Origin of the sequence: Micromonospora sp. NPDC049240 (genome assembly GCF_040647835.1) — a bacterium.
In the GTDB taxonomy this organism is placed as follows: Bacteria; Actinomycetota; Actinomycetes; order Mycobacteriales; family Micromonosporaceae; genus Micromonospora.
The window spans coordinates 172,451-228,322 of the sequence record NZ_JBEZCX010000011.1 but is presented as its reverse complement, the minus strand read 5'-3'; the positions used below and the strand labels follow the sequence as shown (position 1 = coordinate 228,322).

The window sequence follows — 55,872 nt, the reverse complement described above, 5'->3', positions numbered from 1 at the left end:
GGCCGCCGGGAAGGCTCCGGCATGGCCGAGACATTCGCGAGCGAAGACCTGAAGACGCTGCGGTCCATGGCGCGCGGGGCCGGGATCCCGGAGGCCGAGCGCCTGTCGCACGACGACCTAGTCGAGGTGTTGCGCCGGGCCGGCCTGGCCGACGGCACCTCGGACGACTGGCCGGACCAGCCGATCGAGGACCCGGCACACCTGGCCGGGCTGCCGCGAAGCTCGCTGCGGCAGGGCGACGAGAGCACCGGCGGCCGGGCCGCCGAGGAGGCGATCGGCGCCCGACCCGGTGAGTCCGGCACCGAGGTCGACGACCGCACGCAACGCTGACCACGTACGGCTGGGGGCGCCGCCGGTCCGGCGGCGGCCCCACGTCTCGTCGCGGTGGGAGGTCCCGCCGCGACGATGCCGCCGGCCTATGCTCGCCGGATGCTGTCTGAGGTGACCGGACTGTCCCGACACTTCACCGAGGAGTCACTGCGGGCCCACCTGCTGGCGCGCTCGACCCGCACGCCCGGCGGCTGCCTGATCGTCCGCGGCTACGGCACCCGACGTGGGGTTCACCAGAAGGTGGCCGGCCGGGCGTGGGCGCACGTCGCCGCGTACGCGGTCTTCGTCGGCGGCTACCGGCCGGGTCTGGAGGTGCGGCACGACTGCGGCGTGCTCGACTGCATCGAGCCGACGCACCTGCGTCAGCTCAGCCGTGGCGACAACCGCCGCGCGCGGCGGCAGCAGCCGACCTGCCGCAACGGGCACGAGCGGGAGGTCGACCCCGGCACCGGTCGGTTCCGGAAGGTGTGCCGGCACTGCAACAGCGACGCCCAGCGGCGGTGGCGCGAGCGCCGCGCCGCCGAGGTGGCCGCCGCCCGAGCCGGTTACCGACCCTGAGCCGCGATCGGGTCGTCAGCGAAGCTGGTCGGCGCGGTGCAGGTGATCGAAGTCGCTCTGGTCGACCGGGGAGACGCGGTGCCGGTCGGCGTAGGTCAGCCAGGTGATCTCCTCGATCTCGTGGGCCGGCCGTAGGGCGCCCCGGTAGTCGCCGGTGTAGCAGCGCATCCGTACGACGGTGCCGCGTCCTTGCCGCGTGAGGTCCGGACCGGACGGTGCGCGGGCGATGACACCAGCTCGAAGCCTTACGCACAAGAACTGTCATTATGGTGCATGAACGTTTTGCGGCATTTGCCCAGCGGATTTACTGGTTTGTTGTAACCGGCAATCCGTTAATTAGCGGGATAACCGGTTGAGCCGCTCCTCCGTGTCTCCTAAGTTGCCTGGCACACCGAGGAGAGAGGACACGAGCCGCATGACCCAGCCCGCTCTGCGGATCTGACACGTTCCACCGCGCACCGGAACCCGACGCGTCCCGTCGGTTCCGCCGGGCTGCCCTCGCGCGCCCGGCCACGCGGCGTTCGAGGTCGCGCCTCATCGGCCTCGTGTCAGGTCCAGAGAGATCGGGTCTCGAAACTCATGTCCTCACCACCTCATATCGTGCTGCCCTGGGTCGTCCGCCGGACCAGGCTGCCGCTGCTGTCGCGGCGGTGCGTGGACTGCCCGTCGGAGTCCGCCACCACCGGCTACGGCCGGTTCCGGGTCAACGCCAACGGCAAGCTGTTGGACGTGTGGCTGCTGGTCCGGTGCGTGCGCTGCGACCGGACCAGCAAGCTCACCGTCCACGAACGGACGACGGTCGGCTCCCTCGATCCGGCCGAGTTGCACGGCTACCACACCAACGACGCGCGGCTGGTGGCGTCCACCCTGCTGGATCCGGCGTTCGCCCGGCGTAACCACGTCGTCCTCGACTGGAGGGACGCGTGGCGGTTGGACGCCGTGCCGGTACCGCTCGGCGAGGCGTGGCCGATCCGGGTGGAGGTGGTGTTCCACGATCCGGTGCCGGTACGCCCGGACCGGCTCGTCGCCCGCGGGCTGGGCCTCAGCCGGGCCGAGGTCCGGCGCCGAGTCAAGTGCGACGTGCCCGAACGGCGGTCGAGGAACACCGTCTTCACGTTCACGCTGATGTCCGTGAACTGACGGGGACCGGTCGCGGCGGGCACCCGGCCCGCCGCGACCGGTACTACGGTGGCGGGGACAACGCCGATCCACTCCGGAGGCAGCGATGACGACATCGGCGCGTCAGGTCGTCGAGCGGGTGCTGCGGGCCGGCCGCGAGCAGGACGTCGAGGCGTTCCTGGCGCTGATGGACCCGGCCGGGCACATCGAGTGGCCGTTCCGCCCCGCCGGCGTGCCCGGCCGGGTGCGGGGGCACGCCGAGATCCGCCGACACCTGACCGAGGCGGCCAACGCCCTGATCACCATCGACGAGCACCGCGACGTGGTGCTGCACGAGAGCACCGACCCCGAGGTGGTCATCGTGGAGTACGCGGCCCACGGCGCCGTCGTCGCCACCGGCGCGCCGTTCGAGCAGACCGTGATCGCGGTGTTCCGCGTCCGCGACGGCCTGGTCGTGTCCTACCGCGACTACATCGACCCGCTGCGCCTGCTCGCCGCGCTCGACGAGAGGAAACCCTGAATGCGGCAGCCCGACCACGCCCGGCACTCCTCGTCGTTCGGAGCCGCGGCCACCGCGTACGCCCAGCACCGCCCGGACTACGCGCAGGACGCGGTCCGGTGGGCGCTGGAGGCCGCTCCCGGCTCCCGGGTGCTCGACCTCGGGGCCGGCACCGGCAAGCTGACCGCCACGCTCCGGGCGGTCGGCGCCGACGTCACGGCCGTCGAGCCGGACCCGGCGATGCTGGCCGAGCTGCGCGGCGCGCTGCCGGATGTCCGCGCGCTGTCCGGCAGCGCCGAGGCGATCCCGCTGCCCGACGCGTCCGTCGACGCCGTGCTGGCCGGCAACGCCATGCACTGGTTCGACATGGCGGTGGCGGGCCCGGAGATCGCCCGGGTCCTCGCCCCCGGCGGCGTCCTGGCCGGCCTGTGGAACGTGCTTGACGACGAGGTCGACTGGGTCGCCGGCCTGGCCGAGGTCAGCGGCAGCGCCGTCGTCGGCCCTCGTGACACGCCCGCGAGCTGGCGGGTCGAGACGGCGCGGACGCACCTGCCGAAGAACGGCGCGCCGGCCCGCTTCGACGCGCCCGAGCAGGCCACGTTCCGGCACGGGCAGCAGCGCACCGCCGACTCGCTGACCGCGACGCTCGCCACCCGGGCGGGCCTGCTGGTGATGCCGGCGCCGCAGCGGCAGGCCACGCTCGACCGCATCCGGGCGTTCCTGGCCAGCCGGCCGGAGACCGCGCACGGCGAGTTCACGCTCCCGATGCGCACCTGCGTGCTGCGCGTCCGCCGACGGTGATGCCCCCCGAGGGACCCTCCCACAAGTCCGGGATGACCGGCGCGGACGTCCGCGCCGCCGCCGCCGCGATGACCGCCGTGCTGCTGCCGGCCGCCGGCCGGGACTGGACGGTACGCGCGGGCGACCTGGACTGGTCCTGCTGGACCACGACCGCGCACGTCGCGCACGACCTGGCCGGGTACGCCGGTCAGGTGGCCGGCCGCCCCACCGACGGCTACCTGCCGTTCGACCTGCGGGTCCACCCCGACGCGCCACCGGAGCGGGTGCTGACCGTGGCGACCGCCACCGCCGGGATGCTCGCCGCGCTGGTGGACACCGCCGACCCGGACGACCGGGGCTGGCACTGGGGGCCCTGCGACCCGGGCGGCTTCGCCGCGATGGGGGTGGCCGAGATCCTGCTGCACACCCATGACGTGACCCGTGGTCTCGACGTGCCCTGGTCACCGCCGGCCGGGCTGTGCGCCGGGGTGGTGCGTCGGCTGTTCCCCGACGCGCCCGCCGGTGCGCCGGCGCCGGTGCTGCTCTGGCTGACCGGCCGGGCCCCGCTGGGCGACCGGCCGCGCCGGACGTCGTGGACGTGGCGGGCCGCGCTCGGCTGAGGAGCAAGCTGGCTCAGGTCGCCGGATCGGCCGCTGCGGTGAACGCGGTGACGTGGTCGGCGGCCCACTGACGGAACGTGCGCGCCGGCGTGCCGAGCAGGCGCGACACCGTGGTGGTGACGTGTGCCGGATGCCCCAGGGTGGCGCGCCACGCGGCCAGCAGCATGTCCACGGCGGGACGCGCGGCCTCCGGGGCCTGGCGACGGAACTCGTCGGGCGGCAGGTCCTCGAACGCGGTCGGCCGGCCCAGGGCGGCGCCGATGAGGCTGACCTGTTCGGCCTGGCTGAGCGACTCGGGGCCGGTCAGGACGTAGTCGCCGCCGGCGTGCCCGTTCTCGGACAGGACCCGCGCGACGACCGCGGCGACGTCCCGGTCGTCGACGGGGGCGGTCTGGGCCGCGCCGTACGGCCACCGGACCACCGCGTCGCGACGGATCGCCGGGGCCCACCAGTGCAGCGCGTTGGAGGCGAACATCCCCGGCCGGACGATCGTCGCGTCGAGACCGGTCGCCGCGATGAGCTGCTCGATGCGAGCGTGCAGCGTCGCCATCGGGTTCGGCTGCTGGAAGAACGGGTGCGGGGTGCGGTGGGGCGCGGACAGGTAGACGACCCGTCGCGGGTGGGCGGCCAGCCGGTCGACGACCGACGGCGCGGTGTGCGGCGGGGCGGTCCAGACCAGGAAGACGGCGCGGACGGCGGTCAGGGCCGCGTCGAGCGACGCGGGCACGGTGAGGTCACCGGTGACGACCTCGACGGCGGTGGGCAGGGTGGCCGCCGACTCGGGGCGGCGGACGAGGGCGCGGACCGGCACGCCCGCGTCGACCAGTTGATCGATCACGGCGCGCCCGATCCGGCCGGTCGCCCCGGTGACGAGCACCGCGTCTGTACGTTTCATGCCCACCATCGAACCGTTACCCGGTTAAAAACGCAACCAGGTAACACTTGTTACCCTGACGCGGTGAGTGAGCCGGGCGGGCTGCGGGCCCGCAAGAAGGCGCAGACCCGGGGCGCGATCGCCGACGCCGCGATCACGCTGTTCCTGGCGCGCGGGTTCGAGCAGGTGTCGGTGTCCGACATCGCGGCGACGGCCGAGGTGTCGAAACCGACCCTGTTCCGCTACTTCGCGACCAAGGAGGACCTGATCCTGCATCGGTTCGCCGACCACAACGGTGAGGCCGCACGCGTGGTACGCGACCGCCGGCCCGACGTCGCGCCGATGACGGCGCTGCGCCGGCACTTTCGGGCCGGCCTCGACCGCTTCGAGCCGGTGACCGGCCTCAACGATCATCCCCAGGTGGTGGCGTTCCACCGACTGGTGTTCAGCACGCCGAGCCTGGCCGGACGGCTCATGCAGTACCTGCACGACGACGAGGAGGCGCTGGCGGCGGCCCTCGGCCCGGGCCTCGGGCCCCGACTGCTGGCCGCCCAGGTGATCGCCGTGCACCGCGTGCTGGCGCGCAACAACTGGCAGAAGATCGCCGACGGGCGGACCGCGCACGAGGTCCACCCGGAGGCGGTCGTCGACGCGGACCGCGCCTTCGCCGGACTGGGCCGGGCGGCCGGCGACTCCTGACGCGTTCTGCGGCGACCTGCGGTCGGGCTCAGCGACGCCACCAGCGTCATCCCGGTGTGGTCGCGGCGGCTGAGGCGCCAAGGCCGGCCTCTGCCGATCGCTGGCAGTGCAGCTATCCTCGGGGCCAGTCGGTGAAGGCCGCGCGAACCTCGTTGATCTGCGCGGGTGCAAGGCGGTAGAGCACGAAGACGGTATCGGGTAGGCCGTCGAGCCGACGTATAGCGTCGTGAATTTCGTCGTCAGTGATGTCAGGGTCTGCTTTGCGGGCGAGCGCGATCAAATTCTGGCGGTCATAGCGGTCGAGAACTGCCGCGACGTCGATGTAATCGCGTGGCTGCGCTCGTGTGATCATGGCAGCCACCTTGGTGCCGACGACATCGTCGAGGTGGAGGACGGGTCCGATGTCGAGCACCACCGGGGTGCTGAACCGGGCGAAGCGGACGAGTTGCACGCGGACGGCTTGAGCGTCGCGGTGTACCTCGAACTCGACCATGTCCTGATCGAATCCGTAGAAGACCTCGTCGAGTTCGCTGGGATCACTCATGATCTCGACCTGGAGGCCCGCGTCGCACAAGGCGTCACGAACCAGTTCCGAGGCGGCGGTGACGCCGCCCTCGGTATCAGTGAAGAGATCGATGTCTTCGGTGGGCCGGGTTCCCAAGCCGTGGGCGATCAGCGCTTGACCCCCGGCGAGCGCGAAGCCGTGGCGAGCGGCCGTGGCGAGCGCAATGCGGGTGACCTCGTGCTGAAAGGGATCGGGAACATGCGGCATCAGGCGGCGATGCCCCGGACGCGAAGCACATGATGGCGTTCCTCCCAGGCGCGGCGGACGCCGCGAGGCAGGTGCAGCGTGGGCCAGATCCGCGTAAGGGTCGGCCCGTGCAACCAGCTCCGCAGTTCCTCGGGACGGACGGCCTCCGCCAGCACCGTCTCGTACATCCAGGCCAACAAGCCGGGCTTGTCGAGGTCGACGTGCCGGTCGGGCTGCCAGAACAGGCGGTGCGGCAGCTCAACGATCCCGGTGGTCGGTCCGTTCAGTTCACTCAGATCAGCCGCCACGATCGCCCGGCGTCCCGGGCGGGCCTCATAGGGTCTTCGCGATTTGCGAACGGAGCCGATCGGGTCCATGCCGTACAGAATAGTCGCTTTGACGTGCGGTCGGGCTCAGCGACGCCACCAACGCCACCGGCGGCGGGCGCGGGCCGCGGGCGGGGCGGGCGGCGCCGGCTCGACCGGCGTCGCGGTCACGACACGCTGCTGCCGGTCGGCCCGCCACCGCCGTACCGCCTCGTCGACGTTGACCGGCCGGACCACCACCCGAGGGCCGGTCGGGGCACGCAGCCAGGCCACCACCTCGGCGTTGAGCGCCGCCACGTACGACCGGACCGCGTCCTCGGTGGGCAGGTCGCGCAGCTCGGCGGGAAGCTGTTCGACGCGACGGCGCAGTTGCAGCGGGGTGGGCAGCATCAGGTCGGACGGGATCTGCTCCCGCTCCATGAAGCTGCGGATCCACCAGCCCTCGTCGTAGGGCTGGTCGCGGCCCGGGATCGGTTTGCCGGCGCCCGGCAGGTTGTCGAACTCGCCGCGTTCCTGCGCCGAGCGGATCTGCGCCTCGACCGCGGCCTCCCAGCCTGTCGTCACCGCCGTCACCTCCCGCTCCCACCGTATCCGCCGGTTGCCGACCATGGTCAGCGTCGCGGCGCGCGGAAGTGTTCCCGGCGCGTAGTGTTCCGCCGACGGGAGGAGCGGCGACGTGCGTGACTGGCTGATCGGCCTCGGCGTGGCGACCGGATGCCTGGTCGCGAGCTGGGCGGTGCTGGTGCTGGCGGCCCGGCGGCTGCCACCCGGCCTGTTGCGTGACCTGGCCGCGTTCGTGCCCGACTGTCTGACCACGGTGCGGCGGCTGCGCCGGGACCCGCGCGTGCCGCGCCGGGCCCGGATCGCGATCGTCGTCGCCGGGGTGTGGCTGGCCAGCCCGATCGACCTGATCCCGGAGTTCCTGCCGGTGATCGGCCCGCTGGACGACATCGTCGTGGTGGCGCTCGCGTTGCGCTACGCCGGGCGGCAGGTGCCCCGGCAGGTGCTGCTCGACGCGTGGCCGGGCGAGCCGCGCCTGTTGCTGCGCCTGCTCGGCCCCGCCGCGCGGTGACGGCTCAGGGCAGCCGGCGTACGTGCCGGTGGCCGTCGCGGGGAAACGGCGGGCGGGCCGGCAGCACCTCGACGAAGGCGTACCCGCTCTTCTCCGCGACCCGGCAGGAGGCCGGGTTGTCGACCTGGTGCAGCAGTTCCAGGCGGGTCAGGCCGCCGGCGGCGAAGCGGGCGAACGCCCAGCCGGTGACCGCGTCGACGGCCCGCGGCGCGACGCCCCGGCCACGGGCCGGGGCCGCGGTCCAGTAGCCGACCTCGGCGGCCGGCCGCCCGGGCTGGACCTCCTTGAGGACCACGCAGGCCACCAGCCGCTCCCCCGACGGGGTGTCCTCCAGCACCGCGAAGCTGAAACGGCGCCCGGCGGCCCAGCCCTGCCGGGCCCGGCGCAGGAACGCGCGCGCCTCGGCGCGGGTGGTCACCGGGAAGCGGGTCCAGGCGCGCAGCACCGGGTCCCGGTAGGCCTCCAGCAGCGCGTCGGCGTCGCCGTCGCGCCACGGTCGCAGCAGCAGGCCGGGCGCGGTCGGGGTGGCGGCGGCGGACAGCACGACGGACATCGTCCGAGTGTCGCGCGTCACCGGGGGTGAACGCGAGGCCGGCACGCGGTCAGCGCGGCGGTTCGCGCAGCACCGCCACGCCGCCGGGCCCGACGGTCACGTGGTCGTCGACCGGCTCGCCGGTGAGCAGCTCGTGCCCGGCCGCGGGCACCCGCTGCGGGCGGTCGGTGTGGTTGAGCAGGAACAGCCAGCTCTGGTCGCCGTCGCGGCGGCGGACCGCCTCGACGCCGGGCGGCGCGGGGCAGGTCGGGGTGACGCCGGCGAGCCGGGCCGCCTCGACGAGCAGCCGGCGGTACGTGTCGTCGTCGGGCCGGGTGGAGACGTACCAGGTGCGGGCGGCGCCGACCCGGTGCCGGGTGACCGCCGGGCGGCCGTCCAGCACCCCACCGATGTACGCGGTGACCTGCTCCGCCCCGGCCAGGTGCACGGTCTCCGACCAGATCCGGCCGTACCCGCCGCTGGTCAGCGGCACCCGCTCGTCGTCGGCGAGCGGGTGGAACTCCTCCACCCGCACGCCGAGCAGGTCGCGGTAGGCGCCCGGGTAGCCGCCGAGGCGGACGCGGGCGTGTTCGTCGGCGACGCCGCTGAGCCAGGTGACCAGCAGGTGCCCGCCGGCGTGAACGTGTCGGCGTACCCAGTCGACGGTGGCGTCGGCGGCCAGGTAGAGCGCGGGCAGCACGAGCAGCCGGTGGCCGTCGAGCGGGTCGCCGGGCGTCACCAGGTCGGCGGTGAGGCCGGCGTGCCACAGCACCCGGTGCGCGGCGGCCACCTCGCCCGGGTGGTCGAGGCCGTCGCGGGGCATCCCCGGGTGGCGCAGCGCCCAGCCGCTGGCGGCGTCGTGGGCGATCGCCACGCGCGCCTCCACCTGCCCCGTCGCGGTGCCGGCGAGCCGGCCGAGCGCGGCGCCGAGGTCGGTGGCCTCCCGGAACACCCGGGTGTCCGCGCCGGCGTGCGACACCACCGCGGAGTGGAACCGTTCAGCGCCGCCGGCCGGGGCACGCCACTGGAAGAACATCGCCCCGGCCGAGCCGCGGGCGACGTGCGCGAGGCTGTGCCGGGTCATCCGGCCCGGTTCCTTGGTGTGCATCCGCCCGGTGACGTGGATCTGGTTGGGTGCGCTCTCCATCAGCAGCCACGGCGCGGGGCGGCCGGCGCCGCGGCGGGCCCAGCCGCGGGCCAGGTCGGCGGCGAGCGCGGTCTGCTCCTCCGCGCCGCCGTCGATGCGGTCCGGGTAGTGGTCGACGGCCACCAGGTCCACCTCGCGCGCCCAGCGGGCGTGGTCGACCGGCACCCAGTCGCCGAGCACGTGGTTGGTGGTGACCGGCACCGCCGGGTTCGCCGCCCGCAGCAGGTCCCGCTGCTCGGTGTACGCGGACAGCAGCGTGTCCGACCAGAAGCGACGGAAGTCGAGCAGTTGGCCGGGGTTGGCCAGGTACTGGGTGGCGCGGGGCACGCCGACCTGCGCCCAGTCGGAGTAGTGCTGCCCCCAGAAGCTGGTCACCCACGCGTCGTTGAGCGCGTCGAGGTCGGCGTACCGGCCGGTGAGCCAGCGGCGGAACGCCGTCTCGGCGTGGTCGCAGTGGCAGGTGGTGCCGTACTCGTTGTGCACGTGCCACAGGGCCAGCGCCGGGTGGTGGGCGTACCGGGTGGCCAGCACGTCGGCGATGCTCCGGGCCGCGGCACGGTAGGCGGGCGCGGCGGCGCAGTAGGTGTCCCGGCTGCCGTGGTGCAGGCGGACGCCGTCGGCGGTGACCGGCATCGCGTCCGGGTGACGCCGCGTGAACCAGGGTGGTGGGGAGGCGGTGGGGGTGGCCAGGGCGGCCCGGATGCCGGCGGCGTGCAGCAGGTCCAACACCTCGTCGAGCCAGTCGAGGGTGTAGTGGCCGGGGGCGGGTTCCAGGCGGGACCAGGCGAACACGCCCACGGTGACCAGGTTGACCCCGGCCGCGCGCATCAGGGCGACGTCCTCCGACCACACCGCCGGTGGCCACTGCTCCGGGTTCCAGTCTCCGCCGTAGCTCAGCCGACCGTCGCTCCACAACGCTTTAGTTGTCATCCCCGTCAAAGTAGAAAGAGGTGAGGATGAAAGTCAATGCGACAGATCATTGACAGTTAGTTGTGGTTCCCAAGAAACTTGCGGGGCCGCCCGTGTCGCCGCGAGGAGACGCCCATGCCGTACCGCCCGCCCCTGGTCCCGTACGAGACGTTCGTGGCCGACCCACCCGACCTGCCGGTGCGTGCCCCCGGCGAGGAGGGCGCCGACGACGTGCTGCGGGCCGAGGTGGCGGCGGTCGACCCGCACGGGGTCACGCTCACCGCCACCTGCTCCTCCGGCCGCACGCTCGTCGCGCGCGTCGAGGCCGCCGGGGACGGGATCATCCGGGTACGGCTCACCGACGACCTCTCGGTGCGCAGCCGCTCCGCCCGGGCGCTGACGCTGACCCGGCCCGTACCGCACCCGGCCGAGGTCACCGTCGACGACGCGTACGCCCGGGTGGACGCCGGCGGTGTGCGCGCCGAGATCCGCCTCGACCCGTGGGGGCTGCGCTTCCTCGACGCCGACGGTCGGCTGCTGGTGGCCGCCGACGGCGGCACCCGGGACATCAGCGGCCGGCGGCGCACGCTGCCGCTCGGACGCTCCACCTCCGACGGCGACCCGGTCGCCTGGCACGAGAGCTTCGTCGCGCCCGGCGACGAACGGTTCGTCGGCTTCGGTGAGAAGTTCACAGCGCTGGACAAGCGCGGCCAGCGACCGTTGATGTGGAACTTCGACGCGTTCGGGTGCGAGTCCGACCGGTCGCACAAGAACGTGCCGTTCTACCTGTCAGACCGCGGCTACGGCGTGCTCGTCGACAGCGGCCTGCCGGTGCAGTTCGACGTCTGCGCCAGCACCCACAGCAGCGTGCAGATCCTCGTCCCGGACGACCTGCTCGACTACTACGTGCTGGCCGGCCCGACACCGGCGCGGATCCTGGACCGGTTCGACGCGCTGACCGGCCGGCCGTACCTGCCGCCCCGCTGGGCGTTCGGGGCCTGGATCTCCTCCGGGTTCTTCCCCGACAGTGAGCAGCGGGTGCGCGAGCGGGCCCGCCTCATCCGCGAGCGGGACGTCCCGTGCGACGTGCTGCACCTGGACTGCTACTGGCAGGTCGCCGGCCGCTGGTCCGACCTGCGCTGGGACGAGCAGGCGTTCCCCGACCCGGCCGGCCTGCTCAAGGACCTGGCCGAGGCGGGCTTCCGGGTGTGCCTGTGGATGAACCCCTACCTGATGACCGACAGCCCGCTGTACGCCGAGGCCGAGGCCGCCGGCTACTTCCTGCGCCGCCCCGACGGCGACACGTACGTCGCGGACACCTGGCACGGCAGCTATCCGGTCTGCGCCATCGTGGACCTGACCAACCCGGCGGCGGTGCGCTGGTTCCAGGGCCTGCTGCGACCGCTGCTGGCCCAGGGCGTCGCGGTGTTCAAGACCGACTTCGCCGAGGGGGTGCCCGCCGACGCGGTGGCGCACAACGGCATGACCGGCGTCGAGCTGCACAACGTGTACGCGCTGCTGTTCAACGACGTGGTCGCCGACGTCACCGAGGAGGTCGCCGGGCATCGCACGGTGTGGGCGCGCTCGTCGTACCTGGGCGGACAGCGGCACAGCGCGCAGTGGAGCGGCGACGTCAACGCCACCTGGCCGGGCATGGCCAGCACGCTGCGCGGTGGGCTGTCCCACGGGCTGTCCGGGGTGCCGTTCTGGAGCCACGACACCGGCGGCTTCCACGGCACGCCGGAGCCCGACCTGTACGTGCGCTGGACGCAGTTCGGCGCGCTGTCGCCGCTGGTCCGGCTGCACGGCACCACCAGCCGGCTGCCGTGGGACTTCCCGCCGGAGGCGGAACGGCACGCGGTGGCGGCGCTGCGGCTGCGCTACCGGCTGTTGCCGTACCTGTGGTCGGCGGCGGTGGACGCGGCCCGCACCGGCAGCCCGATGCTGCGGGCGTTGCTCGTCGACACCCCGGACGACCCGACCGCCTGGGCCATCGACCTGCAGTACCGCCTCGGCGTCGACCTGCTGGTGGCGCCGGTGCTCGACCCGGGCGGGGAACGCGCCGTCTACCTGCCCGCCGGCGACGACTGGCTGGACGCGGCGACCGGGCAGCGTCACCCCGGCGGCCGGCACCTGCGGGTGCGGGCGCCGCTCGACCGGCTGCCGCTGTACGTGCGGCGCGGCGCGCTGATCCCGACGGTGGCGCCCGCGCCCACCGTGCCCGAAGGCCCGTTCCGCGACGTCACGCTTGTTTCGTGGGGCGGGACCGACGGCGTGACGGTGGTCCGCGACGACGACGGCGACAGCACGGTCACCGCCGTCCGCGACGGCGACACGCTGCGGGTACGCGTGGACGGGCCGTTGGACGTGCGCCGCGTCAGCGTGGTCGGCGCGGACGCGCCGCGCCGGGTCGTGCTCGACGGCGAGCCGGTCCCGGTGACCCCGTTCGCGCCGTGGTTCGGCGGCTGAGCCGCCCGGCGGGCACCAAGCCGATTTAGTTTAAGCTTTGGCCGAACCCGACGGACGGCGGCGCAGGAGGCGGACAGCACGTGATCAGCATCGACCGGCCGGTCCAGACGGCCGACCTCGGCGACGTGCGGGTCGCCAACCGGGCCGTGGTGCTGCGGCACGTGCGGCGGCACGCGCCCTGCTCCCGCGCCGACGTCGCCGCCCGCACCGGCCTCAACAAGGCCACCGTCTCCAGCCTGGTCAGCGAGCTGATCGAGCACGGGCTGCTGCGCGAGACCGGGCTGACCGAGAACCGGGTGGGCCGCCCGGCCACCATGCTCGTGCTCGACGGCGCCCGCTACGTCGGGCTCGGCCTGCAGATCGGCGCCGACGAGCTGGTCGTGGTCGCCGCCGACCTGAGCGGCGAGCGGCTGCTCACCTGGCGACGCGCCTTCGCCGCCGCGCTCACCGGCCCCGAGGAGACGGTACGCGCGCTCGCCGCGCTCACCCGCCGCGCGGTCACCCGGGTCACCGGCGCCGGGCGCACGGTGCTCGGCCTCACCGTGGGCGTGCCCGGCCTGGTGGACGCCGACGGCGCTGTCCCGCTGGCCCTCGCGCTGGGCTGGCGTGGCGTGCCGCTCGCCGCCGAGCTGCGCCGCGCGCTACGCGACCCGGGTTTCCCGGTCGGCGTGGACACCGACGCCAACCTCGCCGTCTCGGCGGAGCTGCGGCACGGCCCGTACGCCGGCACCGCCGACCTGATCCACCTCACCGGCGGGCTGGCGGTCGGCGCCGGCCTGGTCAGCGGCGGCCGGCTGCTGCGCGGTGGCCGGGGCTTCGCCGGCGAGATCGGCCACCTGCCGGTCCTGGCCGGCGCTTCCCCGTCCGCGACCGCGGGGCTCGGGGACGCGGCGTGCCGGTGCGGGCGCCGGGGCTGCCTCGCGTCGCTGGCCGGCGTGGACGCCGTGGTGCGCCGCCTGCTGCCCGACGCCGCGCCGGACGCGCCGGTCACCGACTACCTGCCGGAGATCGACCGGATCCAGGCACTCGCCCGCGCCGGCGACGAGCCGGTGCGCACCGGGCTCACCGAGATCGGCCGGCACCTCGGCAGTGCGGTGTCCGTCCTGGTCGACCTGCTCGACCCGGAGGTGGTCGTGGTGGGCGGCCACCTGGCGACGCTCGCGCCGTGGCTGCTGCCGGCCGCCCGCACCGAACTCGCCGCCCGCACGCTCGCGCCGCCGGCCGGGGTCCGGCTGGAGGCCAGCACGCTCGGCTCCGCCGCCAGCGCGTTGGGCGGCGCCACCGCCGCACTGGCCACCGTGGAGGCCGGGCAACTACCCGCCGCCTGACCCTTGACCGCACCGGCCCCGGATGCCAACCTCGGTAGCGCCGCTTCCGGACCGGGCAATCCGTGGGCGGCCTGTTTTCCGGCGGTTGTCGAAGCGCTTCACCGCAGCTCCGGGCCGACCCGCCGGCCGACCACCCCACCCCCTTTTCGCGTGCGTGCCGCCGTCCTCACCACCCGGCCATCGAAGCGCTTCGATGGCCGGGAGTGTGACCCGCACGCCCACCGGAGGCGCCCGCCATGACCGACCCCACCCCCCACCGCGTCGACGACCTGCTCGCCCGCCTCACCGTCGCAGAGAAGCTCGGCCTGCTGCACCAGTGGCAGGCGCCCGTCCCCCGGCTCGGCCTGCCAGGGTTCCGCACCGGCACGGAGGCGCTGCACGGCGTCGCCTGGCTCGGCGAGGCCACCGTCTTCCCGCAGGCGCTCGGCCTGGCCGCGAGCTGGAACCCGGACCTGATCACCGCCGTCGGCGCCGCCGTCGGCGACGAGGTCCGGGCCAAGCACCGCGCCGACCCCGACCGGGTCGGCCTCAACGTGTGGGCGCCGGTGGTCAACCCGCTGCGCGACCCACGGTGGGGACGCAACGAGGAAGGCTGGTCCGAGGACCCCTGGCTCACCGGCCGGCTCGCCACCGCCTACGCGTCAGGGCTGCGCGGCGCGCACCCCACCCGGCTGCGGACCGCGCCGACGCTCAAGCACTTCCTCGGCTACAACAACGAGACCGACCGGGCGCTCACCTCCAACGACCTGCCGCCACGCGTGCTGCACGAGTACGAGCTGCCGGCCTTCCGCGCGCCGCTGGCCGCCGGCGCGGCGGTCGCCGTGATGGCGTCGTACAACCTGGTCGACGGCGTGCCGGCGCACCTGAGCCCGCTCATCGACGGCGAGTTGCGCGGCTGGGCCGACGACGAGGTGATGGTGGTCGGTGACGCCGGCGCGGTCGGCAACATCGCCGGCATGCAGAAGTACCTGCCCGACCACGTGGCCGGCTTCGCCGCCGCGCTGCGCGCCGGCGTGGACAGCTTCACCGAGGACGACGACGACCCGCGCCCCACCGTGGACCGGCTCACCGAGGCGCTGGCGCGCGGGCTGGTCGCCGAGTCCGACGTGGACCGCGCGGTCCGGCGGATCCTGTCGGTCCGGCTGCGCCTGGGCGACCTGGACCCGCCCGGCCACGACCCGTACGGCGACGTGCCGGCCGACGTGGTGAACTGCCCGGCCCACCGGGAACTGGCCCGCGAGTCGGCCCGCCAGTCGGTCGTGCTGCTGTCCAACGACGGGCTGCTCCCGCTCGCGTCCGACCGGCGGGTCGCGGTGCTCGGCCCGCTCGCCGACACGGTGCTCACCGACTGGTACAGCGGCACCCTGCCGTACGCGGTCAGCGCGTTCGAGGGGTTGCTCGGGCGGCTGCCCGAGGTCACCACCCACCCGGGCGTCGACCGGATCACGTTGCGGGTCGGCGACCGGGCCGTCCGGTGCGTCGACGGCGGGCCGCTGACGCTCGCCGACGCGGCGCCCACCGAGTTCGACGTGGTCGACTGGGGGCAGGGCGTGGTGGCGCTGCGCGCGGCCCACCACGGCCGGTACGTGGGCGCGGACGACACCGGGGCGCTCGTCGACGACCGTCCCGGCCCCGGCGGCTGGGTGGTCCGGGAGACGTTCCGCCTACGGCACCGCCCCGACGGCACGGTGCTGCTGCACCACCTCGCCACCGGCCGGGACGTCGGCGTCGACCCGGCCGGCCGGCTGAGCGTCGCGGTCGAGGAACCAGCCGCGTTCATAGTGGAGCTGCGCGTCGACGGCGCGGCCGAGGCCGCCGCGCTGGCCGCCGCCGCCGACGTGGCGGTGGTGGTGCTCGGCAACCACCCGATGGTCAACGGCCGGGAGACCGAGGACCGGGTCGACCTGGACCTGCCGACCGGCCAGCTCGAACTGCTGCGCGCCGTGCACACCGCGAACCCGCGCACCGTGCTGGTGCTGACCAGCAGCTACCCGTACGCGGTGGGCTGGGCCCGGGAGCACCTGCCGGCGGTGCTGTGGAGCGCCCACGGCGGACAGGAGCACGGCCACGGGCTGGCCGACGTGCTGCTCGGCGACGCCGACCCGGGTGGACGGCTGACCCAGACCTGGTACGCCGACACCGCCGAGCTGCCCGACCTGCTCGACTACGACGTGATCGGCGCCGACGCCACCTACCTCTACCACCGGGGCGAACCGCTGTACCCGTTCGGCCACGGGCTCAGCTACGCCGAGTTCGACTACGCTGACCTCCGGTTGAGCACCGCCACGGCGCACACCGACGAGGAGGTGGAGGTGAGCGTCGAGGTCACCAACACGGGCCGCCGCCCGGGCACCGAGGTGGTGCAGCTCTACACCCGGCAGCGACGCTCCCGGGCCAAGCAGCCGCTGCGGCAGCTCCGCGACTTCGCCCGGGTCACCCTGGAGCCAGGGTGCACGGCCCGGGTGACGCTGCGGCTGCATACCGCCGAGCTGGCCTGGTGGGACGAGAACCGCGGGGCCATGGTGGTGGAGGACGCCACCCACTCGCTGTTGGTGGGCCGCTCCGCCCGGGACATCCGGCTGGTGGGCGCGCTCGCCGTGCACGGCGGAGACGGGGCGGCCACGCCGGCGGCGGAGCGCTCCGGGACGGCCCGGTGAGCGGCCGCGCCGCCGGCGAGCAGGTCACCATCGCCGACGTGGCCCGCCACGCCGGGGTGGCGGCGAGCACCGTGTCGTACGTGCTCAGCGGCAAGCGGACCATCTCGGCGGCCACCCGGGGGCGGGTGCTGGCCAGCGTCCGCGCGCTGGGCTACCACCCGAACGCCGGGGCGCGGGCCCTGGCCAGCCGCAAGGCCAACGTGATCGCGTTGGTGCTGCCGCTGCGTACCGGCATGCAGGTGCCGGTGGTGATGCGTTTCGCCACCGCCGTGGTCACCACCGCCCGCCGCCACGACCACGACGTGTTGCTGGTCACCGCCGACGAGGGGCCGGCCGGGCTGCACCGCATCGCCGGCAGCGCGCTCGTCGACGGCGTGCTGCTGATGGACGTGGAGCTGGAGGACTCCCGGGTGCCGCTGCTGCGGGAGCTGGCGTTGCCCGGCGTGCTGATCGGGCACCCGGCGGACAGCACCGGCCTGGCCTGCGTGGACCTGGACTTCCGGCGGGCCGGGGAGCTGTGCGTGGAGCACCTGGCCGCCGCCGGGCACCGGCGCGTCGCGCTGCTCGGCGCCCCGGCCGCCGTCTACGACCGGGGCACCGGCTTCGCCCACCGGACCCGGGCCGGCGTGACGGCCGCGGCCGAGCGGCTCGGCGTCGACGCGGTGACCCGGCCCTGTGAGGAGGGCCCGGCGGCGGTGCGCCGGGACCTGGCGGCGTTGCTCGCCGACCACCCCGACGTCACCGGCCTGGTGGTGCAGAACGAGTCGGCGGTCGGGCCGGTGCTGGCCGCGTTGCCGACGCTGGGCCGGCGGGTGCCGCAGGACGTCGCGGTGGTCGCGATCTGCCCCGACGAGCTGGCCGAACCGTCCGGGTTGACCTGCGTGCCGGTGCCGGCCGAGGAGGTGGGCCGGCAGGCGGTGACGCTGCTGATGCGGCGGCTGGGTGACGAGCCGGTGCCGGAGGTGACGCTGCTGGAACCGACGCTGACCGTACGCGACACCAGCCGGTGAGCCCGCCCTCGTCAGCCGTCCTCCAGCAGGAGCAGGAACCCTGGACGGGGGTTCGCGATGACGCTCACGTTGGCCGCCACGACCACCAGCGCGGCCACGGCCAGCACGGCCAGCAGCAGGCTGAGCCACCGGCGTGGGCGCCACGACCGCACCGCGAGGCCGGTCAGGGCGGCGGCCAGGAGGCCGACCAGCGTGCCCTTCACCACGTGCCAGCGCACGTACTCGTCGAGCATCACGCCCAGCGCGGGCGACACCGGGCCGTGGTCGAGCTGGTCGCGGACCTGGGCCAGCACGACCAGTCGGGCGTCGGCGGGGCCGGCCGTCAGATGCGGCAGGAGCGTGCCGAACGGCGACACGGCCCCCTGGACGTTGGCGATCAGCAGCACCGCCGCGGCGAGCGCGAGCGCCCCGAGCGGCAGCCGGAACCGTCGGGCCCGGTAGGTCAGCGTCACCAGCACCGCGAGCAGCGGCACCGCGATCAGCACCCGGATCAGGTGGTACCGGAACTGGTGGTCGACGGCGTGTTGGAGGTCGGGCGGGAAGTCCGTGCCGCCCGCGGACCAGTAGGCGAGGAAGGCGCGCGGGAAGTCGTCGAGCCGGTCGGGGCCCAGCGCGAGCGGGGCGAGGAAGAACGCGGCGGCCAGGAGGACGGCCATGGCGCGGAGCCCGACGTCGCGACGCCGGGCGGTGGGGGTGGGCAAGGGAACTCCTAGTCGGATTGGCTGCGCAGGTAGGCGAGCACGGCGAGGACCCGCCGGTTGGTGTCGTCGCTGAGCGGCAGGTTCAGCTTGGTGAGGAGGTTGCCGATGTGCTTGGCGACACCGGCCTCGGTCAGGGACAGGATCCGGGCGGTGGCCGCGTTCGAGTGACCCTGCGCGATCAGGCTGAGGACCTCGCGTTCGCGGGCCGTGAGCTGTCTGAGCGGGTCGCGGCGGCGTTGCATCAGTTGCCGGACGACCTCGGGGTCGATCACGGTGGCGCCGTCGGCCACCCGGCGCAGGTGCCCGGCGAACTCGGCCACGTCGCCGATGCGGTCCTTGAGCAGGTAGCCGATGGACCGGCCGGAACCCGAGGCGAGCAGTTCCCCGGCGTAGCTGTGCTGCACGTACTGGCTGAGGGCGACCACCGGGAGCCGGGGGTCCTCGGCGCGCAGCGAGACGGCGGCCCGTAACCCCTCGTCGGTGTGGTTCGGCGGCATCCGGACGTCGGTGACGACGAGGTCCGGGCGGTGCTCGTGGACGGCGGCCAGCAGCGCGGGGGCGTCCCCGACCGCGGCGGCGACCTCGATGCCGAACCGGGGCAGCATCGCGGTCAGCCCCTCCCGCAGCAGCACCGAGTCCTCCGCGATCACGACGCGCACGGCAGCTCCACCCGCAGGATCGTCGGGCCGCCGGGCGGGCTCGACATCAGCAGCCGGCCGCCGGCGGCGGCGGCCCGGTCGGCGAGCCCGGTCAGCCCGGATCCGCGTCCGGGGTCGGCGCCGCCGCCGCCCTCGTCGCGGACCTCGACCACCAGCCGCCCGGCCACGCGCCGGACGGTGACGGTGACCTCGCTGGCGGCGGCGTGCTTCACCGCGTTGGCCAGGGCCTCGGAGATCGCCGCGTACGCGACCGCCTCGACCTCCGCCGGCAGGCGTGCCGGGGCGACGTCGACGCGTACCTCCAGGCAGCTCGCCGCGGCCAGTTCCTCCACCGCGGCGCGCAGGCCCAACTCCCGCAGGGTACGTGGGCTGATGCCGCGGATCAGGTTGCGCAGCTCGGCCATCAGCGTCTTGGCCTGCTCGTGCGCGGCGGCCATCGCGGCAGCGGCCGGCGAGGACGGCGGCAGATCGAGCTGGGCCATCCCGATCTGCATGGTCAGCGCGACCAGGCGCTGCTGGGCGATGTCGTGCAGGTCCCGCTCGATGCGCAGCCGTTCGGCGTCGAACGCGTGCACCAGCCGGGTCCGGGACCGGGCCACCTCGACCAGTTCCTCGGACCGCTCCGGATACAGCAGCATCCGGGCCAGCGCGGCGTGCGCGCCGCCGAACAGCGCGGTCAGGTAGAGCAGGGCCGGGATCAGCAGCAGGCCGCCGCCGACGCGCGCGACGATGCCGGGCAGCGAGTCGGCGACCGAGATCCGGTGTTCCACCGACACCGGCGTCGACACGACGAGCAGCCCGACGATCCCGAGCACGCCGAGCCAGAGCGGCCCGACGACGCCGAGCAGGACCATGTAGGCCACCGCCCGCCAGGTGGCCGGGTCGGTGTAGAGCGCGCCGCGGCGCCCGGGCGGCGGTGGGGTGTCACCGGCGAGCCGCAGCCGCCACCGCTCGGCCCGGGCCAGGGAGAGCGCCAACTGCGGCCCCAGCAGCGCGAGCAGGCCCACCCCGATCAGCCCGAGGCAGGCCGCCACGATCAGGTAGCCGCTGGTCCGCCCGGCGTGCAGGAGCACGGCGGCCGAGACCAGCGGTGTCAGCGGCACCGCCAGCACGAGCCACAGCAGGCCGGCGGCGAGCGCCGTCGTGGCCGAGTAGGCGAACCCACGCCACGGCCAGGCCGAGACCAGGAACCGTCGCCCGGTCACCGCCCTGAGCAGCGTGTCTGTCATGTGACCAGGCTAGGGGGCGGTCGTCCGCCGCCGACAGCGCGCTGGGGCGACCCTCCGGGTAGACCTGGCACTACCGGCGGCGGTCCCGGGCCCGGGGCCGTGCCGGTCAGAGGCTGTCCGGGCGGCACAGCGCCGGGTGCCGGGCGCCGGGCGTTGCGTACCAGGGCGCGGCGTCGTCGGTCAGCGCGGTGCCGATCCGCAGCCGGGCCCAGTCGTCCAGGTCGGGCAGCGCGTCGGGGGCGAACCAGGCCACCGCGAGGGACTCGTCGCCGTCGGCGGTGGGTGTCCCGCCGACCGCCCGGCAGCGGAACCAGACGTTGAGGTACTCGCAGACGTCGCCGTTGGGGTAGCGCACGGGGTGGGTGGCCACGCCGGCCAGCCGCACGATCGTCACCTCGACGCCGGTCTCCTCGCGGACCTCGCGCACCAGCGCGTCGGCGGGCTGCTCGCCCGGGTCGACGGTGCCGGCGGGCACCGACCAGCGGCCGTTGTCGCCGCGTCGGGCCAGCAGCACGCGTCCCGCGTCGTCGGTCACCACGGCGCTGGTCCCGTAGAGCATGAGCAGGTCGTGGCCGACATGCTGGCGCAGCCGGGCGACGTACGGCGACACGGGCATGCTGGGCAGGCTACCGGCCGCCCTGCCGGTGCCGGCGGACCATCCCGGCGGCCAGCGCCGCGTCGTCCAGGTCACCGGCGGCGACGCGCCCGGTGACGGTACGCCGCACCAGCCGGTCGGCCAGGCCCGGCGCGTGCCGGGCCACCGCCAGTTCCAGCCGGCCGCGTCGGGTGGTGGCCACGTCACGGGGCGCGCGGCGGGCGGCGGCGGCGCGCAGGATCGCCGCGACCACGCCCTCGACCGGCTCCGGCCGGGACACGCCTCGCAGCGACAGGCCGGCCGCGACGGTGCTGTCGTGGATCGGGGAGTCGACCATGCTGGGGTAGACGACGGTGACCCCGACGTGGGTGCCGACCTCGTGGCGCAACGCGTCGGCGTACGCGACGAGCGCGCGTTTGCTCACCCCGTACGCGGCGGCGAGGGGCAGCGGCAGCACGGCCATCCGGCTGGCCACGAAGATCACCCGACCGTGGGCGGCCTCCAGGGCGGGCAGCGCCGCGGCGGTGGTCCGCCACGCGGCGAGCAGGTTCACCTCGATCTGCCGGCGTACCACCTCGTCGGGGGGCAGTTCGGCGGGGGCGGGCCCGCCGACGCCGGCGTTGTTGATCAGCAGGTCGAGTCCGCCGAGCCGGGTGACGGCGGCGGCCACCGCGCCGGGGGTGGCCGCCGGGTCGGTCAGGTCGACGCCGAGCACCGGTGGCGTGGCGTCGACGTCGGCGTGCAGGTCCAGCCCGACCACGTGCGCGCCGGCGGCGGTCAGCGCGGCGCCGAGGTGGCGACCGAACGTGCCGCGGGCGCCGGTGACCAGCACCCGCCGGCCGGTCAGCGCGTTCACCGGGCCGCTCCGGCCCGGCGCCGTCCGGCGGCCAGTTCCCGGCGCAGCTCGGCCAGGTAGGCGTCGAAGTCGACGCGCATGTGCGGCCGGCGGTGCCCCCACCGGGCGGTCGCGGCGTGCAATTCGGCGCGGCAGGCCGCCGCCTGCCGCGCCCGCTCCGGTGGCGTCCAGGTGCCGGCCAGGCGGGCGGCGACCAGCCGGGCCTGCGCCTCCAGCAGCGGAAACGCCGCGCCGGTGGACTGCATGAGCCCGACGAACGCCAGCCCGGGGGCGTCGAGGTGGAACACGTGCCGGTACAGCGGCAGCCGGTCGGCGCCGGCGCCGAGCAGGTCGGCGTCGAGGAACGGCACCGTCACCCGGTAGCCGGTGCACCACACCACCAGGTCGACGGCGTCGACGCGGCCGTCGGTGAACTCGACGCGGTCGCCGGCGAAGCGGGCGATGCCGGGCCGGGCGTGGATGTCGCCGTGGGTGAGGCGGGACAGCAGCGCGTCGGAGAGCGTCGGATGGTCCTGGAGGAAGCCGTGCGTCGGGGCGGGCAGTCCGTAGCGGGTGGGCGGGCCGACGACGGTGGTGAGCATGCGCTGGCTGATCCGTTGCCGCAGCCGCCAGGGCAGCCGGCGGGCCAGCGCCCCGTTGAGCGTGTCGGCGGGGCGGCCGAGCAGGTACTTGGGCACCACCCAGACGCCGCGGCGCAGCGACAGCAGCGTGCGGGTGGCGGCGTACGAGGCGTCGACGGCGATGTCCATGGCCGAGTTGCCGCCGCCGACCACGAGGACCCGCCGGCCGGTGAGCTGTTCCGGCCCGCGGTAGTCGTGGCTGTGCAGTTGTTCGGCGGCGCACTCGCCGGGGTAGGGGTCGGGCCGGTGTGGCGCCCGGTTGTGCCCGTTGGCCACCACCACGGCCTCGACGTGGACCTCCACCGGGCCGTCCGGGCCGGTGGCGTGCACCCGCCAGCCGTCGCCGGCGCGGGTGACCCGGTCGACGGTGTGTCGCAGCCGCACCGCCGCGCGCAGGCCGAACCGGTCGGCGTAGTCGCCGAGGTAGCCGGCGACGCGGGTGTGGTCGGGGTAGTCGGGCCAGTCCGCCGGCATCGGGTGGTCGGCGAACTCGGTGCGGGCCTTGCTGGTGTTGAGGTGCAGCGTCCGGTAGGCCGGGGAGCCGGGCGCGCCGTAGACCCAGAGGCCACCGACGGTGTCGGCGGCCTCGAACGCGACCGCCGGCACGCCGACGTCGGTCAGTGCCTTGAGCGTGGCCAGTCCCGCCGCGCCGGCGCCGACGACCGCCACCCTGGGTGCTGCCATGCCCACCTCCATTAATCCAACGACTGCTGGATAATCCCCGTCGGCGGTGCCCCGGTCAAGGGGTCGCCGGCGGATAGAGCCCGTCGAGGAGGCGGTGCACGAACGCGCGGAACTCCCGACGCTCCCGCGCCTCGGAGCCGGCGCCCGCGGCCAGCGCCACCACGTGCCCGTGCACCGCCCAGACCAGGCTGCGCACCGTCACGTGCGGGGCCGGCTCGACCAGCGCCCCGGCCGCCGACGCGGCGGCGAGCAACTGCTCGACCTGCGCGTACAGCGGGGCGGCGTAGCGCCGGTCCAGCTCGGTGTGCCGCCGCGGCTCCAGCCAGCGACGCAACCACAGCGCGGTGGTCTCCGGCCGGTCCTCCAGGAAGTCCACGAACACGTCGACCAGGTCGTGCAGCGCGCGTACCGCGTCGGCGGGCCCCGCGGCCAGCGCGGCGCGGGCGCGGTCCCCGGCCGCCTCCACCGCCTCCCGTTCGGCGCTGAACACCCGCGCGAAGCAGGCGTCGTAGAGCTGCGCCTTGGTGCCGGTGTGGTGCGCGACGGTGGCCACGTCGACGCCGGCCGCGGCGGCCACGTCGCGCACGCTGACCGCGTCGAAGCCCCGCTCGGCGAACAGCGCGGTGGCGGCGGCGAGCACCAGGTCGCGGGTGGGTCGCTGGTCGTCGCGGCGGGGCCGGCCCGGCCGGCGACGGGGCATGGTCATCCGGCCATTGTTCCCCCTACAATCCAGCATCCGTTGGATTGGGGTGGGCGTGCCCCGGGACAGGAGGCGGCGATGACCGGGGTGGACCCGCGGCGCGACACCGGCGCGCTGCCACGCGGCCCGCTGGTCGGGTTCGCCGCCGGCTCGCTGGGCATGGGCGTGTGGATCACCGTGCCGGGGCTGCTGCTGCTGTACTTCCTCACCGACGTCCTCGCGGTCGCGCCGTGGCTGGCCGGGCTGACGCTGCTGCTGCCGAAGGTCGCCGACGTGCTGCTGCACCCGTGGATCGGGCACCGCTGCGACGTCGAGCAGGCCCGCCGCGGCCACCGCCGGCGGCTGCTGCTGGCCGGCTGCGCGTTACCGGCGGCGTTCGCCGCCCTGTTCGCGGTGCCCGGCGGCCTCACCGGCGCGCCCGCCGCGGCCTGGGTGGCGGTGTGCTTCGTGGCCGGCAACCTGCTGTTCGCCGCCTACCAGGTGCCCTACCTGGCCACCCCGGCGGACCTGCGGATCGGCTACCACGAGCGGACCCGGCTGATGGCGTTCCGGATGGTGGTGCTCACGCTCGGCATCCTGGTCTCCGGGCTGCTGGCGCCGCTGCTGGCCGGCGGCGACGACGCCACCCGCGCCGGCTACCTGCGGATGGCCGGGGTGCTGGCGGCCGGAATGCTCGCCGCGATGCTCATCGGGGTGTCGGGCATCGGCCGGCTGCGCCGCGCGGCGGGCGCCCCGGCGCTGCGGCACGCCACCGGCGGGTGGCGGTCGCTGACGGCGAGCCTGCGTGACCGGCAGTTCCGTCGGCTGGCCGGCGCGTACCTGGCCATGTCGACCACCACCCACCTCGTGCTGGCCGGGGTGCCCTACTACGCGCAGTACGAGCTGGGCCGCGCCCGGCTGACCACGGTGCTGGTGGCGGCGTTCGTCGCCCCGGCGCTGCTGGTCACGCCGGCCTGGTCGGCGCTGGCCCGGCGGGTCGGCAAGCAGCGTGCCCTGCTGGCCGCGCAGGCCGCGTTCGCGGCCGGGTCGCTGGTGCTGGCGGTCGGCCGGGCCGCCGGCCTGCCGGTGCTGGTCGCCGCCGTGGCGGTGCTCGGGGTGGCGTTCGCCGGCATGCAGCTGCTGCCGTTCTCGATGCTGCCCGACGTGATCCGGGCCGCCGGCGCGCCACGCGCCGGCACCTACACCGGCGTGTGGACCGCCACCGAGGCCACCGGCGCGGCGCTCGGCCCGTACGCGTACGCGTTGTGCCTGACCGCCGGCGGGTTCGTCGCGTCGAGCGCCGGGGAGACCGTCACCCAGTCGGCGAGCGCCCTCACGGCGCTGCGGTACGGCTTCGGGCTGCTGCCCGCCGCCGTGATGGTGGTGGCGGTGCTGCTGCAACGCCGGTACACGCTCGACGGCGCGGCCCGCGCCGACGCCGGCCACTAGACTTCGCCCCCGATGGACGCCACCTCGCCCCCGACGGACACCGAACCCGCCACCGAGACCCGCCCCTGCGCCCACTGCGCCCGGGAGGTGCCGCAGCGTGTCGGCGCGGGCCGCCCGTTCCGCTACTGCCGGGACAACGACGGCGCCTGCCAGCGGGCCGCCCGCAACTCCCGGATGCGGCACCGCAACGCCCCCGGCCTGCCCGGGCAGGTGGCCCGCACCTGGGAGGCGGTGGACCGGCTCGACCAGATCGTGGAGACGCTCACCGAGGCGCTGCACGCCGAGCTGTCCCCCGCCGGCGTGGAACGCCAGCTCGCCGAGCTGCGCGCCGAAACGTCGGCGCAGGTCGCGGCCGCGCACGCGGAACGCGACGACGCCCGCCGCGACGCCGAGGACGCCGCCGCGTCGGCCACCCGCGACCGGCAGGACGCGCGGGCCGCGCGCACCGACCGCGACGCGGCCCGGCAGCGCGCCGACGCCGCCGAGGCGGCGACCCGCGCGGCCGTCGAGCGGGCCGACGCCGCCGAGACCGCCCGCGACGCCGCCCGCGCCGAGGCCGGCGCCGCGCAGGCGCTGCGGGTGCAGGCCGAACGGGACCGCGACGCCGCGCGCGCCGAGCTGCGGACCGTGCGCGCCGAACGCGACGCCGAACGGCAGCGGGCCGCCGAGCTGACCGCCGACCGGGACACCGCCCGCGCCGACGCCGAACGCGCCACCCACGCCGCGGCCGAGGCGCTGGACCGGGCGCAGCGGGCCCGCGCCGACGCGGACGCGGCCCGCGCCGACGCCCAGGCCGCCCGGGCGCAGGCCACCGAGGACCGCCGGGCGGCGCGGGCCGCCGCCGAACGCGCCGACGCGCGGGCCACCGACGCGCAGCGGGCCCGCGCCGACGCCGAACGGGCCGACACCGCGCGCGCCGAGGCGACGGCGGTGGCCGACGCGGCGCGCGCCGAGGCGACGGCGCTGCGGGCCGAACGGGAGGCGCTGGCCGCCGAGCTGGCCGAGGCCCGGCGGGCGGTGGACGTCGCGCAGTCGCGGGCCGCCGAGACGGCGGCGCGGCTGGCCGCGGCGGACACCGACCGCGACGCCGCCGAACGGCGCGCCGGGCAGCTCGCCGACCAGGTCAGCGACCTGGCCGGGGCGCTCGCGCGGCTCGGCCGTCCCGCCTGACCGGATTGCGGCCGGGCCGCTGGCGCGACTCGGCCGTCCCGCGCCGGTTGACCGGCCACGCAGCGGGACGGGGCAGCGCGGCACCGGCCGGCCGGGCGAGGATCACGGCATGGGAAAGACGCATGAACGCATCGACGGCCGGTTGCGGGAGTTCATCGAGGCGCAGCCGATGTTCTTCGTCGCGACCGCCCCGTTGTCCGGCGACGGCACCGTCAACCTGTCCCCCAAGGGGCTGCGCGGCTGCCTGGCGGTGCTCGACGCGCACACGGTGGCCTACCTGGACTTCGCCGGCAGCAACGCCGAGACCATCGCGCACCTGCGGGAGAACGGCCGGGTCACGCTGATGTGGTGCGCGTTCGCCGGCCCGCCGAACATCGTGCGGGTGCACGGGCGCGGCGAGCCGGTGTTCCGCGACGACCCGCGCTGGCCCGACCTGCTGCGGCACTTTCCCGACATCGACCCGGGCCCGCACGGCCTGCGGGCGGTGATCGTGGTGCGCGCCGAGCTGATCCGCGACACCTGCGGCTACGCGGTGCCGCTGATGAGCTACGACACCGACCGGGACCTGCACGGGCGGCGGTTCGCCCGGGAGGACGACGCGTCGCTGTCGGCGTACTTCGCCGGCAAGGAACACGTCGCGACCAGCATCGACGGGCTGCCCGGCCTGCCGCTGCCGTTGCCGCCCGCACCGGCGGCGTGAGCCGTCCGGCGTCGGGCCGGCTCGCGGTCGCCGGTCAGTGGATGCCGGCCATCAGGCCGCGGATCTGCCGGGTGAACATCACCGCGGCCACCCCCAGCAGCACCGACGCCAGCCCGAACGTCAGGAAGTACGCCGACTGCGACCAGTTCTGCGCCAGCCGGGCGACCTGACCGCCGATCGCGTCGCCGACGGCGGTGGCGAGGAACCACAGGCCCAGCATCTGGCTGGCGTACTTCACCGGAGCCAGTTTCGTGGTGGCCGACAGGCCCACCGGGCTCAGCGACAACTCACCGGCGACCTGGATCGCGTACACCGCGACCAGCCACCACGGGGAGACCAGGCCGCCGCCGACGGCGGCCTGCGCGGCGGCGGCCATCAGCACGAACGACAGGCCGTTGAGGACCAGGCCGACGGCGAACTTCGTCGGTGTCGACACCCGGTGACCCAGGCGCAGCCACAGCCAGGCGGCCAGCGGCGCGCCGATGATGATCAGGATCGGGTTGACCGACTGGAGCCAGGACGCCGGGAACGTGAACCCGGCCACGTTCCGGTCGGTGCGCTCGGCGGCGAAGATGTTCAGCACCGAGCCGGCCTGGTCGTAGATCAGCCAGAACGCGGCGGCGAACACGAACAGCCACACGTACGCCTTCATCCGGCGGCGTTCGGTGCCGCTGATCTCCCGGTCGGTGAGGATCCGCGCGAAGTAGCCGACGGTCACCAGCACGGTCACCGCGGTGAGCAGGTTGACCACCGTGTTCACGGTGAACCAGCCGGTCAGCAGCAACCCCAGCAGGACCACCAGCAGCACGACGGTGACCGCGCCGGCGCGGGTCAGCGCCCGCCGCCGGTCGGCGCCGAGCAGCGGGTCGGCGGGGCGGGCGCCGGCGTCGCCCAGGTTGCGGCGGCCCAGCACGTACTGCGCCACGCCGAAGGTCATGCCGACCGCGGCCGCCCCGAACCCCAGATGCCAGTTGATCTTCTCGCCGAGGAAGCCGGTGATCAGCGGCGCGATGAACGCGCCCAGGTTGATGCCCATGTAGAAGATCGAGAAGCCGGCGTCGCGGCGCGGCGAGTCCCGCTCGTACAGGTCACCGACCATGGTGGAGATGTTGGGTTTGAGCAGGCCGGTGCCGAGCACGATCAACGCCATGCCGGCGAACACGCTCCACCCGGTGGGCACCGCCATCACGTAGTGGCCGGCGGCGATCACCACGCCGCCCCACAGCACGCTGCGCCGCGCCCCGAGCAGCCGGTCGGCGACCCAGCCGCCGGGCAACGCCATCAGGTAGACCATCGCGTTGTAGGTGCCGTACACGGCGTTGGCGGTGGACTCGCCGATGCCGAGACCGCCGTCGGCGACCGTCGCGGTCAGGTACAGCACCAGGATGGCCCGCATGCCGTAGAAGCTGAACCGCTCCCACATCTCGGTGAGGAAGAGGGTGGACAGCGCCCGCGGGTGACCGAAGAAGGTCCGACCCGCGGGCGGTCGGGCCCCGACCGGCGCGTCACTGCTCATCGTCACCTCCGGCACGCATGGTGGGTAACATCCCCGGTGACGGGCGAAACACTCCAGCCGATTCGGGCGGCTGCCCCGGCCGGTTACCCTTGACGCTCCCGACCCGCGTACGGCCCGGCCGGCGCGGGTGGGGAATGGGCGGGCGGTGACCGGCCGTTACACCTGAGGACCAGCACCACGAACGAGGGGAAGTCGATCATGGGCGAGCGTATGCTGCGCGGTAGCCGGCTGGGCGCGGTCAGCTACGAATCCGACCGCAACACGGAGCTCGCGCCGCGTCAGACCCGCGAGTACCTGTGCGCCAAGGGCCACCAGTTCGAGGTGCCGTTCGCCGTCGACGCGGAGGTCCCCACGACCTGGGAGTGCAAGTTCGACGGCAGCGTCGCCCGGCTGGTCGACGGCAACGAGCCGGAGCAGAAGAAGGCCAAGCCGCCGCGTACCCACTGGGACATGCTGCTGGAGCGGCGGTCCATCGCCGAGCTGGAGGACATCCTCGCCGAGCGGCTCCAGGAGGTCCGCACCCGCCGCGGGCGCGCCTGAGCACCGACAACGTCGAAGCGCCCCCGGGGAGATCATCCCCGGGGGCGCTTCGTCACGTCCGAGCTGTTCTCAGCGGTCCACGATCTCACCCTCGATGGCCGGGCCCGGCTGCGTCGACTGCCCCGCTGGCGGCGACTGCGGCGACGGGGCGGGCGCGGGCTGCGGCGCACCCGGGTACACCCGCACCCGACGCGGACCGAACAGGTCACCGGCGACCATCGACGACACCCGCCGCTCCGCGGTGCGGCGCACCCCACCACCGGCGAGGCGCCGCAGCGGCGGCACCAGCAGCAACAGCCCCACCGCGCCGCTGACCAGCCCCGGCAACGCCAACAACAGCGCACCCACCAGCCCCACCAGGCCGTCGGTCACCTGCGGCCCCGGCGGCTGGCCGGCCTGCGCGGCCGCCCGGAACCGCCGCCACGCCCGCATGCCCTCCCGGCGCAACAGCACCAGACCCAGCAACGACGCCGCGAACACCAGCAGCAGCGCCGCACCGAACCCGACGGCCCGCCCGACCAGGACAAAAACGGCCAGCTCCAGCAGCGTCAGCAGCAACAGAGCCAACGGTACGAATTTCAGTCCTCGGCGCATCTCACCTCATCGGCCCGCAAGTGTCGTCACGCCCCTCCAGCATGACACGCCCCCGCTCACGGCCACCGGGCCAACGCGTCCGGACGGCCCCGCACCGCCGCCCGACGGTCCCGCACCCCCCACCGGGTGACCCGCCACAACGCCTCCGCCACGATCAACGGACTCATCTTGCTGTCGCCGTGTTCCCGCTCGGCGAACGTGATCGGCACCTCCACGATGCGCACCCCGGCACGGTGCGCCAGCCGGGACAACTCCACCTGGAACGCGTACCCCTGCGACCGCACCGACCCCAGGTCGATGGCGTCCAGCACCGCCGACCGGTACACCCGGTAACCGCCGGTGGCGTCGCTGACCGGCATGCCCAACGCCACCCGCGCGTACAGGTTGCCGACCCGCGACAACAGCAGCCGCCGCCACGGCCAGTCCAACACCCGCGCGCCGCGCGTCCACCGCGAGCCGATCACCACGTCGGCGTCGCGGGCGGCGTCCAGCAGCGCCGGCAGGTCCTCCGGGGCGTGCGACCCGTCGGCGTCCATCTCCACCACCGCGTCGTAGCCACGCTCCCGCGCCCACCCGAACCCGGCCAGGTAGGCCGCGCCGAGACCGTCCTTGCCGGGCCGGTGCAGCACGTGCACCTGCGGGTCGACGCCGGAGATCGCGTCGGCGATGCCGCCGGTGCCGTCCGGGCTGTTGTCGTCGGCGACGAGCACGTCCACCACGGGCGCCGCCGCGCGGACCCGGGCGACGATCCGCCGCACGTTGTCCGCCTCGTTGTAGGTGGGGATGACCACCAGGACCCGCCCCACCCCGGGATGGCCGGTTTGCGCACCCACCGTCGTACCGCCTCTCCTCGGCTCAGCCGGGGACGACCTCCCGGCGTCGACGCGCCACGGCCGCGCCGAGCAGGACCGCGACCGCGAACGCCGCGAACGCCACCTCCGGCCACGCCCCGACCACGGTGGCCGGGGTACGCCCGTCCCCGAGTCGCATCTCCCGCACCACCACCTCGGCGGTGTTGAACCCGGTCGCACCGTCTACCCGCCCGTCCGGGGAAACGAACCCGGACACCCCCACCGTGGAGGCCATCAACGCGGCACGACCGTGCTCGACGGCCCGCAGCCGCACCATCGCCAACTGCTGACGGGCCTCCGCCACGTCGAACGTGGCGTTGTTGGTCTGCACCACCAGCAGCTGCGCGCCGCCGGTGACGGTGTCCCGCACGATGCCGTCGTAGGCGACCTCGAAACAGATCACGTCGCCCAGCGTGGCCACCCCGGCGTCCAACACCCCAGGCCGGTCACCGGGGACGAAATCGGACCGCACCCGGTCGACCTCGGCGCTGACCTTCCGGGCGATCGCCCGCAGCGGCACGTACTCGGCGAACGGCACCGGATGCCGCTTCGTGTACACCTGGGCCAGGTCGGGGCCGCCGCCGGGCCGCCACAGCAGGCCGGCGTTACGGACCTGACCCGCGCCGGGACCCAGCAGCACAGCGCCGACCAGGATCGGCGCGCCGATCGCGTCGGCGGCCTGCGAGATGCGGTAACCGGCCCCCGGGTTACGCAGCGGGTCGATGTCGCTGGAGTTCTCCGGCCACACCACCAGGTCGGGGCGCTGCGCCTCGCCGCGGCCGACCCGCTCGGCCAACTCGACGGTGGCGTCGACGTGGTTGTTGAGCACCGCCTGGCGTTGGGCGTTGAAGTCCAGCCCGAGACGCGGCACGTTGCCCTGCACGATCGCCACGGTGACGGTGTCCCCGCCGCCGCGCACCCCGACCGGGACGGCCGCCCCGGCGGCCAGCAACGCCACCAGCACGGCGGTCAGCCCGGCGACCGGCCGCCACTGCCCCACCGGGCGGCGCCAGTCCCGCCACGCCACGGCGAGCAACAACCCACCGGCGAGCGCCACGGCGAACGTGACAAGCGGCGCGCCGCCGAGCGCGGCCAACCGCAGCAGCGGCGAGGTGTCCTGGCTGAACGCCAACCGCCCCCACGGGAACCCACCGAACGGCGTGCGGTCGCGCAGCGCCTCCTGCCCCACCCACAGCACCCCGGTCAGCAGCGGCCACCCCACCCGCCACCGGTCGGCCAACGGCGACACCCACGCGCTAGCAGCCCCCAGCAACGCCAGGTAGCCGGCCTGCAACAGCGACAACAGCGCCCACGGCAGCCAACCGGTGTGCAGATTCGTCCACTCCAGCAGCGGCGCGAACAACGCCACCCCGGCCAGGAAACCCAACCCGGCGCCGGCACGCAGCCGCCGCCGGTGCGCCGCGGCGGCCAGCAACGCCACCCCGACCGGCGCGAGGGGCCACAGCCCGTACGGCGGGAACGCCACCAGCAACGCCAGCCCGGCCGACACGGCGGCCGGCACGGCCAGCCTCAACGGCAGCGGACGCGCCACGGCGCCCGGGAGGCGTGCCCCATCGGTGGCACGCGGCTGTTCCCGGTCGAGCGTCGTCACCGGCACCTCACCACGATCACGGGCCGAAGGCTACCCGGCCGCCCCGCCGACCTGCCCGTAGGTGGCCCGCCAACGGAAATCGGGGCGCGGCCCAAGCCGCGCCCCGATGCTCCCAGGCCCTTCCCGGCCGGTGGGGCGAGGACGATCGGCGCCGACCTTCGGACCGACCGGACGTGGACTGGCTGCCCCCGCCTGGCCGTTGTCTACTGGCCGTTCCTCTCACCCTGCCCGTACACCGGTAACCGCGACCGGTTCGCGCCGCCCCGCCGACCCCCGCCCGCTGGACCTGGCCGCCGCAACCTTCCGGTCGCTCGGCCAGCGGACGAGAGGACGAAACGAACAACAGCCGCTTCCCGTGGTAGGACTCAAAGACGGTACGGCGTGCACCCCCGCCGCTGTCAACCCACCCCGGCCTGTCGTGTGTTGCGCCACGGCGTGTCGCGTCGGCGCGTCTCGATACGCCGACAGCCGACGGGCGCCCCCGGCCGAAGGCTCAGCCGCCCAGATGCCGACAAAGCAACGCCGCCGCCGCACCCGGATGGTCGGCGGCGAGCAACCCACCGGCGGCCAGCACGTAGTCGACGTCGACGACGGCGCGCGCCGCCCGCGGCAGCGGCCACCCCCCGGCGTGGTCACCGAGCACCGCGGCGAGCACACCGGCGGCGTCGACCGGCGCGGCGTGCCGCAACACCCCACCCGAGCCGACCATCACCTTCACGTCACGCAGATCCCGGCCGGCGCGTTCACCGGTCGCCGCGCCCCGGGCATGCCGACGCAACGCCACCGTCGCGGCGAGCCCGGCGATCCGCCGCTCCACGGCCCGGTCCGCGTCGTCGGCGGGCAGGAACCCGGGATCCGCGGCCCGCACCGCCGCCGCAGCCGCCAGATCGTCGGCCTCCCCCACGGCGAGCAGCCGCTCCTCGGCGGCGGCCCGCACCACACCCGGGGCGCTCCACCGCATCCCCAGATCCCCCTCGACGGTACGGGCCCGCCACAGCGTGCCGGCGACCTCCTGACCGGGGCCGCTGTCCCGCTCGTCGGGAGTGAGCACCGAATAGACATCGGTGGTGGCGCCACCCACGTCGACGACGGCCAGGTCCCCGCCCAGCGCGTCGGCGAGAACCTCCACACCGGTGAGCACCGCGTCCGGCGTCGCGGCCCGCACCAACCGGGCGAACCGACCACCGCGGGACAACTTCTTACCGCCGATGACGTGCCGCAGGAACACCTCCCGGATCGCCGCGCGGGCCGGGCCGGGCGTCAGCACCCCGATCCGCGGCAACACATTGTCCGCGGCGGTGACCGGCACCCCCGCCGCGGACAACACGGCACACAGATCGCCCCGGACGTCGACGTTGCCGGCGAGCACCACCGGCACCCGCCAGCGCGCCCGCGCCAACCGGGTCGCGTTGTGGGTGAGGGTGTCCGCGTCACCGCCGTCGGTGCCACCGACGAGTAGCACCACATCGGGCCGGGCGGCGCGCAACGCCGCCAGATCGGCCCGCCCGAGCCGCCCGGCGGCCACGTGCACCACGTTCGCCCCGGCGGACAACCCGACCCGCCGGCCGGCCTGAGCCGTCACCAGCGGCTCGTAGCCGACCACGGCCAGCCGCAGACCACCCCCCGCCGACGAACACACATACCAGGGCAGCTCCCCGCCGGCCAGCCCGGCGGTGGCGGCGCCCACCGCCGCGTCCAGACCGTGCAACACGTCGGTGCCCACCGTGGTCGGCGCGGCCGCCGCGCCGACCAGCCGACCACCGTCGAGGTCCACCACCGCGGCCTTCGTGTACGTCGACCCGACATCGGCGCAGACGGCGAGGTTCACGCGCCGCTGCCCTTCGTCAGCGACGCCGGTCGCCGCACAACCGTGCTCACGCCGCTGGGGGAACGACCACCGCGCCGGTGGCGGTGACCGCCACGACCGGCTCGGTGAGCACCTCGGCGGCCGACTCACCCCGGTCGGGGCGGCCCCGGCACACCACCCGCGCGGCGAAGTCGATGGTGCGGCTGCGGGTACCGACCCGGGTTACGGTCGCGACCACCTCCAACACGTCACCGGCCTTCATCGGCGCCCGGAACTGCACGTCGGAGTAGGACGCGAACAGCCCCTCGTCGCCGTCGGTACGGATGCACACCTCGGTGGCCACGTCCCCGAACAACCCCAGGGCGTACGCCCCGTCCACCAGGTTCCCGGCGTAGTGGGCGTGCGAGTACGGCACATACCGGCGGTGCGTGACGGTCAACCCCACCCGGGGATCCTGCTCGCTCAACTGCTCGCCTTCCTGGAGGTGATCAACGCGTGCACGAGGTAACTGGCCACCTCGCCCGGAGTCGTCCCGCGACCGAAGATCCGGTCCACGCCCAACTCGTCGGTCATGGTCTCGTCGAAACGCGGCCCACCCACGATCAACAGGGGCCGCCGCCCGGCCGGCATCGCCTCCCGGAACGCCGCCGACATCTCCCGCGTGTTGTGCAGGTGCGCGTCACGCTGCGTCACCACCTGCGACACCAGCACCGCGTCGGCCCTCTCCTTCCGGGCCGCCTCGACCAGCTCCGGCACACTCACCTGCGCACCCAGGTTGCTGACCCGCAACTCCCGGTAGTACTCCAGGCCCTTCTCCCCGGCGATGCCCTTCACGTTCAGGATCGCATCGATGCCCACGGTGTGCGCGTCCGTGCCGATACACGCCCCCACCACCGACAACTTACGACGCATCCGCTGCTTCACCACCGCGTTGACCTCCTTGGCCGACAGCAGCGGAAAGTCCCGCTCCACCACCTGCACCCTGTCCAGGTCGACCAGATGGTTCACCCGCCCGTACACCACGAAGAACGTGAACCCGTCCCCGATCGGCTTGGCGTGCACCAGCATCGCCGGATCCATGCCCATCTTGTTCGCCAACTGCACCGCGGCGCCCTCGGCCCGCTTGTCGTGCGGCACCGGCAACGTGAACGACACCTGCACCATGCCGTCACCCGTGGTGTCCCCGTACGGCCGCACCACCGACTTCCCCGTCATGAGGGCTGCTCCAGGATCTCCGTCGCCGGGTTGTAGTAGTCACCCTCGTGCCGCGCCACCCCGTCCAGGCCCTTGCCCCGGTCCGCCGGCCGCTTCATGATCCCGAACGTGCCCTCGGCGATCGCCGTCAACAACGACTGCTCCCCGATCCGCTCCAGCAACTCCACCGCCTCACCCAACACCCGGTGCGCCCGCTGCTGGATGAACCCGCCCGGCGCCGGCACGAAATCCTCGTGCAACCCACCCGCCGCGCCCAACACGTACCGCACGTTCTGCAACGCGACGTCCCGGTCCGACAGCCACGGCGTCACCACCGCCTCCGTCATCATCCCCACCAGCAGAATGCCCTGCCCCGTCATCGTCCCCACCAGATTGAAGAACCCGTCCAACAGGTTCCCCCGGAACACGTCCCCGGTCATGTGCTTCGTCGGCGGCATCCACTTCAACGGCGCGTCCGGGAACAACTCCCGCGCCAACAACGCATGCGCCAACTCCAACCGGAACGACTCCGGCACATCCGGATTGATCTCGAACGCGTGCCCCAGCCCCAACAACCCGTCCGACAACCCCGCCTCGTGCGCGAAGAACTCGTTGAGCAACTGCGACACCGTCACCGTGTGCGCCTCGTCCACCGCGTCCGCCGTGGTCAGGTAGTTGTCCTCACCGGTGTTGATGATGATCCCCGCCCGCGCGTGCACCTGCCGCGAGAACCGCTGATCCACGAACGTCCGGATCGGGTTGATGTCCCGGAACAGAATCCCGTACATCGAGTCGTTGAGCATCATGTCCAGCCGCTCCAGGCCCGCGAGGGTCGCCATCTCCGGCATGCACAGCCCCGACGCGTAGTTCGTCAACCGCACGTACCGGCCCAACTCCCGCGACGTCTCGTCCAACGCCGCCCGCATCAACCGGAAGTTCTCCTGCGTCGCGTACGTGCCCGCGAACCCCTCCCGGGTCGCCCCCTCCGGCACGTAGTCCAACAACGACTGCCCCGTCGACCGGATCACCGCGATCACGTCCGCGCCCGCCCGCGCCGCCGCCTGCGCCTGCGGAATGTCCTCGTAGATGTCCCCCGTCGCCACGATCAGATAGATCCACGGCCGCTGCTTCGGATCCCCGTGCCGCTTGACCAGCCGATCCCGCTCCGCGCGCCGCCGGTCGATCTGCCGGATCCCCGCCGCGACCGCCTTCCGGGCCGCCCGCCGCGCCGCCGTCGCCGCCTTGCCAGACGGCACCCCGAACCGCACCGACCCCGCCGCCGCCTTCTGCGCCAGCAACGTCACATCCGAGACGCCCTCCCGCGCCAACGCGTCGAACACCGGCACCGCCACCCCGTGACCCAGGCCCACATCCGCCACCACGGCGTCCACCAGCCGGTTCACCCACGGAATACCGTCCGGGTCCGCGCCCGACACCCCGGCCAGCCGCAGCACCGCCCGCTCCACCGACACCGTGGTGTGGCTGCGCGCCAGATCCACCACCGGCTGCCCCGCCCGACGCGCCAACTCCCGCGCCCGCGACACCAGCACCGGATCCAGCCCAAGCTTCCCTGTCACGAAGACCCTTCCTGATAGATCACGTCACCGCGCAACACCGTCGCCCGACACACCGGCAGCGGCGTCGGATCATCCGGCCCCCGCAACTCCGGATCCGCCGCCAACAGCACCGGCAACCCCCGCTCCACCCCGGCCGGCGCATCCCACACCGCGAACGTCGCCGGCGCCCCCAACGCCAACACCCCCTCGCTGTCCAGATGCACCGCCCGCCACCCACCCCGGGTGTGCGCCGCGAACGCCGCCCGCACACTCATCCGCTGCGACGGATTGTGATGCGCCGCCGCCGCCCGCACCGAACCCCACGGATCCAACGGCGTCACCGGCGAATCCGACCCGAACGCCAACGCCACCCCCACCCCGTGCATCGCACCCATCGGATTCGACTCCAACGACCGGGACAAACCCAACCGCGACTCGTACATCCGACCCGCGCCACCCCACAACCTGTCGAACGCCGGCTGCATCGACGCCACGATCCCGAACTCCACGAACCCGGCGATCAACCGCTTGCTCATGATCTCCGCGTGCTCCACCCGGTGCCGCGCCGCCCGCAACCGCTCCGTGCCCACCCTCTCCGCCGCCGCCGCGAACCCCGCCAACACCGTGCCGATCGCCGCGTCCCCGATCGCGTGGAACCCGCCCTGCATCCCGTGCGCCGCACAGTCCAACAAATGATCACGAACCTGCTCCGCCGACACGTACCCGTGCCCACACGCCCCCGGCTCCCCGTCCAGGTACGCCGCCGACACGTGCGCCGTCCGCGACCCCAACGCCCCGTCCGCGAACAGATCCCCACCCGCACCCACCGCACCCAACTCCCGGGCCTTCGCCGCACCCAACAGCTCACCCCAGTACCCGTACACCTCCGGCACCCCGGCCCCCGAGATGCCCAACAACCCGGTGAAGTCCTCCTCATCCGAAATGCCCGGACCACCGCACTCGTGCACCGCCGCGATCCCCAACGACGCCGCATGCCCCAACGCCCGCCGCTGCGCCGACACCCGCTGCGCCCGCGTCACCGACCCGAACGCCGCCGCCCGCACCACATGATGCGCGTCCCGCCGCAACCAACCCGACGGGTCGTACCCCGCCACCGACGACGCCTCCGGACACGCCGCCAGCAACGCCGCCGACACCAACGCCGAATGGATCGACGCCTGCGACAGATACACCCGCCGCCCACCCGCCGCCCGGTCCACCGCCGCCGCGTCCGGCACCACCGGCGTCACCCACGTCGACTCGTCCCACCCGTGCCCCAACACCACCGCGTCACCCGGCAACCCCGCCGCGAACGCCGACACCGCGTCCAACAGCTCCCCGGCCGACCGCACCCCCGACAGATCCAGCCCCGACAACGCCAGACCGGTATCCGTCGCGTGCACGTGCGCGTCCACGAACGCCGGCGTCACCAACGCACCGTCCAACTCCACCACCCGGTCCGCCGACGGCGCCTCCGCGTCCGCACCCAACCAGGCGATCCGCCCGTCCCGCACCAACAACGCCGTCGCGCTCGGCTCGGCCGGACAATGCAACACTCCACCGCGGTACAGCGTCGAGGGGTTCGTCATGACCTCAGTCTGCCGCCAGCCGCGCCTCGAACAGACCACGCACCCCCGGCTCGGACCGCAACAACTCCAACGCCAGCTCCGCGTGCCCCGGCACGAACCCGTTCCCCACCAGCATCGTCACGTCCGCCGCCAGACCCTCCGCGCCCAACGCCGCCGCCGCGAAACTCGTCGCCATCGAGAAAAAGATCACCGTCCCGCCGTCCGCCGTGGCCAACACCGCGCCGTGCTCACAACCCGGCACGTCCACGCACACCACCGTCACGTCCGCCGGCACCCCCAACGCCGTGGTCACCGCCGACGACAACCCCACCGGATCCCGCGCGTCCGCGAGCGCCACCGCGTCGGCCAACCCGGCCGCCGTCAGCGCGTCCCGCTCCGCCGCCACCGGCACCACCCCGACCGTACGACCCGCGCCCGCGCGCCGCGCCGCCGCCAGGGACAACGACCCGCTCTTGCCGGCCCCACCGATCACCGCCACCGACACCGGACGCGCGTCACCCTCCCGGGCCCGCCGCGCCACCTGCTCGGCCACCACCCGCCCCGTCAACGCCGGCGCCCCGCACACGTCCAGCACGGCCAGGGACAGCTCCGGATGCAGATCCGCCGGCAGCACCGCCGCGATCGACCGGGCGAACAGGATCGCGTACCCGTCACACGGCACCTGCTCGCTGCGCCCGTCCCACCTTTCCAGGCCGTCGGAGATCGTCAACGGCGTCAGCGTCAACGACACCAGCGTGGCCACCCGGTCGCCCGCGCGCAGCCCCAGCGGGGACCGCCGGCCCGCCTCCTCCACCGTGCCGATCAGCATCCCCCCGGACCCGGTCACCGGATTCTGCATCTTCCCCCGGGTCGAGATGATCTCCAGCACCTCGGCGCGGACCTTCTCGCCGTCCCCGCCGTGCTTCTCCGCCAGCTGCCGGAAACTCGCCGCGTCCAGGTTCAGCCGCTCCACCCGGATCCGCACCTCGTTCGCCGCGATCCGCGGGTCGGCGTCCAGCCGCCAGGCCGCCTGCGGCAGCACCCCCGCCGGTTCCACGACTCGGTGCAGACCCACCGGTGACGTCACGCCGACCCCCTACGTCCAGCCGCCCGAACCCCGGGGTGGGGTTCGCGTCGCGGGAAAACTTACGGCAGACTAATTTCTTCACCGCAGATTTTCCAGTAGCCTTCGCAAGGTTGATCAACCCGCACCGCAGACGAGGAGGGGCCGTGACCCAGACCCAACCGGTGGAGACCATCCCGACGCCCCGCTCCACGCCGGTCGCCGTCCCCGCCGCCGGACAGCCCTACGAATATCGGCGCGCCCCCCTGGTCGAACCCGACTGGACCCGCTTCCCCGGCTGGCGGCACGTCACCCGCGAACAGTGGGAGAACGCCCAGTGGCAGCGCGTCAACTGCGTCAAGAACATCAAGCAGCTCCGCGCCGTCCTCGGCGACACCGTCGACGAGACCTTCTACGCCGACCTCGAAGCGGACCAGAAGGCCCTGGCCACCATGTCCATGCTGGTGCCGCCACAAATGATCAACACGATGGTGCCGTTCGCGCCCATGACCACCGAGGCGCTGCTCGCTGACCCGATCCGCCGTTACATGATCCCGGTCGCCTCCGACCGGCGCACCGACTGGCCCTCGCACCCCTACGCCAGCCGCGACAGCCTCCACGAACACGACATGTGGGTCGCCGAGGGCCTCACCCACCGCTACCCCACCAAGGTCCTCGCCGAGCTGCTCTCCACGTGCCCGCAGTACTGCGGTCACTGCACCCGCATGGACCTCGTCGGCAACTCCACCCCCGCCGTCGACAAGCTCAAGCTGACGCTCAAGCCCGTCGACCGCTACGACGCCCACATCGCCTACCTCAAGGCCCATCCCGGCGTACGCGACGTGGTCGTCTCCGGCGGCGACGTCGCCAACGTGCCCTGGCGCAACCTTGAGTCCTACCTCATGCGCCTGCTGGAGATCGAAACCATCCGCGACATCCGGCTCGCCACCAAGGCCCTGATGGGCCTGCCCCAGCACTGGCTCCAGCCCGACGTCGTGGAGGGCCTCGAACGCGTCGCCCGCACCGCCGCCCGGCGCGGCGTCAACCTCGCCATCCACACCCACGTCAACCACGCCCAGTCGCTGACCCCGCTGGTCGCCCGGGCCGCCCAGACCGCCCTCGACGTCGGCGTCCGCGACGTCCGCAACCAGGGCGTGCTGATGCGCGGCGTCAACGCCACCAGCGCCGACCTGCTCGACCTCTGCTTCGCGCTCCAGGGCGAGACGGGCATCCTGCCGTACTACTTCTACATGTGCGACATGATCCCCAACGCCGAGCACTGGCGGGTCCCGGTCTGGCACGCCCAGCAGCTCCAGCACGACATCATGGGCTACCTGCCCGGCTACGCCACCCCGCGCATCGTCTGCGACGTGCCGTTCGTCGGCAAGCGCTGGGTGCACATGCTCACCGACTACGACCGTGAGCGTGGCATCTCGTACTGGACGAAGAACTACCGCACCTCGATCGAGTCCGCCGACCTGGAGGCGCTCAACAAGCGCTACGCCTACTACGACCCGATCGACACGCTGCCCGAGGCCGGCCAGTCCTGGTGGCACGCCCACCGCGACGACTGACCCACCGACGCACACCCGACGGCGGGCCACCGGGACTCCGGTGGCCCGCCGTCGTCCGTCGTCACTTCTCGAACGCGTCCTTGACGTCGCGGCCGGCCTGCTTCACGTTCTCCCCGGCCTGCTTGGCGCGCGCCGTGCTCTGCTCGCTGGCGCCCTCGGCCCGCAACCGCTCGTTGTCGGTCACGTCACCGATGCGCTCCTTGGCCATGCCGCTCATCTCCTGGGCCTTGTTCTTCGCCTTGTCGGTGAAGCTCATGTCGCCCTCCTCGTCTGGGCTGCGCGTTCCTCCTGTCGCGTCCCCGGTGCGTCGGATCGCAAACACGTGTGGTGGCACACCACGCCTAAAGCGTCCTAGGACAATAGGGTGAAGGTGGGTGCCGGGCGGGTCGAGTCCCCGCGTGGTTGACTGAGCCGATGAACGAGATCCTGCTGGTAAGGCACGGCGAGACCACCTGGAGCGCCAGCCACCGGCACACCTCGTACACCGATCTGGAGCTGACCGCCGACGGCGAGCGGCAGGCCCGCGCGCTCGCTCCCCTGCTCGCCGGCCGACGCTTCGTGCGGGTGCTGTCCAGCCCCCGGCAGCGGGCCACCCGCACCGCGCTGCTGGCCGGGCTCACCGTCGACGCCACCGACCCCGAGCTGGCCGAGTGGAACTACGGCGAGTACGAGGGCCGCACCACCGCGGCCATCCAGGAGGAACGACCGGGCTGGAGCATCTGGACCGACGGCGGCCCCGGCGGGGAGTCACCGGACGCCGTCGGCGCCCGCCTGGACCGGGTCCTCGACCGGGTCGTGCCGCTGCTGGAGCACGGCACCGTCGCGTTGGTCGGGCACGGCCACAGCCTGCGGGTGCTCGGGGCACGCTGGATCGGGCTGCCGCCGTCGGCCGGCGGGCTGCTGCGGCTGGACACCGCCACGCTCAGCGTGCTCGGTCACGAGCACGGCCGGCGGGTCATCCAGCGGTGGAACCTGCCGGCTCCGACGACGACCGGGGACGGCCCCGACCAGGCAGCTCGCCACTGATCTTCGGCGGCCGGTTCTCGTAGGGCGTGGACAGCACCACGGTGGTGCGGGTGGTGACGTTCGCGGCGATGCGGATCTCCTGCAGCAGCCGTTCCAGGTCGGCCGGGCCGGCCACCCGCACCAGCAGGAGATAGAAATCCTCCCCCGCGACCGAGTAGCAGGAATCGATCTCGGGCAGGTGGGCCAGCCGCTCCGGCGCGTCGTCGGGCTGCGACGGGTCGAACGGCCGGATCGCCACGAAGGCGGTCAACGGCAGCTCCAGCGCCTCGAACGACACGCGGGCGGCGTACCCCTTGATCACGCCGCGCTGCTCCAGCCGGCGGACACGCTGGTGCACGGCGGACACCGACAGGCCCACCCGCTCGGCCAGATCCGTGTACGACAGGCGACCGTCCCCGGTCAGCGCGGCCACGATCGCGCGGTCGATCTCCTCCACGCGCTGCAACCTACCGGAGATAGCGCTCCCACGCCGTACCCGCCTCGCCGCGGTGACGCTCAGCGGGCCGTGCGGTCGCGGACCGCGTCGGCGGCGTAGTTCAGCACCTCCACCATGTCCTCCTCGTCGAGGAACGGCAGATCGGTGAGGATGTCCGTGACGGACATGCCGTCGGCCAGCATGGCCAGCAGCGTGGCCACCGGGACGCGGGACTGCCGCACGCAGGGCGCCCCGCCCATCACGTCGGGGTCGGCGGTGATCCGGGGGAAGGTCACCGCGACAGGTTAGCCCTTCGCCAGGGCCCGGGAGATGACCAGCCGCTGGATCTGGTTGGTGCCCTCGACGATCTGCAACACCTTCGCCTCGCGCATGTACCGCTCGACCGGGTGGTCGGCGACGTAGCCGGCGCCGCCGAGCACCTGCACCGCGTCGGTGGTCACCCGCATCGCCAGGTCGGTGGCGAACAGCTTCGCCTTCGCCGCCTCGATCGAGTACGGCCGGCCCGCGTCGCGCAGCCGCGCGGCGGCCAACAGCAGCGCCCGGGCGGCGGAGATGCCGGTGGCGTGGTCGGCGAGCATGAAGCCGAGGCCCTGGAAGTCGACGATGGCGCGGCCGAACTGCTGCCGCTGGCGCGCGTAGTCGACCGCGTAGTCCAGCGCGGCCTGCGCCAGGCCGACCGCGCAGGCGGCGATGCCGAGGCGGCCGGAGTCCAGCGCCGACATGGCGATGGTGAAGCCGGCGCCCTCGCCGCCGATCAGCCGCTCGGCCGGCACCCGGGCGTCGTCGAACGCGATCTGCGCGACCGGGGAGGCGTGCAGGCCCATGGTGCGCTCGGCGGCCTGCGGTGCGATGCCGGGCGTGGCCCGTTCGGCCAGCAGGCAGGAGATGCCCTTCGGGCCGGGCCCGCCGGTGCGGCAGAAGATGTTGTAGAAGTCGGCGACCCGGGCATGGGTGATCCACGCCTTGGTGCCGGTCACCACGTAGTCGTCGCCGTCGCGGACCGCCCGGGTGGTCAGCGACGCCGCGTCCGACCCGCCCTGCGGCTCGGAGAGGCAGTACGCCCCGAGCAGCTCCCCGCCGATCATGTCGGGCAGCAGCTTGCGCTGCTCGTCGGTGCCGAACTGCGCGAGGGGGTAGCAGGACAGCGTGTGCACGCTGACCGCCTCGGCCACGGCCAGCCACCGGCTGGCGAGGATCTCCAGCACCTGGAGGTAGACCTCGTACGGCTGGGCGGCGCCGCCGTGCTCCTCGGCGTACGGCAGGCCGAGGAGGCCGGCCCGGCCCAGTGTGCGCAGCACGTCCCGGGGGAACTCGGCCCGCTCCTCGAAGCCGGCGGCCTTCGGCGCCAACTCCCGGTCGGCGAGCTCGGTGGCGAGCTCCAGCAGGTCGTGTGCCTCGTCGGTGGGCAGGATCCGGTCGACGTTCATAACGCGATGAGCTCCAGGGGTGGGTGAGCCGGTGCGGCGTCCGGGTCCGGACCCTGCCAGCTTAACGGTCGTTTGGGCGGCGGTGGGAGTCCGTGTCGCTGTCGTACCCGTGGTTCATGATCCTTGTCGTCACAGCGGCACGGAGCACGGGCCGGCGACGGCGTCCCGGCGTGCCCGGCGACGCCCACCGGCGGGAAGGTCGAAACGATGACGGAGCCGACGGACGCCGCACGGCGACGACGGAGCGTGCTGCGGGTCGCGCCCCCGGCGCGGGCCCGCAAGTTGGCCAAGGTGCCCTTCGTGGAGCTGGCCGACGGCCGGTTGCAGGGGGTGGTGTCCAGCGGGTCCGACGTGGAGCGGGTCTACGTCTCCTCGGTGACCGCCGGCAGCCACGCGGTCAACTGCAGCACCAACAACAACCGCCCCTGCGGCGGCCTGCGCGGCAGCCTGCTCTGCAAGCACCTGCACGCGCTGGCCGACGAGGCCGTGCTCCAGTACGGCGTCGAGCAGGTCGCCCGCTACCTGCGCATCGACGCCGGCGACGGCGTCGACAGCGGGGTCGCGCTGCTGGCCCGCACCGACGCGCGGCACGAGCCCGGGCCGGCGGCGGTGGTGTTCAGCCGCTTCCTGCGCCACCTGGCCTACCTGGAGGTCCCGCCGAGCACCGCGCCGGTGCCCGAGCTGCACTGGTTCCCGGCCACCGCGGGGGTGCGCTGATGCTCGCCGCGCAGCTCACCCAGCTCGACGACGGCGCACCCGCCGGGCTGGCCGAGGCACTCGCCGTCGTCGACGGCATCGACGACTCGCTGACCCGCGGCCTGGCCCGTCCGGGCGAGCCGGACGCCGCCGCCTGGGCGGCGCTGGCCGCCGCGGTCGACGGCACCCCGCTGGCCGACCGCGCCGCCGAGGCGGTGCGCGCCGCGACCACCGGCGCGCTCACCGAGGACCACCTGGCCGTCCTCGCCGGCGCCCGCGCCGCGCTGCTCGGCGCCGTCCACGACGCGCTGCTGGACCGGCTCGACACCGCGCTGCACCGCTCCCGCGCCCCGTGGCCCACCGCGCCGTCGGCCGCGCCGGGCGCCACCCCCGCCCTGGCCGGGGCGCGCGCCTGGCTGCACGAGCTGACGCTCGCCGGCTGGCGCGGCGCCGACCACGAGCTGCTCTCCGGCGCCGCCGGGCCGGTGGAGGCCACGCTCGCCGAGCCCTCCCAGCGCCGCCTCGCGGTGCTGCTCGACGGTCTCGCCGCCGAGCTGCGCGCCGGCCTGCCGGTCACCGCCGCGACGCCGGTGCCCACCCGCCGGTGGGCCGACCTGTGGACCCGGGCCGTGCTGCTCGCCGCCGGCGCCGCCACCGAGGCCGCCCCGGCGGAGACGGTGTCCGGCCGGCTGCTGCCGCTCGGCGTCGACGTGCACGAGCACGACACCGCGTTCCAGGCGCAGCTGCACGCCCTGCTCGAACCGGCCGGCGGCGGTCCGGGCCGGCTGGTCCGGGTCACCGTCGTCGCGGCCAAGGTCGCCACCATCGTCGGCCCGGCCGGCTGGCGGCTGCTGGAGGCGTACCCGGTGCTGCTCAAGGCCCTCGCCGAGCGGCGGGCCGTGACCGTCACCGACCTGCCCGCGCACGGCGGCGACCTGCACTGGGTCGAGGAGCGCGCCGTGCTCGGCGACCCCGCCGACCCGTTCGCCACCGCCCGGGTGCTGCTCGCCGACGCGACCGCGCCGGCCACCCCGCCGCTGCAACGCCATCCCGCCGCGCTCGCCGAACCGGTCCTGGTCGAGGGCCGCGTCGTCCGCGACGACGACGGTGACCCGGTGGTCGCGCTCGACGGCCGGACGATCCCGCTGGCCGTCGACCGGCTGCCCGCCGCCGGGCCGCTCACCCCCGCGCTTCTCAACGCCGCCACCGCGTGCCTCGGCCTGCTCCGCTGGGACGACGACCGCTGGCTGCTGCAACCACTCGCCGTGCGGGCCACCGTCAAACGGCAGACCGTCGAGGCGCACAACGGCGACTGGGCGTGCGGCGTCACCGACCCGAAGGTGGCCAAGGCCGAGGCGCGGGCCGGCGACGCGGTGGCCGTGCTGCGCGAACGCGCCGGAAGGTTGCTGCGCCGATGACCGCCGACCGCGACCACGCCAACCGCCGCCAGGTGCTCTACTGGCGACTGCTCGCCCGCCTGTTCCACCCCGACGAGCAGCCCGCGCTGGAATCCGCCAGCGTCGCCGTCGTCGACGACCTCGACCTGCCCACCGCGCTGCTGGACCCGGCCGTCTCCGTCGACACCGTCGTCCAGCGCTTCCCGGCGCTCGCCGACGAGCTGCGCGACCTGCTCACCCCCGACCCCGACGCCCCGGCCGGCCCGTTCGAGCCCACCGAGACCGAGGTACGCCGGGCCGCGCTGGCCTCGAAGCTGCTGCTCAACGTGTTCGCCACCGGCGCCGGCGAGGTCAGCGCCGGGCAACTGGCCCGCTGGCAGGCCGACGCCGGCTGGTTCGAGCAGGCCTGCGGCGTCGCCCCCGGGGAGCTGCGCCGCGGCGGGGCCGGTCTCGGCGCCACACTCGCCGGCCTGGAGGGCGACCTGGTCCGCCGGATGCGCCTGCGGGAGGTGCTCGCCGACCCGGCGCTGGCCGCCCGGCTCACCCCGAGCATGTCCCTGATCGAGCAGCTCCTGCGCGACAAGTCGAACCTGTCCGGGGTGGCGCTGGCCAACGCCAAGTCACTGATCCGCCGCTACGTCGACCAGGTCGCCGAGGTGCTGCGCACCCAGGTCGCGCAGGCCACCGTCGGCGCGGTCGACCGCTCGGTGCCGCCCAAGCGGGTCTTCCGCAACCTCGACCTCGACCGCACGATCTGGCAGAACCTCACCAACTGGAGCCCCGACGACGAACGGCTCTACGTCGACCGGCTCTACTACCGGCAGACCGCGCGGCGCACCACGCCGTCCCGGCTCATCGTGGTGGTCGACCAGTCCGGCTCGATGGTCGACTCGATGGTCAACTGCACCATCCTCGCCTCCATCTTCGCCGGGCTGCCCAAGGTCGACGTGCACCTCATCGCGTACGACACCCGGGCGCTGGACCTCACCCCGTGGGTGCACGACCCGTTCGAGGTGCTGCTGCGCACCAACCTCGGCGGCGGCAACGACGGCCCGGTCGCCATGGCACTGGCCCGCCCCAAGATCGTCGAGCCCCGCAACACGGTCCTGGTCTGGATCTCCGACTTCTACGAGTTCGACCGCTCCCAGCCGCTGTTCGACGGCATCGAGGCCGTGCACCGCTCCGGGGTGAAGTTCATCCCGGTCGGCTCCGTCAACAGCTCCGGCAACCAGAGCGTCAACCCCTGGTTCCGGCAACGCCTGAAGGACCTGGGCACCCCCGTCATCTCCGGCCACATCCGCAAGCTCGTCGTCGAGCTGAAGAACTTCCTCACCTAGGAGAGCACCCCTGATGTCCGACATGCTCCGCGCCCCCGCCGAGGTCACCTACGCCGACGAGCTGGCCTACCTCGAGTCGGTCGACACCGGGCCGAAGCCGTTCTCCTGGCGCCTGAGTCCCCGCATGGTCCGGCTGTTCGTGCTCGGCTCCGAACGCGCCGACGGCCTCGAGCGGGAGATCCCGCAGAAGTGGTTCGGCGACCGCAGCTTCGTCGAACGCAGCATCGTCACGCTCGCCTCCGACCGGGGCCTGCTGCTCATCGGCGACCCCGGCACCGGCAAGAGCTGGCTCGCCGAGCTGCTCTCGGCCGCGATCTGCGGCAACTCCACGCTCGTCGTGCAGGGCACCGCCGGCACCACCGAGGACCACATCAAGTACTCGTGGAACGTCTCCATGGTCATCGCCCGCGGCCAGTCCCGCGAGTCGATGATCCCCTCGCCGATCATGACCGCGATGGAGCGCGGCGTCATCGGCCGCTTCGAGGAACTCACCCGCTCCACCAGCGACGTGCAGGACGCCCTCATCTCCATCCTGTCCGAGAAGTACGTCGCCATCCCCGAGCTGGACCAGGACAACATCGTCTTCGCCCAGCCCGGCTTCTCGATCATCGCCACCGCGAACAGCCGCGACCGGGGCGTCAACGACCTCTCCTCCGCGCTCAAGCGCCGGTTCAACTTCGTCCGCATCCCGGTGGTCACCAACAAGCGCAGCGAAGCCGAGATCGTCCGCTTCCGCACCGAGGAGTTGCTGCGCCGGCACCGCATCGAGCTGGAGGTCCCGCCCACCCTGCTCGACATCCTGCTGCAGAGCTTCGCCGACCTGCGCGCCGCCGCGTCCGCCGCCACCAGCGACGACGAGAAGCTCGAGTCGGCGCTGTCCACCGCCGAGCAGATCGGCGTGCTGGAGGACGCCGTCCTGCACAGCCAGTTCTTCGGCGACCGCACCCTGCGCGCCGGGACGCTCGCCGGGTCGCTGGTCGGCTCGCTGGCCCGACGCAGCCCGGAGGACCTGGCCATCCTCAACAAGTACCTGCACGGCGTCGTCGAGCCCCGGGCCAAGGCCGACGGCGGCGAGTGGGACGGCTTCCTCGACGGCGGCCGCCAGGCGATCGCGTCGCTGTCATGACCGCACCCGCCCGGACCGGCCTCTTCGGCGCGCTGCGCGAGCAGCTCACCGACGCCGCCGCCGCATTCGCCGAGTCCCCCGACGCGCTCGCCGGGATCCTCGCCGGCATGGTCGACGACGTCGACCGGGCCCTCGGCGAACGGCTGGAGATCTTCCCGGTCTGCCACCACTCCCCCGCGTCCGCGCTGGCCATGGCCCGGCGACTACGCGCCCGCCCACCCAGGGTCATCTACCTCGAACTCTGCGAGGACCTGCGCCCCCTGCTCGACGAGCTGCGCAACTGCCGCCTCCCGGTGGCCGTGCAGGCGTTCGCCACCGAACTCGACGGCTTCCCCGCCGAGTGGAGCCCGCTGAGCGTCATCGCCCCGATCACCGAGGCCTCCGCGGAATACCAGGCCATCGCGTACGCGCTGGACACGCCCGGCGTCGAGCTGGTGCTGGTGGACCGCTCCACCGACCACGTCTTCCAGTGGACCCCGCGCGACGACCAGCCGGCCGACCCCGACCCGACGCCGGCCGCCGACGAGGACGCCGCGCTGCACGGCGACGCGGTCGGCGTGGAGATCGGCGACCTGCGCCCCCGCTTCGCCGAACTGGAAGCCCACCTGCTGCACCACGGCAAGGTCCGGCACTGGTCGGAGTGGTGGGACCAGTACGTCGAACGCCCCCTCGCCGACGCCGACCACGACACCTACCGGCAGGTCATGGTGCTGATCGGCAGCCTGTTCCGGCGCCTGCGCCCCACCCGGTCCGCCCGCGACGACCGCGACGAGGACCGGGAACGCCACATGTGGACGCGGATGCGCCAGCACCTCGCCGCCTCCGGCGCCGACCCGGCCGACTGCCTCTACGTCTGCGGCGCGTTCCACGCCGCCAGCCACGTCGAACAGTTCGGCCTCGACTCCACCGCCCCGGACTTCCCGATCAGCCCCCGCACCGGCACCCGCTGGCGCTACGGCCTCATCCCGTCCAGCCACTCCGCCATCGAGGCGCAGTTCGGCCTCGCCCCCGGCACCGTCTCCATCGCGGCCGCGAACTGGGCCGCCGCGGTCGGCCGCACCCGGCTCACGCCGTACCGGCTGGCCGGACAGCAGACCGGCAAGAAGGGCCGCCGTACCCGGGCGACCCCGACGGCCACCCCGCCCGACGAGACCGCCGACCGGCTCAGCGGCTTCCTGGCCGCGCCACCGGCGCTCGACGCGCTGGACGAGGCGGAACTGCGCGGCTGGTGCGTCGACATCGTCCGACTCGCCCGCCGCAACGGCTACCTCGCCAGCACCGCCGACGCGATCGCCGTGTTCGAGACCTCGATCCTGCTGGCCAACCTGCGCAACCGGGCCAAGCCGACCCCCTACGACTTCGCCGACGCCGCGGTCACCTGCATCGAGAAGGACGTGGTGCCGGGCCGACGCGACGTCCGCCGGCTCTGCGAGATCCTGCTCGGCGGCGACCGCGTCGGCCAGGTCGGATACGACTCGCTGCCGCCGCTGGCCCGCGACGTGCTCGACCGGCTCCGCCCACTCGGGCTCGACCTGGAGCGGCGTACCGTGCAGCGGGCGCTGCTCGACCTGCGCGCCGACCCGGCGCTGGAACCCTGCTCCGACCTGCTCTGGATGCTGCGCCACCTGCTGCCCGCCGACGCGGTCCGCCCGATCATGGGCGAGCGCCGCCTCGGCCACCGCTCCACCCAGGAGAGCTGGGACCTCGCCCTCGGCCGCAACCAACGCGCCCTCATCGAGCTGGGCTACGAGGGCGTCACCGTCGAGCAGGTGCTGGAGCAACGGCTGCGGCGCGCGGTCCGCGGCCCGGACGCCACCGCCGCCCGCGCGCTCGCCGCCGTCGAGGACGCCATCCGCCTGCTCGACAGTCCCCGGCTGGTCGACGAACTCGGCGCGCGGGCGGTGGAGCTGCTCGCGGCCGAACGCACCGTCGACGACGCGCCGGAGGTGCTGCGCCGCATCCGGCGGCTGCTCGCCCACCACCGCACCACCGCGCCGACGCTGCCGGCCTGGTGTCAGGCGTTCGTCACCACCGGGTACGCCCACTACTGCACGCTGCTGCCCACCGCGTTCGTCGACGAGGCCACCGGCGTCCGCCAGGTCGGCGCCATGCTCGGCTTCCTGTTCCACATGGAGAGCCTCGCGCTGTCGCTGGGCTGCGACCGGTCCCAGCTCGAACTGGCCGTCGCCCAGGCTCACCCCGAGGCGCCGGCGAAGCTGGCACTGCTCTGGGCCGCCCGCCACCAGCTCGGCCTGCTGCCGCTGGCCCAACTCCGGGAGCACTGCGCCGAGTTGCTGGGCAACCCGCTTGTGGTGCCGGCGTTCCCGCAGTACCTGTCCGGGTTCGTGCACGCCCTCGATCCGGTGCCGGGGCTGGCGCCGTTCGTGGTGGAGACCATGTCGGCCGCGTTCGCCGGGCTGCCGGACCCCGTGCTGTTGCCGTGGCTGCCCACCCTGATCACCACGCTGCGGGAGCACGGCCCGGAGCTGGTGCCGCTGCTGGTCCGGGAGGCGGAACGCACCTTCCCCGCCACGCTGCCCGAGCTGGACGCCTGGACACCGCCGTGGGCCGCCGCACCCGCCGCGCCCACGGCGGCACCGCCGCCGACCCAGGCTGGCCCGGTGGCCGGCATGCTGGTCGCCCACCCGGACGCGCTGGACGCGGTGGCCGCGTTGCTCGGCTGCGACGCGCCGTGGCGCTCCCCCACCGGGCCCGAACAGCCGACCGGCGGCGGCTCGCCGCTGCTCGCCGCGCATCCGGACACCGCCGTCGCCGTGGTGGCCCTGCTGACGCCGGACCGGCCCGAGGTCAGTAAGGGGTGACCAGGGGCCGGCTGTCGTCCACGAAGTACGCGTGGGCGCGCTGCAACTCGGTGCGGGTGACGCCCTCGGTCGACGGCTCCATGACGGCGTGCTCCTCTCCGCGCGGCCGACCGGGCCGCGACCCGACGGTAACCCGATCCCCGCCGCGGTTCGGGCCGGTTGCCGGCGGCGGGCACCATGGAGTGGTGATCCGCTTCCTGCTGAACCTGTTGTGGCTCGTCTTCGGCGGCGGCATCGTCCTGGCCCTGGGCTACGGCGTGGCCGCCCTGATCTGCTTCGTCCTGGTCGTCACCATCCCGTTCGGCGTGGCCTCGCTGCGCCTGGCCTCGTACGCGCTGTGGCCGTTCGGGCGCACGCTCGTGCCGAAGCCGGGCGCCGGCGTCCCGTCCGGGCTGGCGAACGTGCTCTGGGTGCTGCTGGCCGGCTGGTGGCTCGCCCTGTCGCACATCCTCGCCGGGGTCGCGCTCTGCGTGACGATCATCGGTATCCCGTTCGGGGTGGCCAACTTCAAGCTGGTCCCGGCCGCGCTGTGGCCGCTCGGCCAGGAGGTCGTCGAGACGCCCTGACCGGGCCGTTCCCGCCCGCCGGGCAGCACCCGCTCCTCCTGGTCGGTCCCTTTCGCGCTGGTGGCGGAAACGACTCAGGGGCCGCCACGGCTGGCGGTGTCCGACAGCCAGGAGCAGCACCATCCCGGGGCGGGCGACCCGCTGGAGGCCGCCGACGGGTCACACCCGCTAAAGCATCCTAGGAGGATAGTGTGGTCGGTAGAACGGCCGAATGCGGTTCGCGTTCCACCACGGATGACTACGGTCGGTGAGGTGGGGGGTCGGGACGGGGTGATCGAGGCGCTCAAGGCGGATCCGGCGCTCGCCGGGCTGCGTCGTTCGCTGGACTTCTACCACGGTGACCGGGCCCGCGAGGCCGCGCTGGACGCGTTCTACGGGCCGCTGGTGCGCGCCGGCGACCTGGTCCTCGACATCGGCGCGCACGTGGGTGACCGGCTGGCCAGCTTCCGCCGGCTCGGCGCCCGGGTGGTGGCCGTGGAGCCGCAGCCGCTCTGCGCGCGGGTGCTGCGCGCCCTGCACGCGGGCGACGAGGCGGTCACCGTGGTGGAGGCGGCCTGCGGGCGGACCACCGGACCGGTGCGGCTGCACGTGAACTCCGCCAATCCGACCGTCTCCACCGCCTCCCCCGGCTTCGTCCGGGCCGCCGGGCAGGCCGCCGGCTGGGCGGGTGAGACCTGGGACGCCGAGATCGAGGTGGCCGGCACCACCCTGGACGCCCTCCTCGCCGAGCACGGCGTGCCGGCGTTCATCAAGATCGACGTGGAGGGTTTCGAGGACGCGGTGCTGGCCGGGCTGAGCCGGCCGGTGCCGGCGCTGTCGTTCGAGTTCACCACCATCGCACGGGACCTGGCCGGGCGCTGCCTGGACCGACTCACCGCGCTGGGCTTCACCGGGTTCGCCGTGGCGCTCGGCGACGAGATGGGATTCGCGCTGCCCGGCTGGCGGTCGGCCGCCGAGGTGGCGGCGTACCTGTGCGCGGTGCCGCACGAGGCGAACGCCGGCGACGTGTACGCGCGGAGCTGACGGCGGTCCACTCGGACAACCGCTCCGACATCGAATCGACGCTGCTCACCGGCTTGATCCACCGATCCGCTGCCCCGCCGCTTTTTTCAGGGCTCGAACTTAGCCATGGTTTGTTATCTGCCCGTTATTGACGTGACCGGCGCCACTTCGGTTGACTGCCACGGAACCGCTACCGCAACCGGTTCCGAAACATCCCCCTCACCCCTGCGACCCGGGAGCGTCACGTGCCGATCACCATCGCCGACGTCGCCACCCGGGCCGGGGTGAGCAAGACGACCGTCTCGCGCGTGCTCAACGGCAAGGGCGAGGTGCACATCCGCACCGCCGACCGGGTCCGCGCCGTGATCAGCGACCTCGGCTACGTGCCCAGCGCCCGCGCGGTCGGCCTGGCCCGGGGGCGTACCCGGGTGGTCGGCATGCTGGTGCCGGCGCTGACCTGGCCGTGGATGGGCGAGGTGCTCCAGGGCGCGGCCGACACGGTCGAGGCCGCCGGCTACGGCATGCTGCTGTTCACCTGCACCCACGGCGACGAGTCGATGCGCCGCTTCGCCTCCCAGGTCTCCGCGAAGTCCTTCGACGGCCTGCTCGTGGTCGAACCCGAGGGCACCCTGGACTACATCACCGGGCTGCACCGCCGCGGCCTGCCGGTGATCCTGATCGACGACCGCGGTCACCAGCCCGGCTTCCCGTCGGTGCGGACCACCAACGAGGCCGGCGCGCGGGCCGCCGCCGCGCACCTGCTGGCGCTCGGACGCCGACGACCGCTCGTCATCACCGGGCTGCGCCGGTTCGGCTGCACCCGCGAACGGCTCGCCGGCTTCGCCGGCGGCTACGCGGACGCCGGCGTACCCATCGAGCCGGCTCGGGTGGTGGAGGGCGACTTCACGTTCGAGTGCGGGCGCGCGGCGGTGCGCCGGCTGCTCGCCGACGGCGTGCCGTTCGACGCGGTCTTCGCGCACAACGACCTCTCCGCCGCCGGCGCGCTCCAGGCGCTGCGCGACGCCGGCCGCCGCGTCCCACAGGACGTGGCGGTGGTCGGCTTCGACGACCTGCCGCTGGCCGGGCACACCCACCCGCCGCTCAGCTCGGTGCACCAGCCGCTACGGGAGATGGGCGCGGCCGCCGCCCGGCTCCTCATCGCCCACCTCACCGGCACGCCGCTGCCGGACACCCCGACCGTCATCCCCACCGGCTTCGCCGCCCGCGCCTCCACCCGCGTCACCTGAGCAGTCACCCCCGCCGAACCCGGCGACCACACCGGCGGGCCCCGCCCGCCGGTGGCACCACCGCACACCCTCCATCCACCACATCCCGCCCGAGGACATGCGGGACCACCGAGGGAGACCTCCATGAGAAGAAGGCACCTCCTCGCCGTCGCGCTGGCCGGCGCGATGGTCACCACCACGGTCGCCGCGTGCGGCGACAGCCCGAACGCGAACAAGAAGAGCGGCCAGGCCGCGACCGTGCTGAACGTCGGCATGCCCAACGGCCCGCAGGCGGAGAACAACAACCCGTTCCTGACCACCTCGGCCGCGGCGTCGCTGGGCTACCGCTGGCAGATCTACGAGCCGCTGATGATGTGGAACCCGGTCAAGCCGGCGGACCCGTTCAAGCCGTGGCTGGCCAGCAAGGCCGAGTGGTCGGCGGACTACAAGTCGGTCAAGGTCACCATCCGTGACAACGCCACCTGGTCGGACGGGCAGAAGGTCACCGCCGAGGACGTGGCGTTCACCTACAACCTGGTCAAGAAGTTCCCGGCGCTCAACGACCAGGGCGTGCCCTACACGGACGCGGTCGCGACCGGCAACGAGGTCACCATCTCGATGTCCAGCCCGCAGTTCGTCAACCAGCAGAAGGTGCTGTGGCGGGTGCCGATCGTGCCCAAGCACCTCTGGGAGAAGATCGCCGACCCGACCACCGACCCGGTGAAGCAGCCGGTCGGCAGCGGCCCGTACACGCTCAAGTCGTTCACGCCGGCGACCACCACGCTGACCGTACGGGACAAGGGCTACTGGCAGGACGCGCCGAAGGTGAAGGAGCTGCGCTTCACCTCGTACACGGACAACAGCGCGCAGACCACCGCGCTGGCCAACGGCGAGTCGGAGTGGAGCTTCGTCTTCATCCCCAACTACCAGACCGTGTTCGTGGCCAAGGACCAGAAGAACCACAAGGTGTGGGCGCCGCCGGTGCTGGGCATCCACGGCCTCTACCTGAACACCACGAAGAAGCCGTTCGACGACCCGACGCTGCGTAAGGCGATGAACATGGTCGTCGACCGCGCGGACATCTTCACCACCGCCGAGGCCGCGTACTTCCACCCCGAGGTGAAGAGCGTGACCGGCCTGCCCAGCCCGGCCGGTGACCCGTTCATCGCGGCGGAGTACAAGGGCCAGGAGCACAAGGTCGACGTCGAGGGCGCCAAGGCGCTGCTCACCGGCGCGGGCTACAAGCTCGACGGCACCACGCTCAAGGACAAGGGCGGCAAGCCGGTGACGATCAAGCTCACCGACCCGGCCGGCTGGTCCGACTACCAGACCAGCCTGGAGATCGTGAAGGACAACCTGTCGAAGATCGGCATCGCGGCGACCATCGACAAGGCCAACCAGGACGCCTGGTTCCGCAACGTGGAGCAGGGCAACTTCGACGCCACGTTCCGGTGGACCGAGAGCGGCGCGACGCCGTACGACATCTACCGGACGATCATGGACGGCCGGGTGCTCAAGCCGATCGGCACCGCCTCGCCGGCCGGCAACTTCGGCCGCTTCGACGACAAGACGGCGACCGACGCGCTGGTCGCGTACGCCAACGCCACCGACGACGCCGCCCGCACCACCGCGCTCGCCACGCTCCAGAAGATCTTCGTCGAGCAGGTGCCGATGATCCCGGTGGGCGCGGACAACATCGGCGGCGCGTACAGCACGAAGAACTGGACCGGCTGGCCGGACGACTCGAACCCGTACGGCGCGCTCCAGCCCACCCAGCCCAACGCGGTGGACGTGGTGCTGCACCTCAAGCCGACCGCCGGCTGACCCGGCGTCGTCTCCCCGGCCGGCGGACGAGCCGGCCGGGGAGACGACGCCCGCCCCTCACCCCGGCAACCCCAGACAGGAATTCGGCAT

General features: G+C 73.9%; 55 protein-coding genes and 1 pseudogene (1 of these 56 running past the window's edge). 28 read left to right on the top strand and 28 right to left on the bottom strand.

Features of this window, described 5'->3' with window-relative positions; genetic code table 11:
- Positions 1 to 21: 21 nt before the first annotated feature.
- Together AB0B02_RS18935 and AB0B02_RS18930 are read left to right on the top strand one after the other, a co-directional pair.
- The gene (locus tag AB0B02_RS18935) at positions 22 to 330 is read left to right on the top strand and encodes a hypothetical protein (RefSeq protein WP_281941221.1); all 309 of its coding nucleotides are present in this window, start codon (positions 22 to 24) and stop codon (positions 328 to 330) included.
- A gap of 99 nt (positions 331 to 429) precedes the next feature.
- Positions 430 to 888: an HNH endonuclease gene (locus AB0B02_RS18930; RefSeq protein WP_281941219.1), complete on the top strand. Its 459-nt coding sequence runs from the start codon at positions 430 to 432 to the stop codon at positions 886 to 888.
- Positions 889 to 903: 15 nt separating this feature from the next.
- On the opposite strand, the pseudogene AB0B02_RS18925 reads toward AB0B02_RS18930, so the two are convergent.
- Positions 904 to 1,062: pseudogene (locus AB0B02_RS18925) on the bottom strand (DNA mismatch repair protein MutT); the annotation flags it as partial.
- 426 nt (positions 1,063 to 1,488) lie between these two features.
- On the opposite strand from AB0B02_RS18925, the gene AB0B02_RS18920 reads away from it, so the two are divergent.
- The 4 genes from AB0B02_RS18920 (at position 1,489) to AB0B02_RS18905 (ending at position 3,906) form a co-directional block, all read left to right on the top strand.
- Entirely contained in the window at positions 1,489 to 2,028 is a 540-nt protein-coding gene (locus AB0B02_RS18920; protein ID WP_357301871.1) for a DUF1062 domain-containing protein, read from the top strand.
- Between the two features lie 85 nt (positions 2,029 to 2,113).
- Positions 2,114 to 2,527, top strand: a complete 414-nt coding sequence (locus AB0B02_RS18915) for a nuclear transport factor 2 family protein (protein ID WP_281941215.1) — start codon at positions 2,114 to 2,116, stop codon at positions 2,525 to 2,527.
- Positions 2,528 to 3,307 carry a methyltransferase domain-containing protein gene (locus AB0B02_RS18910; protein ID WP_281941213.1) on the top strand — a complete coding sequence of 260 codons (780 nt, stop codon included), beginning with the start codon at positions 2,528 to 2,530 and terminating at the stop codon, positions 3,305 to 3,307.
- 32 nt (positions 3,308 to 3,339) lie between these two features.
- A complete protein-coding gene (locus AB0B02_RS18905; RefSeq protein ID WP_281941211.1) occupies positions 3,340 to 3,906 on the top strand; it encodes a hypothetical protein in 567 nt (188 codons plus the stop codon).
- Positions 3,907 to 3,919: 13 nt separating this feature from the next.
- On the opposite strand, the gene AB0B02_RS18900 is transcribed toward AB0B02_RS18905, so the two are convergent.
- Complete coding sequence (locus AB0B02_RS18900) at positions 3,920 to 4,801, bottom strand: NAD(P)H-binding protein (RefSeq protein WP_357301864.1); 882 nt, start codon at positions 4,799 to 4,801, stop codon at positions 3,920 to 3,922.
- Positions 4,802 to 4,864: 63 nt separating this feature from the next.
- Between AB0B02_RS18900 and AB0B02_RS18895 the strand changes: the two genes are divergently transcribed.
- Positions 4,865 to 5,479 carry a TetR family transcriptional regulator gene (locus AB0B02_RS18895; RefSeq protein WP_281941206.1) on the top strand — a complete coding sequence of 205 codons (615 nt, stop codon included), beginning with the start codon at positions 4,865 to 4,867 and terminating at the stop codon, positions 5,477 to 5,479.
- Between the two features lie 112 nt (positions 5,480 to 5,591).
- Here the strand turns inward: AB0B02_RS18895 and AB0B02_RS18890 are convergent, their stop codons facing one another.
- Genes AB0B02_RS18890 through AB0B02_RS18880 form a run of 3 tightly spaced genes read right to left on the bottom strand, consistent with a single transcriptional unit; the run spans position 5,592 to position 7,120 of the window.
- A complete protein-coding gene (locus tag AB0B02_RS18890; protein ID WP_281941205.1) occupies positions 5,592 to 6,251 on the bottom strand; it encodes a nucleotidyl transferase AbiEii/AbiGii toxin family protein in 660 nt (219 codons plus the stop codon).
- Positions 6,251 to 6,607: a hypothetical protein gene (locus tag AB0B02_RS18885; protein WP_281941204.1), complete on the bottom strand. Its 357-nt coding sequence runs from the start codon at positions 6,605 to 6,607 to the stop codon at positions 6,251 to 6,253. The genes AB0B02_RS18890 and AB0B02_RS18885 overlap by 1 nt, the downstream gene beginning before the upstream one ends.
- A 36-nt stretch (positions 6,608 to 6,643) precedes the next feature.
- Positions 6,644 to 7,120, bottom strand: a complete 477-nt coding sequence (locus AB0B02_RS18880) for a DUF1992 domain-containing protein (RefSeq protein WP_357301859.1) — start codon at positions 7,118 to 7,120, stop codon at positions 6,644 to 6,646.
- Between the two features lie 112 nt (positions 7,121 to 7,232).
- Here AB0B02_RS18880 and AB0B02_RS18875 point away from each other — a divergent pair, with 112 nt between their 5' ends.
- Complete coding sequence (locus AB0B02_RS18875; RefSeq protein ID WP_357301856.1) at positions 7,233 to 7,628, top strand: DUF1232 domain-containing protein; 396 nt, start codon at positions 7,233 to 7,235, stop codon at positions 7,626 to 7,628.
- A gap of 4 nt (positions 7,629 to 7,632) precedes the next feature.
- Here AB0B02_RS18875 and AB0B02_RS18870 read toward each other — a convergent pair whose 3' ends face one another.
- Entirely contained in the window at positions 7,633 to 8,181 is a 549-nt protein-coding gene (locus tag AB0B02_RS18870) for a GNAT family N-acetyltransferase (protein WP_281941200.1), read from the bottom strand.
- A gap of 49 nt (positions 8,182 to 8,230) precedes the next feature.
- Positions 8,231 to 10,237 carry a beta-galactosidase gene (locus AB0B02_RS18865; protein WP_357301852.1) on the bottom strand — a complete coding sequence of 669 codons (2,007 nt, stop codon included), beginning with the start codon at positions 10,235 to 10,237 and terminating at the stop codon, positions 8,231 to 8,233.
- Positions 10,238 to 10,351: 114 nt separating this feature from the next.
- On the opposite strand from AB0B02_RS18865, the gene AB0B02_RS18860 reads away from it, so the two are divergent.
- The 4 genes from AB0B02_RS18860 (at position 10,352) to AB0B02_RS18845 (ending at position 17,680) form a co-directional block, all read left to right on the top strand.
- Entirely contained in the window at positions 10,352 to 12,685 is a 2,334-nt protein-coding gene (locus AB0B02_RS18860; protein ID WP_357301849.1) for a TIM-barrel domain-containing protein, read from the top strand.
- Between the two features lie 80 nt (positions 12,686 to 12,765).
- Positions 12,766 to 14,013: an ROK family transcriptional regulator gene (locus tag AB0B02_RS18855; protein ID WP_357301846.1), complete on the top strand. Its 1,248-nt coding sequence runs from the start codon at positions 12,766 to 12,768 to the stop codon at positions 14,011 to 14,013.
- 236 nt (positions 14,014 to 14,249) lie between these two features.
- Positions 14,250 to 16,670, top strand: a complete 2,421-nt coding sequence (locus AB0B02_RS18850; protein WP_357301843.1) for a glycoside hydrolase family 3 C-terminal domain-containing protein — start codon at positions 14,250 to 14,252, stop codon at positions 16,668 to 16,670.
- On the top strand, positions 16,667 to 17,680 hold the full coding sequence (locus AB0B02_RS18845; RefSeq protein WP_281941190.1) for a LacI family DNA-binding transcriptional regulator: 1,014 nt from the start codon (positions 16,667 to 16,669) through the stop codon (positions 17,678 to 17,680). The genes AB0B02_RS18850 and AB0B02_RS18845 overlap by 4 nt, the downstream gene beginning before the upstream one ends.
- A gap of 11 nt (positions 17,681 to 17,691) precedes the next feature.
- Here the strand turns inward: AB0B02_RS18845 and AB0B02_RS18840 are convergent, their stop codons facing one another.
- The 7 genes from AB0B02_RS18840 to AB0B02_RS18810 all read right to left on the bottom strand — a co-directional run bounded on the left by AB0B02_RS18840 (position 17,692) and on the right by AB0B02_RS18810 (position 23,730).
- A complete protein-coding gene (locus AB0B02_RS18840; protein ID WP_357301839.1) occupies positions 17,692 to 18,381 on the bottom strand; it encodes a hypothetical protein in 690 nt (229 codons plus the stop codon).
- A gap of 8 nt (positions 18,382 to 18,389) precedes the next feature.
- The gene (locus AB0B02_RS18835; RefSeq protein ID WP_281942668.1) at positions 18,390 to 18,986 is read right to left on the bottom strand and encodes a response regulator transcription factor; all 597 of its coding nucleotides are present in this window, start codon (positions 18,984 to 18,986) and stop codon (positions 18,390 to 18,392) included.
- A 41-nt stretch (positions 18,987 to 19,027) separates the two neighbouring features.
- Entirely contained in the window at positions 19,028 to 20,269 is a 1,242-nt protein-coding gene (locus tag AB0B02_RS18830) for a histidine kinase (protein WP_357301836.1), read from the bottom strand.
- A gap of 106 nt (positions 20,270 to 20,375) precedes the next feature.
- The gene (locus tag AB0B02_RS18825) at positions 20,376 to 20,885 is read right to left on the bottom strand and encodes an NUDIX domain-containing protein (protein WP_357301833.1); all 510 of its coding nucleotides are present in this window, start codon (positions 20,883 to 20,885) and stop codon (positions 20,376 to 20,378) included.
- A gap of 10 nt (positions 20,886 to 20,895) precedes the next feature.
- Entirely contained in the window at positions 20,896 to 21,720 is an 825-nt protein-coding gene (locus AB0B02_RS18820; protein WP_281941184.1) for an SDR family NAD(P)-dependent oxidoreductase, read from the bottom strand.
- Complete coding sequence (locus AB0B02_RS18815) at positions 21,717 to 23,024, bottom strand: NAD(P)-binding domain-containing protein (protein ID WP_357301829.1); 1,308 nt, start codon at positions 23,022 to 23,024, stop codon at positions 21,717 to 21,719. The genes AB0B02_RS18820 and AB0B02_RS18815 overlap by 4 nt, the downstream gene beginning before the upstream one ends.
- 55 nt (positions 23,025 to 23,079) lie before the next feature.
- Positions 23,080 to 23,730 carry a TetR/AcrR family transcriptional regulator gene (locus tag AB0B02_RS18810; protein WP_281941180.1) on the bottom strand — a complete coding sequence of 217 codons (651 nt, stop codon included), beginning with the start codon at positions 23,728 to 23,730 and terminating at the stop codon, positions 23,080 to 23,082.
- A gap of 72 nt (positions 23,731 to 23,802) precedes the next feature.
- Between AB0B02_RS18810 and AB0B02_RS18805 the strand changes: the two genes are divergently transcribed.
- The 3 genes from AB0B02_RS18805 (at position 23,803) to AB0B02_RS18795 (ending at position 27,022) form a co-directional block, all read left to right on the top strand.
- Positions 23,803 to 25,152, top strand: coding sequence for an MFS transporter (locus tag AB0B02_RS18805; protein ID WP_357301825.1), 1,350 nt, complete (start codon positions 23,803 to 23,805; stop codon positions 25,150 to 25,152).
- 12 nt (positions 25,153 to 25,164) lie between these two features.
- A complete protein-coding gene (locus AB0B02_RS18800; protein ID WP_357301822.1) occupies positions 25,165 to 26,322 on the top strand; it encodes a hypothetical protein in 1,158 nt (385 codons plus the stop codon).
- Between the two features lie 109 nt (positions 26,323 to 26,431).
- The gene (locus AB0B02_RS18795; RefSeq protein WP_357301819.1) at positions 26,432 to 27,022 is read left to right on the top strand and encodes a pyridoxamine 5'-phosphate oxidase family protein; all 591 of its coding nucleotides are present in this window, start codon (positions 26,432 to 26,434) and stop codon (positions 27,020 to 27,022) included.
- Between the two features lie 34 nt (positions 27,023 to 27,056).
- Here AB0B02_RS18795 and AB0B02_RS18790 read toward each other — a convergent pair whose 3' ends face one another.
- Positions 27,057 to 28,538, bottom strand: coding sequence for a peptide MFS transporter (locus AB0B02_RS18790; RefSeq protein ID WP_281941173.1), 1,482 nt, complete (start codon positions 28,536 to 28,538; stop codon positions 27,057 to 27,059).
- Between the two features lie 198 nt (positions 28,539 to 28,736).
- Between AB0B02_RS18790 and AB0B02_RS18785 the strand changes: the two genes are divergently transcribed.
- Positions 28,737 to 29,078, top strand: a complete 342-nt coding sequence (locus tag AB0B02_RS18785) for an RNA polymerase-binding protein RbpA (RefSeq protein ID WP_007460094.1) — start codon at positions 28,737 to 28,739, stop codon at positions 29,076 to 29,078.
- Positions 29,079 to 29,147: 69 nt separating this feature from the next.
- Here AB0B02_RS18785 and AB0B02_RS18780 read toward each other — a convergent pair whose 3' ends face one another.
- From AB0B02_RS18780 to AB0B02_RS18740, 9 genes are all read right to left on the bottom strand, one after another.
- Complete coding sequence (locus tag AB0B02_RS18780) at positions 29,148 to 29,672, bottom strand: FxsA family protein (protein WP_357301815.1); 525 nt, start codon at positions 29,670 to 29,672, stop codon at positions 29,148 to 29,150.
- Positions 29,673 to 29,728: 56 nt separating this feature from the next.
- Complete coding sequence (locus AB0B02_RS18775) at positions 29,729 to 30,505, bottom strand: polyprenol monophosphomannose synthase (RefSeq protein ID WP_281941168.1); 777 nt, start codon at positions 30,503 to 30,505, stop codon at positions 29,729 to 29,731.
- Between the two features lie 22 nt (positions 30,506 to 30,527).
- Positions 30,528 to 32,075, bottom strand: a complete 1,548-nt coding sequence (gene lnt, locus AB0B02_RS18770) for an apolipoprotein N-acyltransferase (RefSeq protein WP_357302039.1) — start codon at positions 32,073 to 32,075, stop codon at positions 30,528 to 30,530.
- A 553-nt stretch (positions 32,076 to 32,628) separates the two neighbouring features.
- A complete protein-coding gene (locus AB0B02_RS18765; protein ID WP_281941166.1) occupies positions 32,629 to 33,963 on the bottom strand; it encodes a glutamate mutase L in 1,335 nt (444 codons plus the stop codon).
- 46 nt (positions 33,964 to 34,009) lie between these two features.
- Positions 34,010 to 34,408, bottom strand: coding sequence for a hotdog domain-containing protein (locus AB0B02_RS18760; RefSeq protein WP_281941163.1), 399 nt, complete (start codon positions 34,406 to 34,408; stop codon positions 34,010 to 34,012).
- On the bottom strand, positions 34,405 to 35,157 hold the full coding sequence (locus tag AB0B02_RS18755) for an OAM dimerization domain-containing protein (protein ID WP_281941161.1): 753 nt from the start codon (positions 35,155 to 35,157) through the stop codon (positions 34,405 to 34,407). The genes AB0B02_RS18760 and AB0B02_RS18755 overlap by 4 nt, the downstream gene beginning before the upstream one ends.
- A complete protein-coding gene (locus AB0B02_RS18750; RefSeq protein WP_281941159.1) occupies positions 35,154 to 36,713 on the bottom strand; it encodes a lysine 5,6-aminomutase subunit alpha in 1,560 nt (519 codons plus the stop codon). The genes AB0B02_RS18755 and AB0B02_RS18750 overlap by 4 nt, the downstream gene beginning before the upstream one ends.
- On the bottom strand, positions 36,710 to 38,281 hold the full coding sequence (locus tag AB0B02_RS18745; protein WP_281941157.1) for an amidohydrolase family protein: 1,572 nt from the start codon (positions 38,279 to 38,281) through the stop codon (positions 36,710 to 36,712). The genes AB0B02_RS18750 and AB0B02_RS18745 overlap by 4 nt, the downstream gene beginning before the upstream one ends.
- 4 nt (positions 38,282 to 38,285) lie before the next feature.
- Entirely contained in the window at positions 38,286 to 39,335 is a 1,050-nt protein-coding gene (locus AB0B02_RS18740; RefSeq protein ID WP_281942664.1) for a zinc-binding alcohol dehydrogenase, read from the bottom strand.
- A 173-nt stretch (positions 39,336 to 39,508) separates the two neighbouring features.
- Between AB0B02_RS18740 and AB0B02_RS18735 the strand changes: the two genes are divergently transcribed.
- On the top strand, positions 39,509 to 40,897 hold the full coding sequence (locus AB0B02_RS18735) for a lysine 2,3-aminomutase (protein WP_281942662.1): 1,389 nt from the start codon (positions 39,509 to 39,511) through the stop codon (positions 40,895 to 40,897).
- A gap of 61 nt (positions 40,898 to 40,958) precedes the next feature.
- Here AB0B02_RS18735 and AB0B02_RS18730 read toward each other — a convergent pair whose 3' ends face one another.
- Positions 40,959 to 41,153 carry a CsbD family protein gene (locus AB0B02_RS18730; RefSeq protein WP_091057359.1) on the bottom strand — a complete coding sequence of 65 codons (195 nt, stop codon included), beginning with the start codon at positions 41,151 to 41,153 and terminating at the stop codon, positions 40,959 to 40,961.
- A 158-nt stretch (positions 41,154 to 41,311) separates the two neighbouring features.
- Here AB0B02_RS18730 and AB0B02_RS18725 point away from each other — a divergent pair, with 158 nt between their 5' ends.
- Positions 41,312 to 41,923 (top strand): histidine phosphatase family protein, encoded by a 612-nt coding sequence (locus AB0B02_RS18725; protein ID WP_281941154.1) that lies wholly within the window; start codon positions 41,312 to 41,314, stop codon positions 41,921 to 41,923.
- Here AB0B02_RS18725 and AB0B02_RS18720 read toward each other — a convergent pair.
- Genes AB0B02_RS18720 through AB0B02_RS18710 form a run of 3 tightly spaced genes read right to left on the bottom strand, consistent with a single transcriptional unit; the run spans position 41,853 to position 43,786 of the window.
- A complete protein-coding gene (locus AB0B02_RS18720) occupies positions 41,853 to 42,359 on the bottom strand; it encodes an Lrp/AsnC family transcriptional regulator (protein WP_281941152.1) in 507 nt (168 codons plus the stop codon). The genes AB0B02_RS18725 and AB0B02_RS18720 overlap by 71 nt on opposite strands.
- A 59-nt stretch (positions 42,360 to 42,418) precedes the next feature.
- Positions 42,419 to 42,634 carry a DUF433 domain-containing protein gene (locus AB0B02_RS18715; protein WP_107156812.1) on the bottom strand — a complete coding sequence of 72 codons (216 nt, stop codon included), beginning with the start codon at positions 42,632 to 42,634 and terminating at the stop codon, positions 42,419 to 42,421.
- Positions 42,635 to 42,643: 9 nt separating this feature from the next.
- Positions 42,644 to 43,786 carry an acyl-CoA dehydrogenase family protein gene (locus AB0B02_RS18710; protein WP_281941148.1) on the bottom strand — a complete coding sequence of 381 codons (1,143 nt, stop codon included), beginning with the start codon at positions 43,784 to 43,786 and terminating at the stop codon, positions 42,644 to 42,646.
- A 246-nt stretch (positions 43,787 to 44,032) separates the two neighbouring features.
- On the opposite strand from AB0B02_RS18710, the gene AB0B02_RS18705 reads away from it, so the two are divergent.
- The 10 genes from AB0B02_RS18705 to AB0B02_RS18660 form a co-directional block, all read left to right on the top strand.
- The gene (locus tag AB0B02_RS18705) at positions 44,033 to 44,503 is read left to right on the top strand and encodes a hypothetical protein (RefSeq protein WP_281942660.1); all 471 of its coding nucleotides are present in this window, start codon (positions 44,033 to 44,035) and stop codon (positions 44,501 to 44,503) included.
- The gene (locus AB0B02_RS18700; RefSeq protein ID WP_281941146.1) at positions 44,503 to 45,900 is read left to right on the top strand and encodes a hypothetical protein; all 1,398 of its coding nucleotides are present in this window, start codon (positions 44,503 to 44,505) and stop codon (positions 45,898 to 45,900) included. Before AB0B02_RS18705 ends, AB0B02_RS18700 begins: the two co-directional genes overlap by 1 nt.
- The gene (locus AB0B02_RS18695) at positions 45,897 to 47,216 is read left to right on the top strand and encodes a VWA domain-containing protein (RefSeq protein WP_281941144.1); all 1,320 of its coding nucleotides are present in this window, start codon (positions 45,897 to 45,899) and stop codon (positions 47,214 to 47,216) included. The genes AB0B02_RS18700 and AB0B02_RS18695 overlap by 4 nt, the downstream gene beginning before the upstream one ends.
- A gap of 13 nt (positions 47,217 to 47,229) precedes the next feature.
- Positions 47,230 to 48,342, top strand: a complete 1,113-nt coding sequence (locus tag AB0B02_RS18690) for an AAA family ATPase (RefSeq protein ID WP_281941141.1) — start codon at positions 47,230 to 47,232, stop codon at positions 48,340 to 48,342.
- Positions 48,339 to 51,164, top strand: a complete 2,826-nt coding sequence (locus tag AB0B02_RS18685) for a DUF5682 family protein (protein ID WP_281941140.1) — start codon at positions 48,339 to 48,341, stop codon at positions 51,162 to 51,164. Before AB0B02_RS18690 ends, AB0B02_RS18685 begins: the two co-directional genes overlap by 4 nt.
- Before the next feature lie 185 nt (positions 51,165 to 51,349).
- Positions 51,350 to 51,730, top strand: a complete 381-nt coding sequence (locus AB0B02_RS18680) for a YccF domain-containing protein (protein WP_199199704.1) — start codon at positions 51,350 to 51,352, stop codon at positions 51,728 to 51,730.
- A 252-nt stretch (positions 51,731 to 51,982) separates the two neighbouring features.
- Positions 51,983 to 52,753, top strand: a complete 771-nt coding sequence (locus tag AB0B02_RS18675; RefSeq protein WP_281941137.1) for an FkbM family methyltransferase — start codon at positions 51,983 to 51,985, stop codon at positions 52,751 to 52,753.
- 224 nt (positions 52,754 to 52,977) lie between these two features.
- Entirely contained in the window at positions 52,978 to 53,979 is a 1,002-nt protein-coding gene (locus tag AB0B02_RS18670) for a LacI family DNA-binding transcriptional regulator (RefSeq protein ID WP_281941135.1), read from the top strand.
- Positions 53,980 to 54,102: 123 nt separating this feature from the next.
- Positions 54,103 to 55,782: an ABC transporter substrate-binding protein gene (locus AB0B02_RS18665; RefSeq protein WP_281941133.1), complete on the top strand. Its 1,680-nt coding sequence runs from the start codon at positions 54,103 to 54,105 to the stop codon at positions 55,780 to 55,782.
- A gap of 88 nt (positions 55,783 to 55,870) precedes the next feature.
- Positions 55,871 to 55,872, top strand: partial view of an ABC transporter ATP-binding protein gene (locus tag AB0B02_RS18660; protein ID WP_357301799.1) — a 2-nt sliver only. 1,126 nt of this gene lie beyond the right edge of the window; only 2 of the gene's 1,128 nt are visible here; the start codon is cut by the window's right edge — 2 of its three bases fall inside, at positions 55,871 to 55,872; the stop codon falls past the right edge of the window.

Bases quoted from the DNA above. Each gene is read 5' to 3' on its own strand.
- AB0B02_RS18825 (WP_357301833.1), bottom strand. From the start codon at position 20,885: ATGCCCGTGTCGCCGTACGTCGCCCGGCTGCGCCAGCATGTCGGCCAC.
- AB0B02_RS18790 (WP_281941173.1), bottom strand. From the start codon at position 28,538: ATGAGCAGTGACGCGCCGGTCGGGGCCCGACCGCCCGCGGGTCGGACC.
- AB0B02_RS18710 (WP_281941148.1), bottom strand. From the start codon at position 43,786: ATGAACGTCGACCGGATCCTGCCCACCGACGAGGCACACGACCTGCTG.
- AB0B02_RS18810 (WP_281941180.1), bottom strand. From the start codon at position 23,730: ATGACCATGCCCCGTCGCCGGCCGGGCCGGCCCCGCCGCGACGACCAG.
- AB0B02_RS18935 (WP_281941221.1), top strand. From the start codon at position 22: ATGGCCGAGACATTCGCGAGCGAAGACCTGAAGACGCTGCGGTCCATG.
- AB0B02_RS18890 (WP_281941205.1), bottom strand. From the start codon at position 6,251: ATGCCGCATGTTCCCGATCCCTTTCAGCACGAGGTCACCCGCATTGCG.
- AB0B02_RS18915 (WP_281941215.1), top strand. From the start codon at position 2,114: ATGACGACATCGGCGCGTCAGGTCGTCGAGCGGGTGCTGCGGGCCGGC.
- AB0B02_RS18865 (WP_357301852.1), bottom strand. From the start codon at position 10,237: ATGACAACTAAAGCGTTGTGGAGCGACGGTCGGCTGAGCTACGGCGGA.
- AB0B02_RS18830 (WP_357301836.1), bottom strand. From the start codon at position 20,269: ATGACAGACACGCTGCTCAGGGCGGTGACCGGGCGACGGTTCCTGGTC.
- AB0B02_RS18785 (WP_007460094.1), top strand. From the start codon at position 28,737: ATGGGCGAGCGTATGCTGCGCGGTAGCCGGCTGGGCGCGGTCAGCTAC.
- AB0B02_RS18900 (WP_357301864.1), bottom strand. From the start codon at position 4,801: ATGAAACGTACAGACGCGGTGCTCGTCACCGGGGCGACCGGCCGGATC.
- AB0B02_RS18905 (WP_281941211.1), top strand. From the start codon at position 3,340: ATGACCGGCGCGGACGTCCGCGCCGCCGCCGCCGCGATGACCGCCGTG.
- AB0B02_RS18870 (WP_281941200.1), bottom strand. From the start codon at position 8,181: ATGTCCGTCGTGCTGTCCGCCGCCGCCACCCCGACCGCGCCCGGCCTG.
- AB0B02_RS18860 (WP_357301849.1), top strand. From the start codon at position 10,352: ATGCCGTACCGCCCGCCCCTGGTCCCGTACGAGACGTTCGTGGCCGAC.
- AB0B02_RS18930 (WP_281941219.1), top strand. From the start codon at position 430: ATGCTGTCTGAGGTGACCGGACTGTCCCGACACTTCACCGAGGAGTCA.
- AB0B02_RS18805 (WP_357301825.1), top strand. From the start codon at position 23,803: ATGACCGGGGTGGACCCGCGGCGCGACACCGGCGCGCTGCCACGCGGC.
- AB0B02_RS18795 (WP_357301819.1), top strand. From the start codon at position 26,432: ATGGGAAAGACGCATGAACGCATCGACGGCCGGTTGCGGGAGTTCATC.
- AB0B02_RS18700 (WP_281941146.1), top strand. From the start codon at position 44,503: ATGCTCGCCGCGCAGCTCACCCAGCTCGACGACGGCGCACCCGCCGGG.
- AB0B02_RS18800 (WP_357301822.1), top strand. From the start codon at position 25,165: ATGGACGCCACCTCGCCCCCGACGGACACCGAACCCGCCACCGAGACC.
- AB0B02_RS18815 (WP_357301829.1), bottom strand. From the start codon at position 23,024: ATGGCAGCACCCAGGGTGGCGGTCGTCGGCGCCGGCGCGGCGGGACTG.
- AB0B02_RS18835 (WP_281942668.1), bottom strand. From the start codon at position 18,986: ATGCTGCCCCGGTTCGGCATCGAGGTCGCCGCCGCGGTCGGGGACGCC.
- AB0B02_RS18725 (WP_281941154.1), top strand. From the start codon at position 41,312: ATGAACGAGATCCTGCTGGTAAGGCACGGCGAGACCACCTGGAGCGCC.
- AB0B02_RS18885 (WP_281941204.1), bottom strand. From the start codon at position 6,607: ATGGACCCGATCGGCTCCGTTCGCAAATCGCGAAGACCCTATGAGGCC.
- AB0B02_RS18850 (WP_357301843.1), top strand. From the start codon at position 14,250: ATGACCGACCCCACCCCCCACCGCGTCGACGACCTGCTCGCCCGCCTC.
- AB0B02_RS18690 (WP_281941141.1), top strand. From the start codon at position 47,230: ATGTCCGACATGCTCCGCGCCCCCGCCGAGGTCACCTACGCCGACGAG.
- AB0B02_RS18695 (WP_281941144.1), top strand. From the start codon at position 45,897: ATGACCGCCGACCGCGACCACGCCAACCGCCGCCAGGTGCTCTACTGG.
- AB0B02_RS18665 (WP_281941133.1), top strand. From the start codon at position 54,103: ATGAGAAGAAGGCACCTCCTCGCCGTCGCGCTGGCCGGCGCGATGGTC.
- AB0B02_RS18910 (WP_281941213.1), top strand. From the start codon at position 2,528: ATGCGGCAGCCCGACCACGCCCGGCACTCCTCGTCGTTCGGAGCCGCG.
- AB0B02_RS18730 (WP_091057359.1), bottom strand. From the start codon at position 41,153: ATGAGCTTCACCGACAAGGCGAAGAACAAGGCCCAGGAGATGAGCGGC.
- AB0B02_RS18755 (WP_281941161.1), bottom strand. From the start codon at position 35,157: ATGACGGGGAAGTCGGTGGTGCGGCCGTACGGGGACACCACGGGTGAC.
- AB0B02_RS18780 (WP_357301815.1), bottom strand. From the start codon at position 29,672: ATGCGCCGAGGACTGAAATTCGTACCGTTGGCTCTGTTGCTGCTGACG.
- AB0B02_RS18685 (WP_281941140.1), top strand. From the start codon at position 48,339: ATGACCGCACCCGCCCGGACCGGCCTCTTCGGCGCGCTGCGCGAGCAG.
- AB0B02_RS18745 (WP_281941157.1), bottom strand. From the start codon at position 38,281: ATGACGAACCCCTCGACGCTGTACCGCGGTGGAGTGTTGCATTGTCCG.